The sequence below is a fragment of the Kitasatospora sp. NPDC001095 genome, assembly GCF_053598615.1.
The window spans coordinates 1-46,877 of the sequence record NZ_JBSFKQ010000056.1; the positions used below are offsets into that span (position 1 = coordinate 1).

A 46,877-nucleotide genomic window follows, 5' to 3' on the forward strand; every position below is an offset into this window, starting at 1 on the left:
GTGCCGCGCCGGGTCGGCACGCTGGGCCGCCGCGGGGGGCTGGGGGGGGGGGCTGTGGTGGACCGGTCCACCACAGCCCCCGCCGTTCCGTGCTCCCTGGGCGTGCGCCGCCGGTCAGGCCAGGGCGAGGAAGAGCTTCTCCAGCTCGGCCTCGCTCATCGGCGGGGCGTCCTCGTCGGCGGCCGCCATGCACTGGCGCATGCCGCTTGCGACGATCTTGAACCCGGCCCGGTCGAGCGCGCGCGAGACGGCGGCGAGCTGGGTGACCACGTCCTTGCAGTCCCGGCCCGCCTCGATCATCGCGATCACTCCGGCCAACTGGCCCTGCGCGCGGCGCAGCCGGTTCAGGACCGCGCCGACCGCCTCGTCGTCCACCTGCATGTCGGGGCCGCCTTTCACATCGACTGTCGATGGACAAGTGTACCCGGCGGGGTATTCATTCCCGGGTGGCGAAAGTCGTACCCGACCCACCCGCCCGGGGCGCGGATCGGCGGCGGGGACGGGTGCCGGTCGGCGGCAGTGGCGGGCGCGGCTCAGCGGCGGGCCAGGCGTCGCTCCCCGCCCGCACCGGTCGCGTACGGAAGTCCGTAGTGCGCGAACACGGCGGGCTCGTCCTCGGCGGGCAGCACGTCGTCGGTGCCGATCGCCGGAGCCTGCTTGACGACGTTGCGCGGGTACGCCACCCGGAGGTAGTCCGGTCCGGCCACCGCCCCCTCCAGCGGGACGAACACCAGGCGGCGACGGCCGGCGAACCCGACCGTGACGGTCGCGAAGAACGGCTCGTCGCTGGCCGTCTCCACGTAGACCGACTCCAGCGAACCTATGCGGCGGCTCTTCTCGTCGACCACGGCGTGGCCGCGCCACTCCCGGATGTCCGCCATTGCGATGCCCATGGCCCGGCCTCCCGCCTCCGGCTCTTCCACGGCCCTGATCCCCCCATCCTCCGTCGGGAGCGACGGGGGCGCACGACGGGCCCCGGCGCCGACCGCGTCGGCAGGTACGGCGGGGTGGCCCGCAGGCACGACCACCTTGAGCGGGGCGGGCCGTTCGATGAAGGACGGGTGGTTCGCGCACAGTCGGAGCACGTCAGTGCGGCAGTTCCGGGGAGAGCCGCGTGATCGGGGAGGCCGTGTGATCATCGCCCGCGAGGTGGAGTTCGACCGCGACGAGATGTTCGAGCTGTACGACGGACGGGAACTCCCCGGAGCACTCAGACCTGGCGGCCGGGTGGGACGAGACCGGTCTGGTAGGCGATGGCGACGAGCTGGGCGCGGTCGCGGGCGTCGAGCTTGTTCATCGCCCGGTGGACGTGGGTGCGGACGGTGAAGGGGCTGACGAACATCCGCTCCGCGATCTCCTCATTGGTGAGGCCGGTGGCGGCCATCGACATCACCTCGCGCTCGCGGGCGGTGAGGACGGCGAGCCGCTCACTGGTCGGCGTTCCGGGCGCCGGTTCGGGCTGGGCCAGGAACTGGTCGATCACGGCCCGGGTGGCGGCCGGCGAGAGCAGTGCCTCGCCCGCCGCGACAGTGCGGACGGCAGCGAGCAGCTCCTTCGGGTCGGCGCCCTTGCCGAGGAAGCCGCCGGCGCCCGCGCGCAGCGCCTGGGCCACGTACTCGTCGATCTCGAAGGTGGTGAGGATGAGCACCCGGGTGCCGGACAGCTCCTCGTCACCGCAGATCTCGGCGGTGGCGCCGAGGCCGTCGACGCCGGGCATCCGGATGTCCATCAGCACGATGTCGGGCTTGGTGGCCCGGGCGAGCGCGACGGCCTCCCGGCCGTCGGCGGCCTCGCCGACCACCTCCATGTCCTCCTCCGCGTCGATCAGCAGGCGGAATGCCCCGCGCAGCAGGGCCTGGTCGTCGGCGAGCAGTACCCGGATGGTCATGCGTGGTCCCTCTCCTCTCGGGTGGCGTCGACCGCACCGGTGGCGCCGTCTCGTCCTTCGGCTGGTGTCGGGCGATCGGTACGGGCGGTTCGCACGGCCCGGGCGGCCCGGGCGAGTTCGGCGGCGGTGAAGCCGCCCGCGGAGTCGGGGCCGTCGTCGCGGGCGCCGGTGCGCAGCGGCAGTTCGGCGGTGACCAGGAAACCGCCGCCGGGCCGCCGGTCGGCGCTGAGCCGGCCGCCGACCGCGCCGGCCCGCTCGCGCATGCCGATCAGTCCGAAGCCGCCCTCGCTCGGCGGGTGCTGCGACAGCGGGACGGCGCGGGGTCGGCCGGTCGCGCTCGGGCGGCCGTTGGCGACGCTGACCGCGACCCGGCTGCCGCTGTAGGCGAGGGTGATCTCGGCGTCGGCGCCGTGGGCGTGCTTGGCCACGTTGGTCAGTGACTCCTGGACGATCCGGAAGGCGGTGAGGTCCACGCCGGGCGACAGCGGGCGGGCCTCGCCCTCGACGGTGAGCCGGACCGGCAGGCCGGCCCGTTCGAAAGTGGTGATCAGCTCGGGCAGCCGGTCGAGGCCGGGGGCGGGTTCGAGCGGGGCGGGCTCCTCGGCGCGGCGCAGCAGGCCGACGGTGGCGCGCAGCTCCTGGAGGGCCGAGCCGGTGGCGTCGGTGATGTGACTGAGCACCTCACGGGCCTGGACGGGATGGCTGTCCATGAGGTGGACGGCGATGCCGGCCTGGGCGTTGGCGAGGGCTATGTGGTGGGCGACGACGTCGTGGAGATCACGGGCGATCCTGATCCGCTCGTCGGCGACTCGCCGCCGGGCCTCCTCCTCGCGGGTGCGCTCGGCGCGTTCGGCGCGTTCCTCGATGGCCGCGAGGTGGGCGCGGCGGTTGCGGATCGAGTCTCCGAGGGCGCCGGGCAGCAGGGCCCAGGCGAGGACGCCGAGCCGTTCGCTGATCGGACCGCCGTGGCCGAGCAGCAGGGCGATCCCGGTGAGCAGGACGGCGGTGACGACCGAGGCGCGCAGCGCGGTGGCGCGGTCCGTGCGAATGGCGAGGAAGTAGAGCGCGAGCAGCAGCGGGGACGCAAGCGTCGGAGTCAACCGGGGGCTGACGATGGCGAGCACCATCGTGCAGAGCAGCGTGACGGCGACCACCGCACGCGGGTGGCGGCGGTGGGCGAGCACGGTGACGGCGGAGACCATCGCGAGGCCGAAGGTGATCGGGTCGAACCAGGTGAGGTGGCCACCGGTCTGGTCGATGGTGGCGCCGAGGGCGGTGATTGTGATCATGGCCGCCCCGCCGGCGGCGTCGAGCAGCCGGGGGTGGTCGCGGCGCAGGCGCTGCCAGGTATCGCTCATGGTCGTGCTCTCCGGTCGGGGACGCTGGCCACGCCCGCAACCGGGCAGCTTCGGTTCCTGCCGCGCCGGCCCCCGGTCGGGGGCGCGGCGGGCCGCGTCGGGGGCCTTCGCGTGCGCGACGGCCCCCGACAGCAACGGTAACGGTTGGGACTCGAACCGGTGTCCGAGCCGTTCGGTGCCGGCCTGGCTCCGGCGGTGCCGGGGGCCAGGCCGGGCGGCGGCGGAGCGCCAGGCCGGTCGGCGCCGGCCTAGACGGTGACCGACTCCCGGCCCGGGGCCGGCTCGGGGGCGCTGGTCTCCAGCTTGCTGCCCTCGACGTCCACGTCGGGTATCAGGCGGTCGAGCCAGCGCGGCAGCCACCAGGCGCGGCGGCCGAGCAGGGCAAGGACGGCCGGGACGATGGTCATCCGGACGATGAAGGCGTCGAAGGCGACCGCCGCGGCGAGGCCCAGACCCATCATCTTGATCATCGGCTCGCTCATCCCGATGAAGCCCGCAAAGACGGCGATCATGATGAACGCGGCCGCGGTGACCACCCGGGCGTTGTGCCGGAAGCCGGTGACGATGGCCTCGCCCGGCTGCTCACCATGGACGAAGCCCTCGCGGATCCGGGTGACCAGGAACACCTCGTAGTCCATGGCGAGGCCGAAGACCACACCGATCATGAAGATCGGCATCATGCTCATCACCGGGCCGGTCTGCTCCACGCCGATCAGGTCGGCCAGCCAGCCCCACTGGAAGACCGCGACCACGGCGCCGAGCGCGGCGACCACGGAGAGCAGGAAGCCCAGGGCCGCCTTCAGCGGGACGAGGACGGAGCGGAAGACCACCATCAGCAGGAGGACGGCGAGGCCGACGACCACGGCGAGGTAGGGCACCAGCGCGTCGGACATCTTCTGCGAGACGTCGATGTTCATCGCCGTGGTGCCGCTGACCAGGACCGTCGCCCCGGTGGCCGACTTGAGGCCGGCCGCGTCGTCGCGGATGGCGTGCACGATGTCCTTGGTCTCGGCCTCGCTCGGGCCGGTCGCCGGGACGGCGTTGAGCAGGGCCGTGTCACCGGCCGGGTTGAACATCGGCGGTGTCACCGCGACGACCCCGGGCAGACCGGAGACCTTCTTGGCGACCTCGGCCGCGGCGGCCTTCGGGTCGGCGACGCCCTTGGCGTCCACCATGACCGTCAGCGGGCCGTTGAACCCGGGGCCGAAGCCCTCGGAGAGCAGGTCGTAGGCGCGGCGCTGGGTGGTGGAGGTGGGCTTGGACTCGTCGCCCGGCAGGCCGAGCCTGAGATCGAGCGCGGGGGCGGCGAGCACGCCGAGGCCGATCACACCGCCGAGCAGCACCGCGAGCGGGCGGCGCAGGATGAAGCGGGCCCAGCGGGCACCGCCGTTCTCCTTCGCGCCCCAGGCCTCGCCCTGGGCCGTACGGGCCTTTCGGGCCTTGCGGGGCAGCACCTTGCGACCGAGGAAGCCGAGCAGCGCGGGGACCAGGGTGAGGGCGACCAGCACGGCTATGACGACCGTACCGGCGGCGGCCATGCCCATCTTGGCCAGGATCGGGATGCCGACCACGGAGAGGCCGGCGAGCGCGATCACCACGGTGAGGCCGGCGAAGACCACCGCGGACCCGGCGGTGCCGACGGCCCGGCCCGCCGCCTCCTGGGGGGTGCGGCCCTCGGCGAGCTCGGCGCGGTAGCGGGAGACGATGAACACCGCGTAGTCGATGCCGACCGCGAGGCCGAGCATCATGGCGAGCGTGCCGGTGGTGGTGGAGAGCCCCAGCGTGCTGCCGAGCGCGGCGATCAGCGCCATGCCGAGGCCGACGCCGACGACGGCGGTGAGCAGCGGCAGGCCGGCCGCGACCAGCGAGCCGAAGGTGATCACCAGGACGACGGCGGACAGCGCCATGCCGATCGCCTCGCTGCTGCCGCCCGCCTCGGGCTTGGCCATCAGCGCGTTGCCGCCGATCTCGACCTTGAGCCCGGCGTCCCGGCCGTGCTGGGCGGCCTGCTCCAGGGCGTCGGTGGCGCCCCCGGACACCTCACCCGCCTTGGCGGAGTAGTTGACCGTGGCGTACGCGGTGGTGCCGTCCGAGGAGACGGCGCCCTGCATCTTGAACGGGTTCACCGCACCCGTGACCTGCTCGGAGTGGGCGACCTCGTCGACCGTCCGCTCGACCACCTGCTGGTTGGGGGCGGCGGTGATCTTCTGGCCGGAGGGGGCGACGAACACCAGGCGCGCCGAGGCCCCGTCGGCGTGCCCGCCGGGGAAGCGCTCGTTCATCAGGTCGAAGGCCTTCTGCGCTTCCGTGCCGGGCATCGCGAAGCCGTCGTCGGGTGCGGCGGGCGCCTTGGCCGCCAGGACCCCGACGGCGGCCAGCACGGCGACCCAGAGGAAGGTCACCAGCCGGCGCCGGACGAAGGCCCATCGGCCCAGACGGTAGAGGAACGTGGCCACGGGAGAGCGGACTCCTTCGGATGCGGTTCTCGGGTACGGAACATGCCGCGGCCGGCCGGAACGTCCTGGTGGACGCGGTCCGCCGCAGCATGACCAATCCTTGATCGCCGACCCCTGCTCCGTCGTCGTCCCTGCGCAGGCCGTTTGCGTACTGCGGACGCAGTAGTGCCCTCCCCCGCACGGAGGAGCGCACGCCCCGCACCGGAAGCAGCGCCCGGACCTGCGGCGGAAGCAGATGCGGTCACCCGTGCGGGCCGCGACGGCGGGCCGCGGACCGGTGGGCGAAGTAGCGTGATGTGCCTGACCCGTCCGCTGACGTGCGGTTCGGGAGGATCCGACCCGATCGGTGCTGCTTTCGCAGCCCGCCGCCGGAGGTGCCGACATGGGCGTTCCAGCCGCCCGCATCGTGTTCGACGAGAGCGACCGCGCGGCGGTCGCCGAGGCGGTGACCGAGATGCTCACCACCGGCGCGCTCACCCTCGGCCCGTGGACCGAGCGCTTCGAGCAGGCCTTCGCCGCCGAGCACGGCGCCTCGCACGCCGTCGCGGTGAGCAGCGGCACGGCGGCGCTGGAGGTGATCCTGCGCGGCATCGACGTCCGAGGCCGCGACGTGGTCGTCCCCACCGTCACCTTCTACGCGACCGCCGGCGCGGTGGTGCACGCGGGCGGCCGTCCGGTCTTCGCCGACGTCGACCCGGCCACCCTCGCGCTCTCCCCCGAGACCCTGGAGGCGGCGCTCACCCCGGACACCGCCGCCGTCGTCCTGGTGCACATCGGCGGGCTGGTCGGCCCGCAGGTCCACGCCGTGCGCGCGCTCTGCGACCGGCGCGGCATCCCGCTGGTCGAGGACGCCGCGCACGCCCACGGCAGCAGCTTCGACGGCCGCGCCGCCGGCACCTTCGGCCTGGCCGGGGCCTTCTCCTTCTACCCCACCAAGGTCACCACCAGCGGCGAGGGCGGGATGATCCTCACCGAGTCGCCGGAGCTGCGGGACTCGGCCCGGATCCACCGCGACCAGGGGAAGGGGTCCTTCACCACCAACCACCACGTGGAGCTCGGCTACTCCTGGCGGATGAGCGAGCCGCACGCCGCGATCGGTACGGTGCACCTGCGCCGGCTGAAGGAGTTCATCGAGACCCGCCGGGCCGTCGCCGGCCGCTACGACGCCGCGCTGGCCGGGCTGGACGGCCTCGACCCGGTGCTCGAACCGCCCGGCTGCCGCGGCAACTACTACAAGTACGTGGCGCTGCTGCCGTCGGGGGTGGACCGCGCGGAGTTCAAGCGGGCGCTGGCCGAGGAGCACGGGGTGCGGCTGTCCGGCGAGGTCTACGACCTGCCGCTGCACCTCCAGCCGGTGCTCGCCCCGTACCGGCGCGGGCCGCTGCCGGTGGCCGAGGACGTCTGCGCCCGGCAGGTCTGCCTGCCGGTGCACTCCGACATGACCGAGGACGAGACCGAGCAGGTGGTCGACGCCGTCTCCACGGTGTACCGGCGACTGGCCGGATAGCCGGAGCGAAGGGAGCAAGATCGTGCGGATAGCCGTCACCGGGGGCTGCGGGTTCATCGGCTCACACGTCGTGGACCACCTGATCGCGGCCGGCCACGACGTCCTCGCGGTGGACACCACCGACAAGTACCTCAATCCGGACGCCGAACACGCGCGGCTCGACGTCCTCGACCTCGAGGCCCTCACCGCGGCCCTGGCCGGCAGCGAGGTGGTCTACCACCTGGCCGCCATGGCCGACGTCGAGCAGGTGTCCGCCGACCCGGTCCGCGCGGTGCGGACCAACATCGACGGCACCGAGGCCGTGCTGGAGGCCGCCCGGCGCGGCGGCCTGAGCCGGATCGTGCTGGCGAGCACCGTCTGGGTCTACGGCGCCGCCCTGGCTTACGGTCAACTCGACGGCGACGAAGAGGAATTGGACGAACACGTGCCGATCGAGCTGGAGCACAGCGGCCATCTCTACGTGGCCACCAAGCTGGCCGCCGAGATGCTGGTGCACAGCTACCGCGAGCTCTACGGGCAGCACTTCACCATCCTGCGCTACGGCATCCCGTACGGCCCCCGGATGCGGGACGAGCTGGTCGTCGCCCGGTTCGTCCAGGCCGCGCTGGCCGGGCGGCCGATCACCATCGCCGGGGACGGCCGGCAGAGCCGCAACTTCGTCTACGTCGAGGACCTCGCCGACGCCCACGTCCGGGCCCTGTCCCCCGCCGCCGAGGACCAGACCTTCGCGCTGGAGGGCTCGACGGCCGTCTCGGTGCGGGACATCGCCGACACCGTGGACGGCCTGCTGGGGCCCGTCAGCATCGAGCACATCGACGGGCGCAAGGCCGACTACGCGGGGCGGCGGATCTCCTCGGCGCAGGCCAAGCGGCTGCTGGGCTGGTCGCCGCACACCAACTTCACCGACGGGGTGCGGCGGTACGCGGACTGGTACCGGGCCGCCGTCGGCTCGGCCGCCGGCGCCTGACGGGGCCGCCCGATGCCGCACGCCCTGCTGGTCTCCGGCTCGCTCGGGCAGGGCCACGACGTGATGGCGCAGGCCTGCGCGGACACCCTGCGGGAACGCGGCTGGACCACCCGCACCGTCGACGCCATGGCGCTGCTCGGGCAGCGCTCGGGCGCGGCCGGGGAGGCGGTGTTCCGCCGGCTGCTCGACCTGCCCGGGGTGTACGACGCCTTCCACTTCTCGGCGCTGCGGCCCGGTGCCCGGCTCGCCCTGCTCGCCGACGCGGCGGCCCGCACCCGACTGGTCCCGGCGCTGCGGGAGCTGATCGCGGCGCAGCGGCCGCAGCTGGTGGTCTCGGTGTTCGCCACCGCGACCTCGGCCGTCAACCGGCTGCTGCGGCAGGCCCCGGAGCGGGAGTTCCGGCACTTCGTGTTCTGCACCGACGTGACGCCGCACCGGCTCTGGGTGCAGGAGGGGACGGACCTGTTCCTGGTCACCTCGGAGATCGCCGCGTGCGCGGTGCGGCGGTACCGGCCGGACGCCGACATCGCCGTCGTCCCGGCGCCGCTGCGGCAGCCGTTCTACCGACCGCCGGAACGGGCCGCGGCGCGCGCGGAGTTGGGCGTGCCGGCGGGCGCCGCGTGCGTGCTGCTGATGTCCGGCTCCTGGGGGCTCGGCCCGCTCGCCCGCACCGCCGCCTCGCTGGCCGCCGCCGGGCCGCACGTGCTCGCGGTGGCCGGGCGCAACCCGGAGCTGGAGCGCCGGCTGCGGGCCGCCGCACGCCGGGAGCCCCGGCTGCACCCCTTCGGCTACACCGACCGCGTCCCCGCCCTGATGGCCGCCGCCGACCTGGTGGTCACCAGCTCGGGCGACACCTGCAGCGAGGCCAGGGCGCTGGGCCGGCGGCTGCTGCTCCTCGACGTGGTGCAGGGGCACGGGCGCGACAACCTCCAGCACGAGCTGGAGCTCGGCCACGCCGACGTCGCCACCGCCCACCCCGCCGAGGTGGTCCGCAACGCCCTCGCCGCCCTCCGCCGCCCCGAGCCCGCGCCGTCCGCCGGCGCGACACCGGCGGCCTGGCAGGCGGGGTTCGGGGCGGCGCTGCGGCGGGTCGGGCTGGGGTAGCCGCGGCTCCGGTGCGCGCCGACGCCGCCCGGGCGGGTGACCCGCCCGTCACGGCCGGCGGCCCCCGCCCGGGCCCGGGACGCGGTGGTCGCGCAGGGGGCCGAGGGTGAGGTGGTGGGTGCGGCAGTGGGCGGCGATCAGGGGGAGGGCGGCGAGGGTGGCGCGCCAGGAGCCGGGGGCGGAGGTGCAGTCGGAGTCGTGCAGCAGGAGGGTGGCGCCGGCGGTGAGGCCGGGGCGGGCGGTCGCGTGGACGGACTCGCCGGTGGCCCGCGCCGTCCAGTCGCGGCCCCAGGCCGTCCACAGCACGCTGCGCAGGCCGAGCCGGCGGGCGGCCAGCGCCGGGCCGGCGGTCAGGACCCCGTACGGCGGGCGGTACCAGAGCGGGCGGGCGCCGCAGAGTTCGGTCACGGCCTCGGTGGCGCGGCGCAGTTCGCGCAGGTCGCGGGCGGGGGCCGGGTACCACTGCTGCCGGTGGTGCCAGCCGTGGACGGCCACCTCGTGGCCGCGCAGCACCAGTTCGCGGCCGAGCGCGGGGGCGCGCTCCAGCATCGCGCCGAGCAGGAAGAAGGTGGCGCGGGCACCGAGTGCGTCCAGCGCGTCGAGGACGTACGGGGTGCTGCGCGGGTCGGGTCCGTCGTCGAAGGTCAGGGCGACGTGGCCGGGCGCGGTGCCGTGGCCGGCGGTGCGGCGGGCGAGGGTGCGGCGCAGCGGCGGCAGGCGGACGGCGGCCGGGGCGAGGTGCAGGAACTCGATCCCGGCGGCGACGGCGAGGGCCGCGGCGGCGACGGTGGCCGGGCGGTGCCCGGCGGCGGCGCTCACCCGAAGCGCGAGGCCATCCGGCGGAACACGCCCGGGGCCATGCCGTGGATGCGGGCCGGGAGGCCGAGCCAGTGCGGGACGTAGAGCCGGTCCCGCTCGGTGGTGATGGTCGCGACCACGACGTCCGCGACCCGCTCCGCCGGGACCGGGCGGGGCCGCTCGCGTTGGTAGGGCGTGCCGCGCCGGTCGAAGAACGGGGTGTCGACCGCGCCGGGCAGGACCAGGCGCACCCCCACCCCGGTGCCGCGCAGCTCGTACCAGAGGCTCTCCGCGAACATCGTCAGCCCGCCCTTGGTGGCGGCGTACCCCGACTCGTCGCGCACGCCGACCTGGCCGGCCATCGAGCCGATCAGCACGATCCGGCCGTGGCGGCGCTCCAGCATCCCGGGCAGCAGCAGGCGGACCAGGCGCAGCGGGGCGGCGAGGTTGACCTCGATCATCCGGTCCAGGGTGTCGGAGGGCGTCCGGGCGTACGGGCCGCGCCAGCCCAGGCCGGCGCTGGCGATCAGGGCGTCCACCCGGCCGGTCTCGGCCAGGGCGGCCTCGGCGAGGCGGGCCGGGCCGTCCGGTTTGCTCAGGTCCTCGGGCAGGGCGCGGCCGCCGGTGCGCTCGGCGAGGTCGTCGAGCCGGGGGCGGTCGGTGCCGGAGAGCAGGGTGTGCCAGCCGGTGTCGGCCAGGCGGGTGGCGGCGGCGCGGCCGATGCCGGAGGAGGCGCCGGTGATCAGCGCGACGGGGCGGTCGGGCGGGTCCGTGTGGCCCTTCGGGGCCGACCGCCGGGGTCGGGAGTGGGGTTCCTCCGCCATCTGGCACCTGCCGCTCTGTGGCCGTGTCGCCGTCCGTTTTGTCCGGCAAGTCACCTTCGCATGGCGGTGCCGTCCGGGCTACCGGGGCAGGACGGCGGGCTCGGTGCCGTCCGGGCTACCGGGGCGGGACGGCGGGCTCGGTGCCCCGGTGCCGGGCGGACAGCTCGGCGGACTCGCCCTCCAGCTCACCGAAGCGGGAGAGCACGATGGTGCCGCCCACCGCCACCGCGAAGCCCGTCAGCGCGCACCACTCGAAGCCGGGGCGCGCGGCGTCGCCGAGCGCCGTCACCCCGACCAGTGCCGGTCCGAAGGTCTCGGTGACCGTCCCGGCGGCGGTCGCGGCCGTCACGGTGCCGCGCTGCAGCGCCAGGGCGTAGGCGAGGTAGCCGCCGAGGCCGCCGACGACGAGGGCGTAGGCGGCCGGGTCGGTGAGGACGGCGAGCGGACCGGAGACGTCCAGGACCCGCACCGCCAGGCTGGTCACCCCGAAGCCGACCCCGGCGAGCAGCCCCAGGCCGGCCGCGGCCGCGTTGCCCTGCCGGCGCACCAGGACCAGGGTGGCGAGCAGCATGGCGGCGGTGGTGGCGAGCAGCGCCCAGTGGAAGGCGGGCGCGGCGTGGTCGCGGCCCTCCCGGCCGGAGCCGAGCGCCAGCAGGGTCAGGCCGACGACCACGGCGACGATGGCCGCGATGTCGCTCCGGCGCAGCCGCGCGCCGAGCAGCCAGACGGCGGCCACGGCGGTGACGGCCAGACCGGAGTTGGTGACGGCCTGGACGAGGAAGAGCGGCAGGGTGCGCAGGGCGACGACGCTCAGCACGAAGCCGACGATGTCCAGCAGTGTGCCGAGGACGAACTGCCAGGACCGCACCAGCGCGGTCAGCAGGCCCGCCCGCACCCGGTCGGTGCGCGGGGCGGACCGCGCCCCGCGCGCCTGGAAGACCGCCCCGAAGCCGAAGCAGACGGTCGCGACCAGCGCGGTGGTGAGCCCTAGCAGCATGCCTCTCCCTGCCTGGCGGGGCAGCATCGTCCCTCACCAGTCTGGGCCCGGCGGGACGGGGTCGCACGGGTGGGACGGACGGGGTGACGGGCATCAGTGGCATGAGCACCGTGCGGTGCGTGAACCGGGTGGCAGGCGTGACGGGACGACTGTTCCGGCCGCCGGGGCGGCCGTGGCCAGGAGCGCTCGGTCAGCCGGGCGCGCCCGCGAGCAGCGTGGCCGTCCGGGCGACCAGCGGCTCGTCCATCGGCGCCTTCTGGTCCGCGGGCTTGGTGGTGAGCACGGCGAGCAGGACGGGGCGCCCGCCGGGGTCCAGGCGATGCCGACGTCGTTGGTGGTGCCGTGCTCGCCGGTCCTGGATCTGCGGCGCGGTCGGCGGCCGGACCGGTCGCCGTGGCCGCGAGGGCCGGACCGCCGGTCGCGGCCACGACGACGGCCGCTCCCAGGCCGAGACCGAGGCCGAGACCGAGGACGGCGCGGCGGCTGTGACGGGTCTGCGAAGGCTGCGGGTGCATGCTCCTCCTCCGATCGATCGGCGCGGCGTGAGCCGCCTTCTCAATCGGAGCGACGCGGTTCGGGTGCCGATGGCTCGTCAGCAACGCTAATTCGCGCGGGATTTCACGGCCGGACGGCCACCCCCGCGTACAGCGAGACCTCCGAGGCGGCGCCGGGAACCTCGCCGGGCGCCGGCCGCCACTCCGCGATGGGCACGAGTCCGGGCTCGAGGAGGGTCCAGCCGTCGAAGAAGCGGGCGATCTCCGGCCGGAGGCGGGCCTGGGCCGCGGTGCCGGCGGCCTCGTAGATCCTGGTCAGCCTGGCGATGTCCGCGGGCGCGAACTCCGGACTGACGTGGGTCACCACCAGGGCGCTGCCCGGGACGAGAGCGGACTTGAGGTGCTCGACCAGCCCGTACGCGCCGTGGCTGTCCGGGACGAAGTGGAGCAGGGCGTTCAGGGAGAGCGCGACCGGGCGGGACAGGTCGAGGGTCTCCCGCAGGCCGGGGGCGGCGAGCAGCCGCGCCGGGTCGGTGGCGTCGGCCTCCACGTAGGCGGTGCGCCCCTCGGGGGTGCCGGTGAGCAGGGCCTGGGCGTGCGAGAGCACGATGGGGTCGTTGTCGGCGTAGACCACCCGGGCGTCGGGCCGGATGCCCTGGGCGACCTCGTGCAGGTTGGGTGAGGTGGGGATGCCGGTGCCGATGTCGAGGAACTGGTCGAAGCCGGCCTCGGCGAGCGCCCGGGTCGAACGCTGCATGAAGGCCCGGTTGACGCGGGCGGCGGCGCGCAGCCAGGGCGCGACGCCGAGGGCGTGGCCGGCGGCCTCGCGGTCGGCGGCGAAGTTGGTGAACCCGCCGAGGAAGTAGTCGTACATCCGGGCCGAGTGCGGGACGTTGAGCCGCAGGTCCACCCCGTCGTAGAGGCCCATCGCGTTCTCCCTCCGGTTCCTCTTCCGCTTCCGTTTCCGACCGGTCCCCGCCGCCCACGATAGGCGCGGACCGTCACGTTCCGGCCGTCTTCGAGCGTTTCAACCAACCAGCGACTCCCATGAGATGACAATCTGTATTCGGATTGCATCCTGGAGTGACGGGCCTGATGGAATGAGGATGGGCGCAGACAGCCCGACCCTCGGGTGGCCCGGGCGAGCAGCCGACGGCCACGGAAAGCAGGCTCGATGACGATCGACAGGAGTGCCCCGGAACGCGGGCACGGGGGCGCAACGGCCGTGTCGTACCTCCACGGGACCGGGGCGGAACCGACGGCCACCGCCGACACCGGAACCCGCTCCGAGGCCGAACTCCGCCTGGGCCTGCCGTACGTGGCCTTCTGCGAGACGCACGAACCGGCCTGGCGCGCCCTCGCCATGACCCGCATAGGCAACCGGGCCGACGCGGCGCTGGTGGTCGCGGCGGTGAAGTCCGACCTGGCCCGCTGCTGGCCGCAGGTGCTGCGGTTCGAGGAACCGGCCGCGTACGCCTGGCGGTTGGCCAACCGGCACGTCTCGGACTGGGTGGCCGTCGAGGAGCCGGTCGAGGTGGAGGCGGTCACCTTCGCCGCGGTGATCGGCGCCTTCAAGCAGGTCGCGAAGGGGCTGCTGCGCAGCGAGGCGGACGAGGTGCGGCTGTACGCGGCGATCCTCGAACTGCCGGACCGACAACGGGACGTGGTCATTCTGCGGTACCTGCTCGGCCTGCACGTCAAGGTGATCGCGGCGTACCTGGGGCGGCCGGTGGCGACCGTGCACTCCAACCTCCGGCACGCCCGGGAGCGGCTGGCCCGCCGACTCGGGGTGGGCGAACTCCCGGACGGTGGCGGCGAACTGTGACGGCGAGACCCGAGGAGGGGGCCCCGGCCGGAGCGGATCCGGCCGACGGCGCGCGCACGGTGTTCCGCGTCCCGCGGCCCGACCGCGCCCATGCGGAACGGATCGCCGCCGTACGCCGGGCCCGGCTCACGGCCGCGCCCGTCCACCTGCCGTCGGAGCACGAGCAGGCCGCCTTCGAACTCGGCCTGGTGGTGGCCCTGGTGCTGGGCGCGCCGGACGCCTCGCGCGGCCTCGACCTGCTGGTGAACGCGCGCCGGATCGAGCCGGAGGGGGCCGAGGTGTTCGGCGCGCTGCTGTACGCCACCGGCAAGGAGGAGGGCGCCGAGTTCTGGTGGCGCTTCGCGGCCGGCTCGGGCAGCGGGACGGCCGCGTACTGCCTGCACCTGCACCACCTGATGCTCGGCGAGACCGACGACGCCGACTACTGGCGGGCCTGGTCGGACCAGCTGGCGACGGCCGAACGGCCGCCCGGGCCGAGGGTGTTGCGGATGAACCGGCCGCTGCTGCCGGACGGCGTGCGGCGGGACATCCTCTCCCGGGTGCACCGGGGGCTGGCGCCGCAGCTGCCGCCGGCGCTGGTCGCGGTGATCGACCGGCTGCCGGTGCAGGACGGCGACGAGGAGGAGGTGCCGAGCCCGTGGGGGCTCACCTCGGGGGCGACCTCAGCGTGCTCCTGGGAGGGCCGTCCGTGGGGGGCGGTGGATGATCACGACGCCCCGTGGGGGTGAGCAGCCCACGGGGCGTCGTGATCATCCCTTCAGGTGAGCGCGGAGAGCTCGGCGACCACGGCCGGGCCGCGCCCGCTCCCCGCCTGCGGCCGCTCCCCGGGCCGTCGCCCTGCCCGCCCCGGCAGCGGTCGCAGAGCTGGACCGTTCGCCGGCCGAACAGCTCGCCGCCGCCGAGGAGTTCGAACTCGCCTCGGAGCACCCGGACCCCGCGGGATCGCTGAACACAGTGCTGCGCCAAGGCAATGGTCCAGTCCAATATCGCACTCCGGAACGGCACTTCGACCGCCGCGGCGACAGCGGCGGCGATAGACTGCCCACCATGGGAGAGCGCCCCGGCGCGCCCACCGCGCCGCCCCTCGTGCTGGTCACCGACAGCGACTCGCAGCTGATCGACCCGGGCCGGGCCTACCACCTCGGCCGCGACCCGACCAGCGAGATCGTGCTGGACGACCCCCGGGTCTCCTGGCACCACGCGATCCTTCGCGCCGACGACGGCCACTGGCTGCTGGAGGACGCGGGCAGCACCAACGGCACCTACGACGAGGGCCGCCGTGTCCACCAGGAGAACGTCGGCCCGGGCACCCGGCTGCGCTTCGGCGATCCGGCCGACGGCCTGTCCGCGACCTTCGCCGCCCTCCCGGTCCCCACCGCGCACCGGCGGCCGTCACTGGTCGCCCCGCACGCCTCCGGTACCTTCCGCCGCCCGAGCGCCGTCCACCGGCTGCTCGGTCACAGCGTCCGGATCGGCCGCTCCGACGACAACGACCTGGTCCTGGACAACCTGGTGGTCTCCCGCCACCACGCCGAACTGCGTGCCCTGCCCGGCGGCGGGCACGAGATCGTCGACCTGGACAGCCACAACGGCACCTACCTCAACGGCCGCCCCGTCCAACGCGCCCCGGTCGGCCCGGCCGACATCGTCGGCATCGGCCACTCCGCGTTCTGCCTGGCCGACGGCCGGCTGGTCGAGTGCACCGACACCGGCGAGATCTCCCTGGACGTCCGACACCTGGTGGTCCGGGTCGGCCCCGACCACCGGGTGCTGCTGGACGACGTCGGTTTCCCCCTCGCCGAGAAGGCGCTGCTCGCGGTGGCCGGTCCGAGCGGCGCGGGCAAGTCCACCCTGCTCAACGCCCTCACCGGGCTGCGCCCCGCCGACCTGGGCACGGTGCTGCACGACGGACGCGACCTCTACCGCGACTACGCCGAGCTGCGCCGCCGGATCGGACTCGTCCCGCAGGACGACATCCTGCACACCCAGCTCACCGTCCGCCGGGCCCTGTCCTACGCCGCCGAGCTGCGCTTCCCCGGCGACACCGACCCGCAGGAGCGGGCGGCCCGGGTCCGCGAGGTGATCCACGAGCTGGGCCTGGACGCCCGGGCCGACCAGGTGATCGCCAGCCTCTCCGGCGGTCAGCGCAAGCGGGTCAGCGTCGCCCTGGAACTGCTCACCAAGCCGTCCCTGCTCTTCCTCGACGAACCGACCTCCGGTCTGGACCCGGGCATGGAGCGCTCGGTGATGCGCATGCTGCGCGGGCTGGCCGACGACGGCCGGACGGTGGTCGTGGTGACGCACAGCGTGCTGAGCCTGAACGTCTGCGACCGTCTGCTGGTGCTGGCCCCGGGCGGGCGGACGGCGTACTACGGGCCGCCCGGCGAGGCGCTGGAGTTCTTCGGCTTCGACGAGTGGCCGGAGGCCTTCGAGGCCTTCGAGCACGAGGACCACGCCGCCTGGCAGCAGCGCTTCCGCGACTCCCCGCAGTACGCGCACTACATCGCGGCCGAGGCCTGGCACGCGCCGTGCCCCGGTCCGGCGCCGGGCGCCGGTCGAGCCCCGTACGTCGGTCAGGCACTGCACCCCGCTGCGGACCAGGGCCCGCCGGTGTCCGCCACTCCCCCGATCGCCTGGGAGAAACCGCAGGGCTGGTTCTCCCAACTCGGCACGCTGGTGCGCCGGTACACCTCGGTGCTGGCCGCCGACCGGCTCTTCCTCACCGTCATGGTGGTGCTGCCCTTCGTCATCGGCCTGATGTGCCGGGCGATGGCCGGCTCGCGGCTCTCCCCCGACAACGCCGTCAACTGCCTGCTCACGCTCTGCATCGGCGGTCTGCTCACCGGCGCCGCCAACTCGGTGCGCGAACTGGTGAAGGAGCGCGCGATCTACCGGCGGGAGCGGGTCGTCGGGCTGTCCAGATCGGCCTACCTGGTCTCCAAGGTGGTGGTGCTGGGCACGGTCACGGTGGCCCAGGCCGCGGTACTGACCGGGGTCGGCCTGGCCGGGGTGAACCTGTCCTTCGCGGTGCCGACCGGGGTGGTGATGCCGCAGCTGCCCGAGCTGATCATCGCGGTCGCGCTGCTCGCCTTCTCGGCGATGATGCTCGGCCTGGTGGTCTCGGCGCTGGTGGACAAGGAGGAGGCCACCATGCCGCTGCTGGTGCTCCTCTCGGTGGTGCAGATCGTCTTCAGCGGCCTGATGCTCAGGCTGCACGGGGTGCCGGGGCTGGAGCAGTTCGCCTGGCTGATCCCGTCCCGCTGGGGCATGTCGGCGATGGCCCGCACCGTCGAACTGCACGGCATCTTCCCGAACGCGATCACCGCCGATCCGATGTTCCGCCACCAGCGGTCCGGCTGGGTGCTGAGCATGGTGCTGCTGCCCGCGCTCTCACTGCTGTACGGCCTGGTGGTGCTGGTCCTGCTGCGGCGGCACGAGCCGAGCATCATGCGGCGCTGACGGCCTCGACGCCCGGGCCTGCCGGGCCCGACGGACAACGGACGTCGGGCACAAGGCATCGGGCAGTGACCAGCGACCAGTGAGCCCCGCGGGCTCGGGCCGCCGCCGGTAGAGTGGGAGGCGACCTGTGGTGCGAGTCGTGCCGCGCGCGGCGGGGATCGCGCGGCGGAGGAAGTGCAGCCGCCCATGGACGAGTTCGCGTTCCGCCCCACCCACGTCGCCCCACCGGACGGGATGGCCTCCTGGGCGGCGCCGGACCCGACCCAACCCACCGCCCGGGTGGACGGGCGGCTGCTGGTCGCCCTGCCGCAGCCGCCGCCCGCCGCCGGGGGCCCGCCCGCGCGGGACCGCCGACCCGCCGGTGGTGCCCCGGCCGCCCGCCGGGGCCGCACCGGTCGTCCAGCCGTCCTGGTCGCCCCCGACCGGAGGGAGCCGTCCGCCGTGAACGCCGTGAGCCAGGTCTTCGCCGTGGTCGCCGCGGCGATCCACCTGATCGTCTGGCCGCTCGAGAGCTTCCTGTACGGGCACCCGCGGGTGCGCCGGCTGCTCACCGGCAGCACGGCGGACGCCCCGGAGGTCCGGCTGTGGCGCGTCAACGTGGGCTTCTACAACCTGTTCCTGGCGCTCGGCCTGGTCACCGGCCTGGTCCTGCTGCACGCCGGCCACCCGGGGGCCGGGCGGGCGCTGGTGCTCTACGTCGCCGCGTTCATGCTCGCGGGCGGGGTCACCCTGTTCTGCTCCGAGCCGAAGCTCTGGCGGGGCGCGCTCGGCCAGGCGGTACCGCCAGCCGTCATCCTCCTGGCAGAGGCGTTCTGAACCCGGCCGTCCCGGGCGGGCCCCGCGGCCGGGGCGCCAACGGACCGCCGACTGCTCGCCGACCTGCGCCGTCACGCCCCTCGTCGGCACCTGCACCCACATCGCGACCAGCGTCACCGCCTCCCCACCGCCACCGCCAGGCACGGACTCCTGCCAAACCGTCCGGGTGATCCCGTCAACCGACAGGCCCGCCCAAGGGCGCTTCCTCCCCCGCTCCGGCGACCTCGCCACGGTGCCGCACCCGAGTGGCGAGCAGAGCACCGAGCGCGCCGGCCACCAGCCCCCAACCCGCCGCGAGCGGCACCGCCGTCCAGAGCACCGGGCTCAGGGTGAGGCTGCCGCTGCCCAGCGCGGCCAGCGGGCTGTTGCCGCCGAGCACGGCGCCCAGCAGGTCGCCCAGGCCTCCCCGGCCGAGGCCGACGCCGAGCACCGAGAGCCCGTAGTCGGCGTCCACCCGGGTCCACAGGCCCACCAGCAGCATGGTGACGGCGGCGGAGAGCGCGAACCGGACGGCGTGCTGCCAGAGCCGGACGGTGCGCGGTGAGCGGGCAGCCGCCAGGAACGCGGCCGCGAGCAGCAAGACGGCGGCCAGCGGCAACAGCCACCAGCTGCGCGCGTCCTGCTCCGCGAGGGTGCCGAGGTCGACGGTCGCCTGCCCGCCCTCGGAGGTGCGCAGCACGGCGCTGAGCGGCTTGGGGACGGGCAGGCCGAGCGCGCCGATCAGCCGCCCGTGCCATTCGGCACCGAGCCCGAGGCCGAAGGCCAACCAGACCAGGTTGGGCAGTGCGAGCAGCAGCACGGCCAGGGTCTGCCGGGCGTTGCCGTGCACGATCACGGTCAGCACCCCGGCCACCGCACCGATCACCAGGTACGCCAGCAGGACCGACCAGAGCGCGAAGGCCGCCGGGCGGACGGCGAGTTGGTGGCGCACCAGGGCGGCCGGCAGCGGGGCCCGGCGGGACACCGCGAAGGTGAGCGCGAGCACCACCAGCAGCCAGGCCAGCCCGATGCCGACGGTGGTCGGGCCGTCCGCGTGGAAGCCGACCTCCGGGGTGAGCCCGAGCGCGCCGCCGATCGACTGCGCCAGGTCGTCACCGAGCGGGACGACGAAGGTGTGCCGGGCGCCGAGGGTGATCAGCACCAGGGCGAGCAGCCAGAGCAGCACCGTCCGGCCGATCCGCCCGAGCAGCTCTCCGCCGCCCGCGACGGCGCGGAAGCGCAGTTGGCGCAGGAACACCTCCGCCATGGTGACCGCGCCGGCCACCGAGACGCTCAGCGGCATCGCGCTGATCTCGGCCCCGACGGCCGCGAAGTCTCCCGCGCCGCCGTCGAGCCGGACGGTGCCGCCGACGGCGAGTGCCAGCGTCGCGGCCAGCACGGCAGGGACGCCGCCGTCCGGGAGGTCGTCGGCGCCGGCCAGCCAGAGGCCGAGTGCGGCGACCGCCGCCATCGCCACCAGCCCGGCCACCACGACGGCGAGCGCCTCCAGCCAGCCTCGGACGGCACCGGGTGGGCCGGCGGCCCGGTTGGTGGGCTGCTGCATGCCGCCTCCTCGTGGTGCGCGGGGTGCCTGGGCTCCGGCCGGCAGCCGACCGGTTGCCGGTGGGGCTTCCAGGGTGGCCGACGGTCGGCGGGCACGCTCGGCGACGCCCGGCCCACCTGCTGTTGCGGCGGACGGGGGCGCGGGGGAGAAAGGGAAGCCGACGGCCGGAGTCTCCGGGGCCGGCCCCGGTCGGCCGACCGCCTGCGAAACGGAGCCTCGATGTCCTCCCAGCCACCTCCGTCCGGACCGCCCGGCGAGCCTTCGCAAGGTCCCCCGTCCGGGCCTCCGTCCACACCCCCGTCCGGGCCGCCCTCCGGGCCTCCGTCCGGACCGCCGTCCACGCCTCCTCCGCCTTGGGGCCCGTACGGGGCATCCGGGACGGGTGGTGCCTCCGGGACGGGCGGCGCCGGGGGTGCGAGCGGCCTCGGCGGTACGGGCGGGCCGTTCGGACCGGGCGGAGCCGGCAGGCCCGGGCCCGGTGCTCGCGGGCCCTGGTGGCGCTCCGGGAAGGGGCTGTTCCCGGCGGCGGGCACGGTGGCGGTGGCCGCGGTGGCCGCCGTGCTGATCACCGGCAACCAGGGCGGCCACCACTCGACCGTGCCGACGGCGAACGAGGTCGCCCTGCAGGCCCCGGCCGATCCCGGGCCGGACCCGTTCACCCCGTCGGTGGAGACCCAGGCGGTGAGCGCCCCCGCGCCCGCCCCCGTCACCCCGACGGCGCAGCATCCGGGCGGCACCTCGCCCGGAAGCGGCCCCACAGCGGTTCTCCACAGCGTCGGGGGCAGCTCGGCCGGGCTGTACGCCGGGACGACGAGCAAGCCGAGCTGCGACACCGAGCGCCTGATCGGGATGGTCTCGGCCGGGGACGCCGGGCGTGCCTGGGCCTCGGCCGTCGGCATCGCGCAGGCCGACATCCCGGGCTACCTGCGCTCGCTCACCTCCGCCTACCTGCGGGTGGACACCCGGGTGACCAACCACAGCTACCGGAGCGGCGCGGTGGTCGCGTACCAGTCCGTGCTCCAGGCGGGCACCGCCGTCCTGGTGGACGCCCGGGGCGTGCCCCGGGCGCGCTGCTCGTGCGGCAACCCGCTGAAGCCGCCGACGCCGGTGAACGACGCCCGTTACACCGGGAAGGCCTGGGCGGGCTTCCATCCGACCGCGCTGATCGTGGTGGTCCCCGCACCGCAGCCGGTGACCGAGATCGTCCTGGCGGACATCCAGACCGGCAGGTGGTTCTCCCGGCTGACCGGGCGGGCCGAGGCCGTGGACCGGACCGTCGAACCGCCGACGGGGCCGCTGGCCCCCGGCATCCCGCCGCCGGCGCCCTGGGAGCCCGCACCCACGGCCACCTCCCCCACGTCGCCCGGCACCCCCTCACCCGGCACGGCGACGAGCCCGGGGGCGACATCGCCGGGCACCATGAGCTCGGGCACGACGACCACGACGACCGGCACCACGTCCCCGCCCACCGCCACCTCCACCCCCACGTCCACCGTGACGGCGGCTACGCCCACCCATCCGGCGACCGGCACGACGACGGCGGGCCCCGCGAAGATCACCGCCGTCACGACGACCACCGGAACCGGGACCAGATCCGCAACCACGAGCGCCGCCAGGCCGAGCTGACCCGACGTCCGCCACCCGCCCACCGCTGCCACCGGCTACCACCCCGGCCACCCGGCCGGTGGCGGCGGCTCGCCTCAGGGCAGCAGCACCCGCGCGTCCTGCGGCCCGAGCAGCCGGCCGTCCGCCGAGCGCACCTCGACCGGTGCGACGGGCGCGCCGGACTCGCGGTCCACCAGGCGGGCCCGGGGCTCGCCCTCCTCGAAGAACCACTCTTCGCCCCACTGCCGCAGCGCCGTGATCACCGGGAACAGCGCGCGCCCCTTCTCGGTGAGGACGTACTCCTGATAGGGGCTGCCGTCCGCGGCCGGTGCGAGCTCGAACACGCCGTTGGCGACCAGGTTGGCCAGGCGGGCCGACAGGATGTTCTTGGCCAGGCCGAGGTTCTTCTGGAACTGCCCGAAGCGGCGCAGCCCGTCGAAGGCGTCACGGACGATCAGCAGCGTCCAGCCGTCACCGACGACGTCGATCGGACGGGCGACGGGGCAGCTCGATTCCTCGTGCGTGGTGCGTTTCGGCACTTCTCCCACCTCTCGGCCGTCGGCTCTCGGCTCCGGACTCCCACCGGTCGGCGCCCAGCGTACCGATCAGCATGGTTGCTTATTGAAACCAGGATATGCCATGGTCTCTCGGTAGCATTTTGAAACCACTGTGCCCTTCGAGGGAGTCCCACCATGACCTCTCCCGCCCGCACAACCGCGGCCTGCGCCGAGGCCGGACCACCCGACAACCCCGGCGGAGCGCCGGCGCGCGGCCTGTCGCCCGCCGCCGCCTGGCTGCTCTCCGTCGCCTGCGGCCTCGCCGTGGCCAACGTCTACTACTCACAGCCGCTGCTCGACCTGATCGCCCGGGACTACGGCATCTCCCCGGCCACCATCGGCCTGGTCGGCACCCTCACCCAGACGGGCTACGCCCTGGGCCTGCTGCTGCTCGTGCCGCTCGGCGACCACGTCAACCGCCGCACCCTGATCACCACCCAGCTGGGCCTGTCCGTCCTCGCCCTCCTCGCCGTCGCGCTCGCCCCCTCCGCCCCGCTGATGCTCGCCGCGATGGCCACCGTCGGCGTCCTCGCGGTCGTCGCCCAGGTGGTCGTCGCCCATTCCGCCCAACTCGCCGCCCCGGGCGACCAGGGCCGCGTGGTCGGCACCGTGACCAGCGGCATCGTGGTCGGCATCCTGCTCGCCCGAACCGTCGCCGGAACCATCGGCGACCTGGCGGGCTGGCGCGCCGTCTACCTGGCCTCCGCCGTCGCGGCCGCCGCCATGGCCCTCGCCGTCGCGGCCGCCGTCCCGTCCGAACGGCACCGCACGGTCGAGCGGATCGGCTACCCGCGCCTGGTCGGCTCGGTGTTCGTGCTCTTCGCCCAGGAGCGCGTGCTCCGCACCCGGGCCGTCCTCGCGCTGCTCAGCTTCACCTCCGTCACCGTGCTGCTCACCCCGATGGTGCTCCCGCTCGCCGCGCCGCCCTTCGCCCTCAGCCACACCCAGATCGGGCTCTTCGGCCTCGCCGGCGCCGCCGGAGCGCTCGGCGCCGGGTTCGCCGGCCGCCAGGCCGACCGCGGCCGGGCCGAACGCACCACCGGCATCGGCCTGTTCGCCATGCTGGTCGGCTGGCTCCCGGCCGCGCTGCTGCCGCACTCCGTCTGGTGGCCGGTGCTCGCCATGGTGGTGATCGACTACGGCCTGCAGTCCGTCCACGTCGCCAACCAGCACCTGCTCTACCAGGTCCGCCCGGAGGCGCGCAGCCGCCTGACCGCCGGCTACATGCTGTTCTACTCCGCCGGGTGCGGCGCCGGCGCGATCCTGTCCACCGTCGTCTACGACCACGGCGGCTGGACGGCCGTCTGCCTGCTCGGGGCCGCCACCAGCCTCACCGCACTCGGCTACTGGTGGACGGCGGCCCGCCACTGACGTCCGCTCAGATGTCGAAGAACGGCACGTCGATCGTCGGCGGCACCGGATCGAGGACGTCGCGCAGCTCCCGTATGCCCCGCCGCCAGGCCGGACCGCTCTCCGTCTCGTCCCACAGCTCCGCGAGCTCCGACTCCTCCGCCACCACCCGGTCCAACGCCTCCACCGCGAGCGGGCGCAGCTCGACGGAGAGCGGCGGTATCGGCTCCTCGGGGCCGTAGGCGCTCGTCACCGCCGCGCCGCCCGGGCACTGCGCCGCCACCAGCGCGGCGGCGACGACCGCCTCCACGGCCTCGTCCGAGTCCAGGTACTCCTCCGCCCGGACGGCGCCCAGCAGCGCCGACCGAAGCAGCGCCTCACGCTCACCCGGCGCCGCGTCGTCCAGGCCGTTGCAGAAGTCCGCCGCCGAGTCGTTGTCGAAGTGCCCGATGTCCCAGGTGCCCATGCCGTTCCCCACCACGCCGTTCGTGTTCGTGTGCAACGGATGCTTGCACACCCCACTGACAATCCGCGGGCCGACGGATATTCGCTGGTCAGCGGGGCGCCGCTGGGACATAGTGCCGCCATGACCACCACTCAGGGGCTGGACCGGGACGGCTTCATCGCACGGGAGGGCTCGCTCGAGCGCGTCCCCCCGGCGTTCGCGCCCGTGGTCGCGGCCGCCCGCGAGCGGATCGCCGCGGCCTTCACCCCCGACCGGCTGCACAGCGCCTACCTCTACGGCAGTGTCCCGCGCGGCACCGCGACACCCGGCGTCTCCGACCTCGACCTGCTGCTCGCCCTGCACCACGAGCCCAGCGCCGCGGACCGGGCGGCGGCCGACGCCCTCGAGGCCGCGCTCGACGCCGAGTTCGCGCAGGTGAACGGGGTCGGCGTGCTGCTCTTCGACACCGGCACGCTGCTCAGCGAGCTGGAACGCCACGACCTCGGCTGGTTCGTCGCCTGCCTCTGCACCCCGCTGCTCGGCAAGGACCTCGCCGCCCGGCTCCCCCGCTACCGCCCCACCTCGCTGCTCGCCCGGGAGACCAACGGCGACCTCGCCCTGGTCCTCCCGCAGTGGCGCGAGCGCCTGGCCGCCGCCGCCACGGACGGCGAACTGCGCGCACTCACCCGCGGCATCTCCCGCCGGCTCGTCCGCACCGGCTTCACCCTGGTGATGCCGCGCTGGGGCGGCTGGACCAGCGACCTCGCCGCCTCCGCCGAGGCCTTCGCCGCCCACTACCCCGAACGCGCCGCCCAGCTGCGACTCGCCGCCACCATCGCCCGCACCCCCACCGCCGACCGGGCCGCCCTGGCCGTGCTCGTCGACGACCTGGGCCCCTGGCTCGCCGCCGAGTACGCCGCCGTCCACGGCGTGAAGGCGCCCCGCCCGTGACGGCGCCGGAGACGGCGGGCCACCCGCTGGTCCGCGAGGTCTTCCCCGATCCGGTCGGGGAGCTGGTCGACCTCCTGACGCGGGAGGGCGAGCCCGAACCGGCCGCCCGCGCCTGGAGCCTGCGGCTGGTCGCGGAGTGCCGCTGCGGGGACGACTTCTGCCAGAGATTCCGGACGGCTCCGCATCCGTACGGCCGGCCGTACGGTCGGGGCCACCGGTGCGTCCGGCTCGATCCGGCCGAGGGCGTGCTCGTCCCGGACGTCGTGGACGCGCGGATCGGGTACGTCGAGGTCCTCGACCGCGAGCCGCTCCGGGACACCCGCCCCGGCCCGGCCCGAGGACCAGGCCGGCACTGAGCACCACGAGGGCCTGCCCCTGGCCGAGCCCCATGAGGGCCTGGCCCTGGCCAAGCACCACGAGGACCGTTCCGCCGCCCCGAGGAGCCTCAGTCCACGCACGGGATCCCGCCCGCCCGCACCGCCGGCCCCTGCATCGGCAGCCCCGCCGCCGGGTCGGCGGAGGGCTCTCCCTGCGCCGGGGCGCCCGACGGCACGGCCGTCGGGCTCGGGGTGCGGACGGGGGCGAGGGTGACCACCACGCGGCCCGCCGGGACGGCCGCCGAGTAGACCGCGCTCACCCCGTAGCGGGCGGCGAGGCGCTGGGCGTCGGTCTTGGCCCCGGCCCCGTAGGTGACCGCGGTGGCCCGCGTCCTGGCCGGGGCGTCACCGATCCGGCCCACCTGGTAGCCCAGTTCGGCCAGCGCCCTGGACTCGTCGGCCGCCACCCCCGCGGCCGCGTTGACGTCGACCACGGCCTTGAGCACCGCACCCGGGGCGGCGGCGGACGACGGGCCCGGTTCGACGGGCACGTCCCCCGGCGGGGCGGCCGGAACGACCGGCGCCGCCTCGTGGTTGAAGAGCTGTCGGACGATCTTCCTGATCAGGTCCGGGTTGACGGTGTTGACCTCCTGCCCGCCGACGGTCTTGAAGCCGCTGATCGGCAGGGTGTTGAACTCCACGTTGCCGCCGGTCAGGTTGGGCGCCTGCTGGGCGAAGTCGAGGATGTCCCACTCGTTGTCGATGACCACGTCCTTCTTCACCACCGCGAACAGCTTCTGCATCTGCCCGAGGTCGTTCAGGATGCCCTGCTGCTTGAGCTTGTACTCGACGGAGGAGAGGAACGCCTGCTGCCGGTGGGTGCGGTCGAGGTCGCCGTTGGCGAGGTGGTGGCGCTGGCGGACGAAGGAGAGCGCCTGCGCGGCGTCGAGGGAGCTGATCCCGGCCGGGAGCCTGAGGCCGGTGCCACCGCCCTCGTGGGTGGCGGTCCGGGCGGTGATCGGGTCGTCCACCGGGTGGTTGAGGCAGACCTGGATCGGCTCGACCGCCTTGGCGATGTCGTAGAAGCCCATCAGGTTCACCTCCGCGAAGTGGTCGATGGGGACGTCCAGGAAGGACTGCACCGTCTGGATGGTGGCCGAGCGGCCGGCCTCCCGGCTGCGCCGTTCCAGCTCCGCCCTGGAGAGCCCCCTGCCCGCCAGCTTCTGCTCCGCGGCCCCCTTGGCGATCCCGTACGCCTCCTTGACCTTGTGCATCCTGCCGTCGGCGCCGACGGTCTGTACGTAGTCGTCGCGCGGGACGGAGAGCGCGGTGACCCTGCCGCCGTCGGCCGGGATGTGCAGCACGATCAGGGCGTTGGTGTTGTACCCGCCGATCTCGCTGGAGCCGGCGTGCAGTTCGTCCTCCACGAACTGCCTGGGCAGGTCGTTGCCGTCCATGTCCTTGCGGCTGTCCAGGCCGATCAGCAGCAGGTTGACGGACTTGTCGAGGTGCGGCGGGGCGTTCTTCTTGGCCTCGCTCAGCGCGGAGGACTTGATCATGCCGTCGTCCAGGCTGCGGTACTCGTACCAGGTGAAGCCGCTGGCCCCGAGCACGGCGATCGAGACGGTGCAGGCCAGGGTGCGCCCGGCGACGGTGATCGGGGCGGCCCCGCGGCGCGGGAGGTGCCCGCGCTGACCGCGCTGACCCCGGCCGCCGGTACGGCTGTTGACGCGCTCAGCCACGGCGGCCCCTTCCACCGGGTGCGGCCGTCCTGCCTTTTCGCCGGCGCTCCGACACCGTCCGGCGGGCCGACGCGGCGCGGAGCGCGACCACGGCGAGCGCCACCGCCACGGCCGCGGCCATCACCGGGAACGCCCCGACCACCCAGCGCAGCACGCCGGTGCCGAGGTTCTTCCCCTGGTACTTCCCGGGCTGCGCGAGGTACTCGACGCCCGAGGCGGTGAGCAGCACCACGACCGGAGCGGCCGTCACCACCCACCACCGGCCCGCCCGGCTGCACAGCGCCGCGGCGGCCGCCGTCCCGAGCACCGAGCCCACCGCGAAGAGGAGGCCGACGCCCGGCCCGTCGAGTTCGTCCGCGACCGCGCCGAGCAGCGGCAGCCCGACCGCCGAGAGCGCGGCCGCCGCCCCGGCCCGTCGGCGCGCCTGCTGATGGCGGCGGGCCGCCCCGGGGCGCGGCGGCCGGGGCGTGACGGGGGCCGCGGCGGCGCCGGGGGCGCCGGGGGCGCCTGCGGCTCCCGCGCCGACCGCCCGGGAGCGCTGGGTCGGAAGGGCGCGGCCCTCGGTACGCGGTCCCGCGTCCTGGTACGGCGTTCTCGCCCGCTGACCGGCCATGCGCACTTCCCTCGATCGTTGCGGCCGCGGCGGCGCGATCGCACCGCCGCGTGTGCCGGGACGCCCTCGGTCCTGCCGGCGTCCTGGTGGGACCCCACCCTCTACATCGCTGTAGAGGATGGGGTGGAGCATACAAACCCATTTCAGCAAAGTCACCCGCTGCCACCCGGCAGCGACGGACCGCCCGGTGGGCCGTCGTTAGGATGGTCATGATCCCCGCCACGTCGGCACACCATCAGGAACGCATCAGAGGAGCAGAGCGTCACCATGTTTGAGAGTCTGAAGAACATCGCGGACAAGGCCACCGACCTCGCCCGCGAGCACGGCGACGTGATCGGGCAGGGCCTGGACAAGGTCGGCGACGCGATCGACGACCGCACGGACGGCAAGTACAGCGGGCAGATCGACACCGGCGTCGAGAAGGCGAAGGACTTCCTGCGCAACCTCGACGGCGACCGGAAGCCCACCGAGTAGCCTGCCGCGGGGCACGATCAGCCGCGCGGCGGTCGAACGGACATACGGGCGAACGGGGAGGGGCGGCAGCGGTGAGCGAGGAGAAGAAGGGGTCCGGCCGGGGACGCTGGCTGGTGATCGGCGTCGTGGTGGTGGCCGGACTGGGTCTCGTCCGCGGCAACGGCCACGACGGCGCGGCCTCCGCCGACCCCTCCCCGACCGCGGCCGCCCCGTCCGGCGCCTCCGCGGGCGCCGCGCCGTCGGCCGGCGCCTCCGCGGCGCCGTCGAAGCCCCCGAAGCCGTCGGGCTCCTACGACCCCGCCGACTACGCGGCGCCGGTGCGCCGGTACGCCGCCGAGGCCGGGGTCAACCCGCAGCTGCTGATGGCGATCCTCTACAACGAGGCGTACAAGCCTCACGACCCCGAGCTCGAACGGGCCTGGCAGCGGAGCAAGCCGGACGCCTCCTTCGGCATCGCCAACATGCACCGGGCCGCCTTCGACGAGACCAAGCCCGGCCGCCCCTTCGCCTCCCGGCAATGGGAGGAGCTGCCGGACGACCGCGACCTGGCCATCCAGGCGGCCGCCTGGCACCTGCACGACCTCGCCGCACAGCTGCCCGTCCGCCCGGGCGCGCCGCTCACCCGGGACGAACTGGCCGCCCTCGGATACAACGCGGGCGCGGGCAACATGCTGGCCTTCGCCCGGGGCGTCAAGATCGGCTCCCAGGCGCAGTCCTACCTCGACCGACTGCGCGACAACTGGTCGAAGTCCGGCGAGGCCGTCAAGTAGCGTCGTGCGGCGGTCAGCTGACGCCGACCCGGGCCGACCAGACCCGCCGCCAGGCCAGCGCGTCGGCGACCCCCTCGGCGATGCCGCGCCGCGGCTGCCAGCCGAGCAGGTCCCGCGCGGTGTCCACGACGGCGTAGCAGCCGATCACGTCCCCGGGCCGCGGTCCGGCCTCCCGCACCTCCAGGCTGGCGCCGACGGCCTGTTCGAAGGCGGCGATCAGCTCCCGCACGGTGGTCCCGTCGCCGGTGCCGACGTTGATCACCCGGTAGCGGTCCGCCACGCCCGGGGCGATCACCTCGTCGAACCGCAGCAGCGCCGCGACGTGCGCCTCGGCGAGGTCCTGGACGTGGACGTAGTCGCGGATGCCGGAGCCGTCGCGGGTCGCCCAGTCGGTGCCGGTCACGGTGAACGGGGTGCCGGTGGTGTGCGCCTCGATCAGCTTGCCCAGGGCGTGGGTGGGGTTGAGGTCCTGGAGGCCGGTGCGCAGCTGCGGGTCGGCGCCGATCGGATTGAAGTAGCGCAGGGCGATGACGCGTTGGCGCTCGGCGCCCTCGCCCCGGGTCCAGTCCTGGAGGACCTGCTCCATCATCTGCTTGGTGCGCGCGTACGGGCTGCCGGCGTCGACCGGGCTGCTCTCGTCGACCCGGGCGTCAGGGGTGGGGGCGTAGATCGACGCGGAGCTGCTGAAGACGATCCGGGTGCAGCCGTTGCGCTGGAGGGCGTCCAGGAGCTCGACGGTCTTGGCGACGTTCTCCCGGTAGTAGTACAGCGGCTTGGCCACCGACTCCGGTACGACGATCTTCGCGGCACAGTGCACGGTGGCGTCGATGTCGGGATGCTCGGCGAAGATCCGGTCGAGCAGGGCGGCATCGGCGATGTCGCCCCGGTAGAAGACCCGGTCCGCGACGAACTCTGTCCGTCCCCGGGAGAGGTCGTCCAGCACGACCGGGGTGATCCCCCGGTCGAGCAGGGCGGAGGCGACGGTGCTGCCGATGAATCCCGCACCTCCGGTGATCAGGACCTTCTTCATGCGCGGACGCTCCCTTGCGATCGTCCGGGCACCCGCGGTGGCGCCCGGTGACCGAAAAGGACGTCGGTTCGCACCCGGCTGGTTCCGCCGGGCGCCCCCGCGACCCGGCCGGGCGGTCCAGGACGGGTCAGCCGCGGTGGCGGCGCAGCCAGAGTCCGGTGGCGACCAGCACCACGGCCGCGCAGGCGGTGCCGATGGCCGCCCAGGTGGTGGTGTCGGAGGTGGTCGCGTGGGCGGGGCGCGGCGAGCCCTCCCGGGCGGCGACGGCGGCGGTCCCCGCCGCCGCGGTGCTTCCCGCCGCCGTCGCGGTCTCCCGGAGCGGGGCGGGGGCCACCTCGGCGGACCGCGGCGAGCCTTCGGACAGCGCCGGGTCCTCCGTCTCCGGGGGCGTCGGGTCGGCGATCGCGACGGTGTCGACGTCGAGTTCGCGCTCGCCGTGCCCGAGGGCGGGGACGACGCAGTCCACCGTCACCCGCCAGTGCCCGACGGGGAGGGCCTCCCGAGTGGTGTACGTGCCGGGGCTGCCGGGGGCGGTGACCAGGCGCCAGGGGCCGACGGTGCGACCGTCGGAGGCCGTCGCGGAGAGCGTGCCGGTGAACTCCCCGGTCACCGGGTCGTGGTCGTTCTCCCAGGTGGCGACGGTGCTCACGCGGCCGTTCCGCTGGCCGGTGACGTCCAGGTGGACGCCGTCGCCGTGGGCGGCGGCGGGTACGGCGGCGGGCAGCAGGGCGGCGGCGGCCAGGGCGAGGGCGGCGAGGTGGGGGCGGGTTCGCATACGGGCTGGTCCTCGGGGCGGTGCGGGGGCGGGGGCACTGGGAACGGCCGGCGCCGGGAACGGCCGCCGCCGGGTGGGCGGTCGACGTTCCCGGCGCGACGGGCCTGCAGGCCTGCGGGCCTACGGGCCCACGGGCGTCGGCGGCTCGGGTCGAAGGGTCGGCCGGCATACGGGCCGACCGGTTTCACGGACTCACAGGAACAGCCTTACCCCGAACGACTCACGAGGCCCTCGACAGCGGCCGGTTCTGCCAAGGGCTTCCGCCCGGCGACTGCCGACCGCCGCAGCCCCGACCCAAGACAGCCGACGCACAGGGGATCTGACTTATGGTCACCTCAACGGCCATGCACCACCCCCGGGTCGGGCTCCCCTGACGCGCGGGGCTCGGACCTTCCGACACTCCGGAGAGCGGGAGGGGCGGCCGGAGATAACAGAAATCGCCCGCGGAGTTCCCCCGTCCGACTCAAGGAAAAAGCGGTGCGCCCGGACACTGCCGGGCGCACCGCTTGCACCCCGGACCCGCCATCGCGGTCCGAGACATGACGAACACTCAGGGCGACCGAAGGGTCAGGCCGCGACCCTCACCCGCTCCGCCCCGAAGGCCGCCGCACCGACCGCGGACCGTACCGCCGCCACCGCGCCGGCGCCGCAGCCCCCGTGCAGGCGGGCCAGCCCGGCCGCCAGGGCGATCCGGTCCCCGGCCAGCCAGAGCCGCAGGGCCGCCGAGAGCGCGGCACTGGCCGGACCGGCCGCGGGGCCGCCGGTCCGCGCGAGCCGCTCACCGAGCAGCGGCAGCAGGTCCGCGACCGGGGCGGGCAGCCACAGGGTGAGCGCGAAGGGTGCCGGTCTGGACAGCACGCGCAGCAGCGGCAGGACGCAGGTGTCGTCGTGCAGCGCGGGGATGACCTCCAGCAGTCCGTCCACCGCCACGTCCGAGACGTCGCCACCGTGCCCGCGCGCGAGTTCGCGCAGCAGCGCGCGCTCGGCGGCGGTGATCCGGACGGTCAGCATGACTTCTTCGCAGTCCATGGTCCCGACCCCTTGTCGTGGAGAGTTCGTGGTGTGGTCGTCGTGCCGTGGTGTCAGTCCTGTGCCGAGTGGGTTCCTGCCCCGATCCGGCCGTCCGACACCGGCGCTATCAGGCCGTAGTGGCCGTCGAAGCGGCGGTAGAGCACCCGGGCGCGGTGGTCGCCGGGGTCGGTCCAACCGACGAACGGGCGGCCGGTGAGCCAGAGCCGGCGGGCCGCCTCGGCGAGGTCGAGCGGGGGCATCGCGCTGGTGCCGGCGGCGCACAGCTCCACGGTGCCGCCCGGCGAGCAGCGGTGGACCAGGCTGTCGCGCCCGGTCGCGGCGTCCGCGAAGAGGTGGAACCGCCGGTCGAGGGCGAGCAGTTCGAGCACGGCCTGTTCGGGGTTGCGGCGAGCGAGCACGACCGCCTTGTGCCGGGCGATCCGCCGCTGGGCGAGCGGGCGGTCGGCGTACTGGGGGCGGTAGGAGCTCTCGTAGGCGGCGGCGAAGCCGATGTCCCCCTGCTCGCGCAGCCGGAGGGCCCGGCCGGCCAGCGTGCCGAGCACCAGGTCGACGGACTCCCGCGCGGTGCCGGTGGCCAGTTGGACCCGGACCGGCCCGAGACCCGCCAGCTCGACGCCCGCCTGGGCCAGCGCGGGCCGGGTCACCGAGCGGTTCCGCGAGCGGGTCAGCCGCAGTCGCAGCGCGTGGGCGTCGGGGCCGAGCGCCGTGGCGGTGGCCAGCGCCCGTACCCGGGCGTACTCGGCCTCCTCACGCGGCAGCTCGCCGCGGATCTCCACCCGGACGTCGAGGGCCGGCCGGTGGCGCAGACGGGTCATCAGGTTCCTCCTTCTTCGCATCCATGCTGTCCCTCGCACGCCCGTGCGGCGAGGGTCCAAAGACCCTGCAGTCCGGGCAACCGCCGGGCCGCCCGGGCGAAGGCATCCGCGCAGGTCAACACGGAGCTTCGAGCACGCACGAAAGGGTCGATCCACTCGGCCGTTGGAGTGATCCCCGCACATTCGGCGCAACGCTCGGGAAACCGGCGCGTTTGCTCAACGTGCGCCCTCCCGCCGGGGGCGCGCGCGGGGGCCGCGCTGGGCGGTCCCCCGCATCCCGGCCGGCCCGCCGCTGCCACCCGGTATCGCCCGCACCGGCCCCTCTGGTGAGAGGTAGTGTCATGTCCCTGCTGACCGAGACCCGGAAGCTGATCGTCCCGCCGAGAACCGCACCCGGCCCTTCCCCGCTGGCCCGCGCCGCCGTCCCCCCGCTGGCCCCCGGCGCCCTGCCCGGCCTCGGGCACGCCGGCGCCCTGCTGCGCGACCCGCTGGGCTTCCTCGGCTCGCTCTCCCGCCACGGCGGGGTGGTCCGCATCCGACTCGGCCCGCGCACCGTCTGCGTGGTGACCGACGCCCGGCTGGTCCACACCCTGCTCGTCGCACTGGCCCACGACTGCCCGCGCGGCGCCGTCCAGGACACCCTCAAGACGGCCTTCGGCGACGGCCTGCTGATGTCCGAGGGCCAGGCCCACCGCGACCGCCGCCGGATCATCCAGCCGGCCTTCGGCCCGGACCGGATGGGCGAGTACCTGGCCGTGATGCAGCAGGTCACCGAGGAGCGGGCCGCGCGCTGGCGCCCCGGGCAGGTGCTCGACGTGGCCAAGGAGATGAACCACCTGGCACTGGAGATCGTCACCCGCTCGCTGTTCGACGCCCGGCTCAGCGAGGACGCCACCGTCGCCTTCCACCGGGCACTGCCGGACCTGGTGAAGGGCCAGATCGTCCAGTCCCTCTACCCGAAGCCGTCGCTCGCCCGGCTGCCGCTGCCCGTCAACCGGCGCTTCGACGACGCCGTGCGGGTGCTCAACCGGGTGGTCGACCAGGCCGTCAACGGCCGTGCCCCGACCGCGGGCACCGGGGCCGGGGCCGGGGCCCGACGCACCCTGCCCGCCCTGCTGCGCGCCGCCACCGACCCGGCGACCGGCTGCCCGCTCACCGAGGCCGACGTCCGCTCCGAGGCGATCACCATGTTCGGCGCGGGCACCGAGACCGTCTCCACCACCCTCACCTGGCTACTGGACGAGCTGCTGCGCCACCCCGAGGCGGAGGCCCGGATCCTCGACGAGCTGGACGAGCACCTGCCCGTCGGCACCGTCCCCACCCCCGAGGCGCTGGCCCGGCTCACGTACACCCGCAGCGTCACCCAGGAGGTGGTGCGGCTGCACGCGCCCAACGCCTTCCTGATGCGCACCGCCCAGGTGCCGGTCGAGCTGGGCCCGTACCGCGTCCCGGCCGGCACCGAGCTGCTGTACAGCCTCACCGCGCTGCACCGCGACCCGGTGCGCTACCCGGAGCCGACGAGCTTCCGGCCCGAGCGCTGGCAGGACGGCGGCGGCACCGGGCGGCCCTCCTTCCTGCCGTTCGGGGCGGGCAAGCACAAGTGCATCGGCGAGGCCTTCGCCTGGGCGGAGCTGACCGTCGCGGCCGCGGCGATCCTCCGCCGCTGGCGCCCGACGGCCGTGCCGGGCTCCCGGGCCCGCGAAGTGGTGTGGACGACGGTCCAGGCGCACGGCCTGCGGGTGCGGCTCGCGCCACGCGGCGCGCGCTCCCCACGCGGACGCACCTCGACGGCCTCCCGCGACGGCGACGCCGCCGCCTCACCGGGGAACGCGGTGGCCTCCTCGCAGGGCGAGCCGCCCGACCGGTGTCCGTTCACCGGCGCCGACCGCGCGACCGCCCCCGCCACCTCCACGGCCCCGGCCGCGCCCACGAGCCCGGCCGGCCCGGCGGCCCCCCGGCCGCGCACCCATCTGCGCCTCGCCGCCGACCGGCACGCCGACTGGGTGGTCCGCCACGGCCTGCTCACCCCGCCCGAGCTGCCCCGCTACCGGGCCTACGCGCTGCACGAGCTGATCGGCCACGCCTTCCCCCGCACCCGGGGCGCCGAACTCGACCTCCTGGTGGACATGCTGGGCTGGTTCACCATCCTGGACGACCGCTTCGACGGCTCGCCCGGCCGCCACCCCGACGAGGCCCGCGCCCTGGTCGACCCGCTGATCGCGGTCCTCGACGGAGCCCCCGGCGACAGCCCGTCCGAGAGCCACACGCTGCTCGCCTGGCGGGAGTTGTGGCAGCGGCAGACCGCGTCGATGTCCCCGGAGTGGCGCGCCCGGGCGACCCGGGAGTGGCGGGCCTGCCTGGCCACCTTCCCCGCCGAGGCCGACCACCGCGCCCGCGGCACCGTGCCCGCCCTCGGCCTCGACCTCACGGACACCATGCACCTGCGCCGGCACGGCAGTTGCCTCTACCCGTTCATGAACATACTGGAACGGGTCCACGGCGCCGACGCCCCGGCCGCGCTCCACGCGGAGCCCGCGCTGCACCGGCTGCGCGCCAACACCGCCGACGCCGCCACACTGATCAACGACCTCTACTCGCTGAGGCGCGAGGAACGACAGCCCGGGGCCGCCTTCAACACCGTGATCGCCCTCCAGCGGGCCCACGGCTGCACCCGGAGCCGGGCGGTCCACTCGGTGCGCGCCCAGGTGGCGCGGCTGCAGCAGGAGAGCGAGGAGCTGCGCCGCGAGCTGCTGTGCCGCCACCCTTCCGGGCGCTGGTACCTGGACGGCACCCGGGAGCTGATCGCCGGCGTGCTGGCCTGGACCAGCACCAGCCACCGCTACCTGGTGCCGGACCGCGGCCGGCGCCGGTGAGGGTCCCGCCCGCGGCGCAGCCGAGCGTCCCGCTCCCGGCGACGGTGAGGCTCCCGCCCGCGGCGCGCTACTTCCGGCCGCCGAGCGCGAACAGCAGCAGCACGAAACCGGCGAACAGGTGCGTGGCGAAGATGTAGATGCCCGCGCGGATCAGCATCGCCTTGCGGCGCCGCTTCTCCTCGCTCGTACCCTCGTCGCTCGTGCTGTCGCTCATGGTGGTGCTTCTCCTCGGATCGGGCGGACGGACCGGGCTCGGCTCAGCGGGGCCGACCGCCGGGGGCGCGCAGCTCGGTGAGCAGCGCGCCCTGGTCGGTGATCAGCTCGGTCAGGATCCGCCGGGCCGCGCGCAGCAGCTCGGCGACGTCCGGGGTGCTGAGCGCGTAGACCACGGTGTTGCCCTCGCGGGTCGCCGTGACCAGCTGGGTGCGGCGCAGGACCGCGAGCTGCTGGGAGAGGTTGGAGGGCTCGACCTCGATCTCCGCCAGCAGCTCGCGCACCGGCCTGGGTCCGTCCTGGAGCAGCTCCAGGACCCGGATCCGCACGGGGTGGCCGAGGGTGCGGAAGAACTCCGCCTTGGCCTGGTACAGCGGTACCGGCATCGTCCGCGCACTCCCTCTGGTCCGGCTCGGTGGTCGTCCGGCCGGGCGGGATCGGAGCCGCGGCCGGTAGGCATCATCGCGACAGATGAAGATTTCTTCAAGTCGTCACAGTGCGTCGACCGCCCGACGGGCCCGGGCCGCGGGATCGACCACCGGGCCCCGACCGGGTCAGGGCAGCCGAAAGCCGAGCCCGGGATGCTGCCAACTCCCGGGCTCGGCAGTCACCATGACGAATCGTCAGCAGACCACGGGCACATCGGCGGTGGCCGGCACCTGACCGCTCCAGAACCCCTCGACGTCGAAGGACACGTGCACGGTGGACCCACACGCCACGGTGGCCGCAATACCGTCCACCCGCACGGTGCTCACCTGGAAGACGGTGCGGCCGCTCACCGCGCCGAGCGAGGTGCCGCCGACCACGTCGGCCGACAGGTGGGTCACCAGCTCCTTCGGCGCCGGCGGCCACGGGGTGCCCGGGGACGGCGGGCCGGCCAGGCCGATCTTGCCGTAGATCGCGACGCTGTCACCGGTCACGTCGGCGCAGGCGTAGGTGGCCAGACCGGCCTGGAGGCTGTAGTTCCCGCAGGTGGTGACGGTGGTGGTGGCCAGGGTCGGAGCCGCGGCGAAGGCGGGGACGGGGGCCGAGAGCAGGGCGACGGCGCCGGCGGCACCGGCGGCGATCCGGGCGATCCGGTTCATGGGTTCCTCCTTGAGGGGAACGAGGGCGGACTGGGACAGGTGACGTGGTACATATGACATTTCATAGGTCCACGACAGGAACTTTGCCATGTGATTCATAAGCCCAGAGCCCGATTTACCCTTTGAACCGAATGCTCGGCTAAAATCCGACCTTCGATGGCTCAAACGCCCTTGAGCGGTAGAACTTCCCCACACGCCTGGGCGACGCCCGCCTTGAGCCCAGGTGAACCGCATGCGAACCGCCGCCGCGACCGCCCTCGCCCCGCTTGCCGGCGCCCGCGCGCTCAGCCCAGGGAGGCGCGCAGGGCGTCGACGCGGGACACGGCGTCGGTGAAGGCGTGCCGGTCGAGGCGGCCGTCGTCCAGGGCGGCGGCCAGCGCCTCGGCGGCGTCCTCGGCCTGCCGGGGGTCGCGGGCGGAGCAGAGCAGCAGGTCCATCCCGGCCTCGGCGGCGGCCAGCGCGCGGTCGCCGGTGCCGCCGTACGGGGCGAGCGCCTGGGCCTCCATCGCGTCGGTGACGGTCACGCCGCCGAAGCCCAGCCGGCCGCGCAGCTCGCCCTGGATGATCCTTGGCGAGAACCCGGCCGGGTGGTCCGGGTCCAGCGCCGGGTAGACCGCCCAGGAGGCCATCACCAGCCGCACGCCCGCCGCGATGGCCGCCCGGTACGGGGCCTCGCCGCGGGAGCGGAGCTGGGACAGCGGCACGTTCAGAGTGACCGGGCGCTCGTCGGTGTTCTCGCCCCGGGGCGCCGCACCGAGGCCGGGGAAGTGCTTGGCGGTCGCGGCCACGCCGAGGCCCTGCTGGGCGGCGAGGAAGGCGCTGCCCAGTTCCGCCACCTTGGCGGGGTCCTGGCCGTAGGAGCGCTCGAAGTGGTCGATGAAGTTGTCCGGCATGTCGTAGGCGTCGAGCACCGGGGCGAGGTTGAGGTTCAGCCCGGCGTCGGCGAGGGTCCGGGCGGCACCGGCCCCGGTCTCCGCCGCCGCGGCGAGCGGGTTCGCCGCCGACCCGACACGCCGGGCCGAGAGTTCGGGCTCGCCGGGCAGCCGGCGGACCTTGCCGCCCTCCTGGTCGGTCATCAGCAGCAGGGTGCGCGGATGCGGCGCCTCGGCCGCGGCCTGCTTCAACTCGGCGACGGCCTCGGTGAGTTGCTCGGGACTGGTGACGTTCTCGCCGAACAGGATCACCCCGGCGGCCCGGCCCTCCCGGATCACCTGGAGCACCCCGGGCGGCGGCGTCGGGCCGGGGTACGACAGCACGATCCGCCGCCCGGCGAGCACCCGGGAGTCCTCCTGCCCGTGGCCGGCCATCGCCGCGCCCCTCTCGTTCGAAGCGCTCGAAGCAGTCGATACGGTCGAAGCGCCCGGGCGCTCCGGGCCGCCCGGCCGGGCGGACGATCCGAGCGGCACCGGCCCGAGCGCGGCTCCCAGCACCGCCAGCACGACGCCGAACTGGGCGACACTTCGGAACGGGACCATCACGCCTCCCGGGCCAGTATTTGACTACGGCATGTCAACTTACCCCGGGGCACGGCCCGGCATTCCCTCTGCGCAGCTGTATCCGATATTCCGACTTATAAGCCACCAACGCCGCGCCCTACGCCGAACGGGGGCCCAAGAGCCTCCGGAGGCCGTGAACCGAGCCCCCCACCGGGCCCGCCGCGGCGTCCCCACCGCGCCGGAGCCGACGCCGAGGTCAGGACGACCGCCGGACCAGCCGCCCCAGGACGGCCACGCCCTCGGTGATCTCCGCCGTCGAGCCCGCCGCGTAGCCGAGGACCAGGCCGGGCGGGTACGGGAGCCGGGCGTGCCAGGACAGCGGCTGCACCTTGACCCCCTCGGCCAGCGCGGCGGCGGCCCACTCGGTGTCGGTGCGACCGGGCTCCTCCGGGAGCGTCAGCATCAGGTGGAGGCCCGCCGCCGCGCCGTGCACGGTGGCTCCCGGCAGGTGGGTGCGGATGGCGGCGATCATGGCGTCCCGGAGTCGCCGGTGACGGCGGCGCAGCAGCCGCAGGTGGCGGTCGAGCTCACCGGACTCCATCAGCCGGGCGAGCACCAGCTGGGGCAGCACCGGGTTGCCGAGGTCGGCGAAGCGCTTGGCGTCCAGGACGGCGTCCCGCAGCCGGGCCGGGACCAGCAGCCAGCCGGTGCGCAGCGCGGGGGCGAGCAGCTTGGAGACGCTGCCCGCGTAGCAGACCTGCTCCGGCAGCGCGGCCCGCAGCGCCGGGACGGGCGGACGGTCGTAGCGGTGCTCGGCGTCGTAGTCGTCCTCGATGACCAGGCCGCCCTCGGCGGCCCAGCGCAGCAGTGCGCGCCGCCGGTCACCGCCGAGGACGACGCCGGTCGGGTACTGGTGCGCGGGGGTGAGCAGGACGGCCGGGGCGCCGGTGGCGCGCAGCGCGTCGACCCGGATGCCCTCGGCGTCGACCGGGACGGGCGGGGTGGCGGCGAGCCAGTGGGCGAGGTGCTGCCGGGCGCCGAGCGAGCCCGGGTCCTCGACCGCGACCTCGCCGATGCCCACGCGGCCGAGGGCGCGGCCGAGCAGGGCGAGGGCCTGGGCCGTGCCGGCGACGATCAGCACCTCGTCCGGGTCGGCGCGGATGCCGCGGTTGCGGGCCAGCCAGTGGGCGACGGCCCGGCGCAGGGCGGGGGTGCCGCGGACGTCGCCGTAGCCGAGGTCGGCCGCGGCGAGGCCGTCGAGGACGGCGCGTTCGGCGCGCATCCAGGCGGTGCGGGGGAAGGCCGCGAGGTCGGGCACGCCGGGGGTGAGATCGATCCGGGCGGGCGCGGCGCGCAGTCGGTCGAAGACCTCGGGGGCGGGGTCGTCCGGGAACAGCGCGGGCGCCGGACGGGGCCGGTCCGCCCCGGGTTCCTCCCCCCGTACGACGGAGGAGGTGGCGGCGACGGCCGCGACCACGACCGTGCCGCCGCGCCCGCGGCCGGCCACCCGCCCCTCCTCGGCGAGGCGCTGGTAGGCGTCCGTCACCACCCCGCGGGAGACGCCGAGTTCGGCCGCCAGCACCCGGCTGGCGGGCAGCCGGCTGCCCGCCGGGAGCCGCCCGTCGGCGACGGCCTCGCGCAGCCGACGGGCGAGCCAGTCGGTGAGGCCGCCGGGCGGGGCGTCGGCGGTGTCGAGCTGGAGGAAGTCGGCGCCGGCCTCTTTGGACCGGTCGGATGCCTCGGCTTTGGACCTGTTCACCGGACCATAGTGGCGGCGAGGGTGGGGCCATGACCACGGAAACGTCCACACCCGCGGCTGCCGCGGCGCCGGAGCACCCAGGTGACTACGTCCACGGCTACTCGCGGACCGAGGCGCGGCGCCTCGGCGACCAGGCCGACACCCTCGCCGAACTGCTGCACGCGGGCACGGCCTACCCGGCGGGCAGCCGGGTGCTGGAGCCGGGCTGCGGGGTGGGCGCGCAGACCGTGCACCTGCTGGCCGCCAGCCCGGGCGTACGGCTGACGGCGGCGGACCTCTCGGCGGACTCCCTGGCCCTGGCCCGCGCCCGGGTGGCCGCCCAGGCGCCCGCCGCGGACGTCGTCTGGCACCACGGCGACCTGCACCGGCTGCCGTTCCCGGACGGCTCCTTCGACCACGTCTTCCTGTGCTTCGTGCTGGAGCACCTGCCCGACCCGGCGGCCGGGCTGGCGGCGCTGCATCGGGTGCTGCGGCCGGGCGGGACGATCACGGTGATCGAGGGCGACCACGGCTCGGCGCTGTTCCACCCGGAGAGCCCGGCGGCCCGCCGCACCGTCGACCACCTGGTGCGGTTGCAGGCCCGGGCTGGCGGCGACGGCCTGCTGGGCCGCCGCCTCCATCCGCTGCTGACGGCGGCCGGCTTCGCCCGGGTGTCGGTCCGCCCGCGCACGGTCTACGCCGACGACTCCCGTCCGGCCCTGGTGGAGGGCTTCACCCGGCGGACCTTCGTCGCGATGGTCGAGGCCGTACGGGCGGAGGCGCTGGCCGCCGGCCTGACCACCCCGGAGGACTTCGACCGGGGGGTCACGGAGCTGCGCCGCGCCGCCGAGCCGGGCGGGACGTTCCACTACGCCTTCTTCAAGGCGGTGGCGGTCAGGCCGTAGCCGCCCGGCACGGGCACCGGCACCGGGCGCGGGCTACTACTCCGGGCTGTCCCCGAGGTCCGCCAGCAGGGCGCGCATCGCCTCGACGAGCGCCGTCCGCTGCGCCTCGTCGAGGCCCGCCAGCATGCGGTACTCGGTGGCGAGGTGGTCGGGCAGCGCGCGGTCGATCAGGGCGTGGCCGTCGGCGGTGAGGGCCACCTCGCGGCTGCGGCCGTCCTGGTCGCTGCGGGTGCGGGTGACCAGACCGCGGGCCTCCAGCCGGTCCAGGCGCTGGGTGATGGCGCCCGAGGTGACCATCGCGGACTGCATCAGGCCGGTGGGGGTGAGGCGGTAGGGCGGTCCGCTGCGCTTGAGGGTGGCGAGGACGTCGAAGGACGCGGCGTCCAGCCCGTGCTCGGCGAAGGTGCGGTTGAGCGCCGCGTCCACCAGCCGGTAGAGGCGTTTGAGTCGGCCGAACACCTCCATCGGGGAGACGTCCAGGTCGGGGCGCTCGGCGCCCCACTGCGCGACGACGCGGTCCACATGATCTGCCACGGGTTCAGGGTAGGCGATCCCGAAAGAATTCCTTAGCGGTGAGATAACCGTGAGCCACATCACTCTCCCGGCATGGTGAGATGCCTTAGCGCTGAGATACATTGCCTTAGTGCTAAGAAATCGCCTCGCCCTCGTCCTGCTGACGGCCCTCGCCCCGGCGGTCTGGGGCACCACCTACCTGGTCACCACCGAACTCCTGCCGCCCGGCCGCCCGCTGCTCGCCGCCGTCATCCGCTGCCTGCCCGCCGGGATCCTCCTGATAGCCCTCACCCGCCGCCTGCCGCAGGGCAGTTGGTGGTGGCGCTCACTGCTCCTCGGCGCCCTGAACATCGGGGTGTTCCAGGCGCTGCTCTTCATCGCCGCCTACCGCCTGCCCGGCGGCATCGCGGCCACCGTCGGCGCCGTCCAGCCGCTGGTCACCGCCGGGCTCTCGGCCCTGCTCCTCGGCGACCGGCTCACCCCGCGCACCGTGCTGTCCGGCATCGCGGGCGTCGCGGGCGTCAGCCTGCTGGTGCTGCGGGCCAACGCCGCGCTGGACGCGGTCGGGGTGCTCGCCGCGCTCGGCGGCGCCGTGGTGATGGCCGCCGGCATCGTCCTCGCCAAGCGGTGGGTCTCCCCCGCGCCGATGCTCGCCACCACCGGCTGGCAGCTCACCGCCGGCGGGCTGCTGCTGGTGCCGGTGACGCTGCTCGCCGAGGGCGCACCGCCGTCCCACTACAGCCTCGCCAACGTGCTCGGCTACACCTACCTGTGCCTGATCGGCGCGGCCGTCACCTACGCGCTCTGGTTCCGGGGGCTCCGCGCGCTGCCGCCGACCTCGGTCTCCTTCCTCTCGCTGCTCAGCCCCGTCGTCGCCACCCTGCTCGGCTGGCTGGCGCTCGGCCAGGACCTCAGCCCGCTCCAGGCGCTCGGCGCGCTGGTCGTGCTCGGCGCGCTGGTCGCCGCCCAGACCCAACGGCCGCGCACCGCGGCCAAGACGGCGGTCGACGCCGAGCCGGCGGCCGCCCCGCGGCCCGCCCGCGAGAACGCCTGACCCCGCCCCACCACCACCGTTCCCCACCACTCCAGGGAGTTCCCCATGCGCATCACCGTGTTCGGCGCCACCGGCAACGTCGGCAGCCGGGTCGTGGCCGAGGCCCTGGCCCGCGGTCACCGGGTCACCGCCGTCGTACGGGACCCGGCGAAGCCGCACGGCCTGCCGTCCGCCGCCGCCCTGGCCGTCGGCGACGCCCGCGCCCCCGAGGACGTCGCCCGGATCGCGGCCGGGCAGGACGTGGTGATCACCGCCACCCGTCCGCTGCCCGGCAGCGAGCACGAACTGGCCGTCGCCACCAGGGGCCTGCTGGCCGGGATCGCCGGCACCGGTGTGCGGCTGCTGGCCGTCGGCGGCGCGGGCAGCCTGCTCGTCCCGGGCGGCGGCGGGACCGCCCTGGTCGACAGCCCCGGATTCCCCGACGAGATCCGGCCGATCGCCCTGGCCTGCGGCGAGCAGCTCGACCTCTACCGCGCCGCCGACCCGGAGGTCGACTGGACGTACCTGAGCCCGGCCGCGGTGCTCGAGCCCGGTGTGCGCACCGGCCGGTTCCGGATCGGCCGCGACGAACTGCTGGTCGACTCCGCGGGCGACTCGGCGATCTCCATGGAGGACCTCGCCGTCGCGCTCCTCGACGAGGCCGAGCGGCCCGCCCACCACCGCGCCCGCTTCACCGCCGCCTACTGAGCACCCTCGACCCGCACCCCGCCCCGCCCCGCCCCGGCGGGGTGTACCCAGCACCACCCCGAAGACGGCAGCGGGCGTGATGGATCATCAGGCCGGGCCCGGACAGGATCGTTCCCGTGACCAAGACCGCAACGCGCCGGACCGCAACCCTCCAGACCGCAACCCGTCAGACCCCAGCCCGGCAGACCGGCAGACCGGCACCCCGCGCCCGGCGCGCCCGCCGCACCACCCTGGCCCTCACCGTCGCCGCCGTCCTGGCCGGCCTGGCCTCACCCACCACCGCGGGCGCGGCCACCGGCCGCGACCCGGGCGACGCCGGCCGGGCACCCACCCGCTACACCCACCAGACCCTCGACTGGAAGCCCTGCGCCGGGCAGCCCACGCTGGACTGCGCCACCATGGCCGCCCCGCGCGACTGGCACCACCCCGGCGCCGGGGCCGACCTGACCATCGCCGTCTCGCGGCACCGCGCCACCGACCCGGCCAAGCGCAAGGGCACCCTGCTGATGGCGGCCGGCGGCCCCGGCGGCACCGGCCTGGCGCGCCCGGCCCACCTGGCCGCCGGCGCCCCGGCGGTCGCCGCCGCGTACGACATCGTCGGCTTCGACCAGCGCGGCGTCGGCGAGAGCACCAGGGCGGTCTGCCAGACCCAGGAGGAGTTCCAGGAGTTCCTGGCCGGCGACTACCGCGACCAGTCCCCCGCGGCGATCGACCGGGTCATCGCCAACTCCAGGAAGCTGGCGGCCAGTTGTCAGGAGCGCAGCGGAGACCTCCTGCCCTACCTGACCACCGAGCAGACCGCCCACGACATCGACCTGTTCCGCGGCCTGCTCGGCGAGCGCAAGCTCAGCTACTACGGCCCGTCCTACGCCTCGATGATCGGCGCCTACTACGGGACGCTCTTCCCGCACCGGGTCGAGCGGATGGTGCTGGACAGCAACATCGGCTTCGACGGCACCTGGGAGACGTTCGAGCTGGGCCAGCCGATGAGCTTCCAGCGCCGCTTCGACGAGGACTTCACGCCCTGGCTCGCGGCCCGGGACGCCACCTACCACTGGGGCTCCACACCGGAGCAGGTGCGGGCGCACTGGGAGCAGCGGCGCGCGGCGCTGCACGACTCCCCCATCGTCGAGGGGGCGCTGACGATCGGCCCGAACCAGCTGGACAGCCTCGCCATGTCGGCGATCTACCGGGCGTCCGACTTCCCCGCCCTGGCCCGGCTGCTGGCCACCCTCGACACCTGGCAGGACGCCGACCCCGCCACCCGGGCGGCCGCCGCGAAGGCCTACAACAGCTACCTCAGCCCGGAGTTCGCGGCCGAGTACTTCGCGGTGACCTGCAACGACACCCCGTGGACCAGGGACCTGGGCACCTGGATCCGGCGCGGCGCGGAGAACACCGCCCGCTGGCCGCTGGCCGGCGCCCGGACGCTCGCCTTCAGCGCGGTCTGCGCCGCCTGGCCGGCCGCCCCCGCGCCCGAGGTCAAGGTGACCGGTGCCCATCTGCCGACCACGCTGATGCTCAACTCGGTGCACGATCCGGCGACCTACTACGAGGCGGCGCTCGGCGCCCACCGCGCGCTGCGCGGCTCCAGGCTGGTCACCGTCACCGGGAACGGCGACCACGGCCAGTACCCCACGTCCAACGCCTGCGTCAGCGGGGTGGTCGAGCGCTACCTGCTGGACGACACCGCACCCGAGCGCGACCTCACCTGCCCGTCCCCGCAGGCCGGTTGACGGGCCGTTCAGCTCTCGGGCCGGGCCCTCAGCCTGGCCCGGAGCCAGGCGAAGCCGACGGCCAGCCCGGCGAACCCTCCGACGGCGAGCTTGATCCCGGCCTTGGCGACGATCCAGCCGATCCACGGGACGGTCCACCCCAGCCAGTGGAAGACGGCCAGCAGCACCGCGGCGCCGGACACCGCCGCGAGCACCGTGACCGCGACGGCGGCGGCCCGCGACAACTCCCGCGGGCCGTCGGCCCGTTCCCCCGCGACCGCGCCGTCCTGACCGGTGGTCGGTCCGTTCACCATGTCGTTCGTGCCCCCTCGGTCATGGAGGTGATGATACGGCGTCAGCGGCAGGCGTGATGGGTGTCGCCGACGTACTCCCCGGTCTCGCCGTCGGGAAAGCTGACGGCCATGGTGACGCGGTACTCGTGGACGTCCTCCCGGTGCCCCGGTACCCGGGCCCACGCCATCGAGTGCACCTCGGCCTCGGGGGCCTGGCGGCACCAAGCAGCGGCCTCTTCGAGGGCCCGGGCGGCCGACCGCCCGGTGCACACCACGGCGGTGTACGCGGCGACCGCGACGTCCGCGCCGGAGCGGCCGGTGCGCGACACCGCCCGGACGGCCGCGGCGGCCTGGGTCAGGTCACGGGCCAGGTCGTCGACCACCCGAGGGGGAGCCGGCAGGACCACCGCCCCCTCGGCGAGGGTCTCCGGCAGGTTCGCGCTCACGGTCTGGACCTCCATCCGCATCATCACGCGGCACAGCATGCCGGGCGGTGATTCCTGGCATGCCCACTTTCACCAGAACGTCACCCGTCCAGGGCCGAGTCCGGGCCGTTCCCTGGCGTCCCGGCGCCCGTCCTGGTAAGGCGGGCCGAGCCCGCTCCCCGACGTTCCGGCAGGTCAGCAGGGGGCGACCACCGGCGGCTCCGGGGAGCCCGAAACACCGCGCACGCACCACCCCCGTGCTCCGAACCGCCGGTCCGGCGCCGGTTGGCGCCCGTCCCACCACAGTTGGCCGCCGGTCAACTTTCGGCCTCGTCGGGGGAGTTGCCGCCGGGCGGCGCCGACGAGGCGGCAGGTCGCGGACCTCCCGGAACGGGCCGCACCCCGACTGAAGTGCCGAGTCAACCCCTCGGAGGGCTCCTGTCCGTCTCCCGGTCACCCTGTCCCTGTCAGATCGTCGTGATACTAATCGTCCCGGCGGCGGATCCAGTCCTCGACTGGACGGGCATGATGACGACGGCTCAACCGTTCCGGGAAGGTCCGGACGGCGACGGGGAGGGGCAGCGGATGACGGTGCGGATCGGCAAGGCCACGGGCGGGCGCAAGCTGCGGATCGGCAAGCGGGTCACGGGGACGGCTGCGGCCTTCGCCGCGCTGGCCGCGCTGACCGGCTCTCAGGTGACGGGCATCGGGCTCGCCCCGGTCGCGGTCGCCGACGCCGGCCCGGCGAACGACACCGCGAGCCAGGGCGCCGGCCGCCTGCTGCCCGGCGGCGGCCCCTCGACGGACGCTCCCGGCACCTTCGGCACCGGCGCGCCGGCCGACGGCGGCGGCACCGTCCAGCTCCCGCAGCCGCCCGGCGCGCTGCCAGGCCTTCCCTCGGCCGGCCCGTTCGCGGCCACCGGAGCGTCCCTGCCCGCCACCGTCTTCGCCGCCTACCGCCAGGCCGAGGCCTCGCTGGCGCAGCGCTCGCCGGGCTGCCACCTGCCCTGGCAGCTGCTCGCCGCGATCGGCCAGGTGGAGTCCGGCCAGGCCAACGGCGGTCAGGTGGACGCCGCGGGCACGACCCTGACGCCGATCCTCGGCCCGGCGCTGGACGGCAACGGCTTCGCCGCGATAGCCGACACCGACGGTGGCCGCTACGACGGCGACGCCCGCTGGGACCGCGCCGTCGGGCCGATGCAGTTCATCCCGTCCACCTGGGCCTCCTGGGGCGTGGACGCCAACGGTGACGGCAAGGCCGACCCGAACAACGTCTTCGACGCCACCGAGACCGCCGGCCGCTACCTGTGCGCCGGTGGCCGCGACCTCGCCGACCCGGCGATGCTGCTCTACCAGGTCAAGATCCGCGGGCTGGAGAGCGTGGGGCCGGGAATCGCCGACCGGCTGGTGGACGAGGTGCTGGAGCCG

The 46,877-nt window shown here is 74.9% G+C and carries 45 protein-coding genes; 19 read left to right on the forward strand and 26 right to left on the reverse strand.

The genetic code is table 11. The annotated features are described in order from the left end of the window. Positions 1-114 precede the first annotated feature (114 nt). From ACWDBB_RS31050 to ACWDBB_RS31070, 5 genes are all read right to left on the reverse strand, one after another. Positions 115-381, reverse strand: a complete 267-nt coding sequence (locus ACWDBB_RS31050) for a metal-sensitive transcriptional regulator (protein WP_449792736.1) — start codon at positions 379-381, stop codon at positions 115-117. Between the two features lie 152 nt (positions 382-533). Further along, the gene (locus ACWDBB_RS31055; RefSeq protein ID WP_449792737.1) at positions 534-893 is read right to left on the reverse strand and encodes a PRC-barrel domain-containing protein; all 360 of its coding nucleotides are present in this window, start codon (positions 891-893) and stop codon (positions 534-536) included. Positions 894-1,210: 317 nt separating this feature from the next. Further along, a complete protein-coding gene (locus tag ACWDBB_RS31060) occupies positions 1,211-1,888 on the reverse strand; it encodes a response regulator transcription factor (protein WP_449792738.1) in 678 nt (225 codons plus the stop codon). Further along, complete coding sequence (locus tag ACWDBB_RS31065) at positions 1,885-3,246, reverse strand: sensor histidine kinase (RefSeq protein ID WP_449792739.1); 1,362 nt, start codon at positions 3,244-3,246, stop codon at positions 1,885-1,887. The genes ACWDBB_RS31060 and ACWDBB_RS31065 overlap by 4 nt, the downstream gene beginning before the upstream one ends. Positions 3,247-3,494: 248 nt before the next feature. Next, the gene (locus ACWDBB_RS31070) at positions 3,495-5,702 is read right to left on the reverse strand and encodes an MMPL family transporter (RefSeq protein WP_449792740.1); all 2,208 of its coding nucleotides are present in this window, start codon (positions 5,700-5,702) and stop codon (positions 3,495-3,497) included. A gap of 382 nt (positions 5,703-6,084) precedes the next feature. On the opposite strand from ACWDBB_RS31070, the gene ACWDBB_RS31075 reads away from it, so the two are divergent. From ACWDBB_RS31075 to ACWDBB_RS31085, 3 genes are read left to right on the forward strand one after another with little or no spacing between them, the layout of a single operon-like run. Continuing rightward, on the forward strand, positions 6,085-7,209 hold the full coding sequence (locus ACWDBB_RS31075; RefSeq protein ID WP_449792741.1) for a DegT/DnrJ/EryC1/StrS family aminotransferase: 1,125 nt from the start codon (positions 6,085-6,087) through the stop codon (positions 7,207-7,209). A 22-nt stretch (positions 7,210-7,231) separates the two neighbouring features. Then, positions 7,232-8,176 (forward strand): NAD-dependent epimerase/dehydratase family protein, encoded by a 945-nt coding sequence (locus tag ACWDBB_RS31080; protein WP_449792742.1) that lies wholly within the window; start codon positions 7,232-7,234, stop codon positions 8,174-8,176. A 12-nt stretch (positions 8,177-8,188) separates the two neighbouring features. Continuing rightward, positions 8,189-9,280 (forward strand): MGDG synthase family glycosyltransferase, encoded by a 1,092-nt coding sequence (locus ACWDBB_RS31085; protein WP_449792743.1) that lies wholly within the window; start codon positions 8,189-8,191, stop codon positions 9,278-9,280. Between the two features lie 48 nt (positions 9,281-9,328). Here ACWDBB_RS31085 and ACWDBB_RS31090 read toward each other — a convergent pair whose 3' ends face one another. From ACWDBB_RS31090 to ACWDBB_RS31105, 4 genes are all read right to left on the reverse strand, one after another. Beyond that, complete coding sequence (locus ACWDBB_RS31090; RefSeq protein ID WP_449792744.1) at positions 9,329-10,099, reverse strand: polysaccharide deacetylase family protein; 771 nt, start codon at positions 10,097-10,099, stop codon at positions 9,329-9,331. Next, complete coding sequence (locus ACWDBB_RS31095; RefSeq protein ID WP_449792745.1) at positions 10,096-10,902, reverse strand: SDR family NAD(P)-dependent oxidoreductase; 807 nt, start codon at positions 10,900-10,902, stop codon at positions 10,096-10,098. The genes ACWDBB_RS31090 and ACWDBB_RS31095 overlap by 4 nt, the downstream gene beginning before the upstream one ends. A 115-nt stretch (positions 10,903-11,017) precedes the next feature. Next, entirely contained in the window at positions 11,018-11,899 is an 882-nt protein-coding gene (locus tag ACWDBB_RS31100; RefSeq protein WP_449792746.1) for a hypothetical protein, read from the reverse strand. Between the two features lie 618 nt (positions 11,900-12,517). Further along, the gene (locus ACWDBB_RS31105; RefSeq protein ID WP_449792747.1) at positions 12,518-13,321 is read right to left on the reverse strand and encodes an SAM-dependent methyltransferase; all 804 of its coding nucleotides are present in this window, start codon (positions 13,319-13,321) and stop codon (positions 12,518-12,520) included. Between the two features lie 297 nt (positions 13,322-13,618). On the opposite strand from ACWDBB_RS31105, the gene ACWDBB_RS31110 reads away from it, so the two are divergent. The 4 genes from ACWDBB_RS31110 to ACWDBB_RS31125 all read left to right on the forward strand — a co-directional run bounded on the left by ACWDBB_RS31110 (position 13,619) and on the right by ACWDBB_RS31125 (position 18,493). Continuing rightward, a complete protein-coding gene (locus ACWDBB_RS31110) occupies positions 13,619-14,218 on the forward strand; it encodes an RNA polymerase sigma factor (RefSeq protein ID WP_449792748.1) in 600 nt (199 codons plus the stop codon). Beyond that, a complete protein-coding gene (locus ACWDBB_RS31115) occupies positions 14,215-14,946 on the forward strand; it encodes a hypothetical protein (protein WP_449792749.1) in 732 nt (243 codons plus the stop codon). Before ACWDBB_RS31110 ends, ACWDBB_RS31115 begins: the two co-directional genes overlap by 4 nt. A 319-nt stretch (positions 14,947-15,265) precedes the next feature. Next, complete coding sequence (locus tag ACWDBB_RS31120) at positions 15,266-17,677, forward strand: FHA domain-containing protein (RefSeq protein WP_449792750.1); 2,412 nt, start codon at positions 15,266-15,268, stop codon at positions 17,675-17,677. A gap of 186 nt (positions 17,678-17,863) precedes the next feature. Further along, positions 17,864-18,493, forward strand: a complete 630-nt coding sequence (locus ACWDBB_RS31125) for a DUF1304 domain-containing protein (RefSeq protein ID WP_449792751.1) — start codon at positions 17,864-17,866, stop codon at positions 18,491-18,493. Between the two features lie 175 nt (positions 18,494-18,668). On the opposite strand, the gene ACWDBB_RS31130 is transcribed toward ACWDBB_RS31125, so the two are convergent. Then, complete coding sequence (locus ACWDBB_RS31130; RefSeq protein WP_449792752.1) at positions 18,669-20,036, reverse strand: streptophobe family protein; 1,368 nt, start codon at positions 20,034-20,036, stop codon at positions 18,669-18,671. A 549-nt stretch (positions 20,037-20,585) separates the two neighbouring features. On the opposite strand from ACWDBB_RS31130, the gene ACWDBB_RS31135 reads away from it, so the two are divergent. Continuing rightward, positions 20,586-21,662 carry a DUF6777 domain-containing protein gene (locus tag ACWDBB_RS31135; protein ID WP_449792753.1) on the forward strand — a complete coding sequence of 359 codons (1,077 nt, stop codon included), beginning with the start codon at positions 20,586-20,588 and terminating at the stop codon, positions 21,660-21,662. Positions 21,663-21,736: 74 nt separating this feature from the next. On the opposite strand, the gene ACWDBB_RS31140 is transcribed toward ACWDBB_RS31135, so the two are convergent. After that, positions 21,737-22,180: a winged helix-turn-helix transcriptional regulator gene (locus ACWDBB_RS31140; protein WP_449792754.1), complete on the reverse strand. Its 444-nt coding sequence runs from the start codon at positions 22,178-22,180 to the stop codon at positions 21,737-21,739. A gap of 153 nt (positions 22,181-22,333) precedes the next feature. Here ACWDBB_RS31140 and ACWDBB_RS31145 point away from each other — a divergent pair, with 153 nt between their 5' ends. Then, positions 22,334-23,569, forward strand: coding sequence for an MFS transporter (locus tag ACWDBB_RS31145; RefSeq protein WP_449792755.1), 1,236 nt, complete (start codon positions 22,334-22,336; stop codon positions 23,567-23,569). 7 nt (positions 23,570-23,576) lie between these two features. Here the strand turns inward: ACWDBB_RS31145 and ACWDBB_RS31150 are convergent, their stop codons facing one another. Continuing rightward, entirely contained in the window at positions 23,577-24,014 is a 438-nt protein-coding gene (locus ACWDBB_RS31150; protein ID WP_449792776.1) for a DUF4259 domain-containing protein, read from the reverse strand. 120 nt (positions 24,015-24,134) lie between these two features. Between ACWDBB_RS31150 and ACWDBB_RS31155 the strand changes: the two genes are divergently transcribed. Beyond that, entirely contained in the window at positions 24,135-24,944 is an 810-nt protein-coding gene (locus ACWDBB_RS31155; RefSeq protein ID WP_449792756.1) for a nucleotidyltransferase domain-containing protein, read from the forward strand. Further along, positions 24,941-25,300, forward strand: a complete 360-nt coding sequence (locus ACWDBB_RS31160) for a hypothetical protein (RefSeq protein WP_449792757.1) — start codon at positions 24,941-24,943, stop codon at positions 25,298-25,300. Before ACWDBB_RS31155 ends, ACWDBB_RS31160 begins: the two co-directional genes overlap by 4 nt. Before the next feature lie 89 nt (positions 25,301-25,389). Here ACWDBB_RS31160 and ACWDBB_RS31165 read toward each other — a convergent pair whose 3' ends face one another. Together ACWDBB_RS31165 and ACWDBB_RS31170 are read right to left on the reverse strand one after the other, a co-directional pair. Beyond that, positions 25,390-27,003 carry an LCP family protein gene (locus tag ACWDBB_RS31165; protein ID WP_449792758.1) on the reverse strand — a complete coding sequence of 538 codons (1,614 nt, stop codon included), beginning with the start codon at positions 27,001-27,003 and terminating at the stop codon, positions 25,390-25,392. Continuing rightward, the gene (locus ACWDBB_RS31170; RefSeq protein WP_449792759.1) at positions 26,996-27,616 is read right to left on the reverse strand and encodes a DUF6542 domain-containing protein; all 621 of its coding nucleotides are present in this window, start codon (positions 27,614-27,616) and stop codon (positions 26,996-26,998) included. The genes ACWDBB_RS31165 and ACWDBB_RS31170 overlap by 8 nt, the downstream gene beginning before the upstream one ends. A gap of 267 nt (positions 27,617-27,883) precedes the next feature. Between ACWDBB_RS31170 and ACWDBB_RS31175 the strand changes: the two genes are divergently transcribed. Next, entirely contained in the window at positions 27,884-28,090 is a 207-nt protein-coding gene (locus tag ACWDBB_RS31175; RefSeq protein WP_363387466.1) for an antitoxin, read from the forward strand. 71 nt (positions 28,091-28,161) lie between these two features. Then, on the forward strand, positions 28,162-28,860 hold the full coding sequence (locus ACWDBB_RS31180) for a lytic transglycosylase domain-containing protein (RefSeq protein ID WP_449792760.1): 699 nt from the start codon (positions 28,162-28,164) through the stop codon (positions 28,858-28,860). 13 nt (positions 28,861-28,873) lie between these two features. Here the strand turns inward: ACWDBB_RS31180 and galE are convergent, their stop codons facing one another. The 4 genes from galE to ACWDBB_RS31200 form a co-directional block, all read right to left on the reverse strand. Further along, positions 28,874-29,890 (reverse strand): UDP-glucose 4-epimerase GalE, encoded by a 1,017-nt coding sequence (gene galE / locus ACWDBB_RS31185; protein WP_449792761.1) that lies wholly within the window; start codon positions 29,888-29,890, stop codon positions 28,874-28,876. A 127-nt stretch (positions 29,891-30,017) separates the two neighbouring features. After that, complete coding sequence (locus ACWDBB_RS31190; protein ID WP_449792762.1) at positions 30,018-30,665, reverse strand: hypothetical protein; 648 nt, start codon at positions 30,663-30,665, stop codon at positions 30,018-30,020. 567 nt (positions 30,666-31,232) lie between these two features. Next, positions 31,233-31,694, reverse strand: a complete 462-nt coding sequence (locus ACWDBB_RS31195) for a hypothetical protein (protein WP_449792763.1) — start codon at positions 31,692-31,694, stop codon at positions 31,233-31,235. A gap of 53 nt (positions 31,695-31,747) precedes the next feature. Continuing rightward, positions 31,748-32,512, reverse strand: a complete 765-nt coding sequence (locus ACWDBB_RS31200; RefSeq protein WP_449792764.1) for a sigma 54 modulation/S30EA ribosomal C-terminal domain-containing protein — start codon at positions 32,510-32,512, stop codon at positions 31,748-31,750. Between the two features lie 341 nt (positions 32,513-32,853). Here ACWDBB_RS31200 and ACWDBB_RS31205 point away from each other — a divergent pair, with 341 nt between their 5' ends. Continuing rightward, entirely contained in the window at positions 32,854-35,385 is a 2,532-nt protein-coding gene (locus ACWDBB_RS31205; protein WP_449792765.1) for a cytochrome P450, read from the forward strand. Positions 35,386-35,452: 67 nt separating this feature from the next. Here the strand turns inward: ACWDBB_RS31205 and ACWDBB_RS31210 are convergent, their stop codons facing one another. The 5 genes from ACWDBB_RS31210 to pdxR all read right to left on the reverse strand — a co-directional run bounded on the left by ACWDBB_RS31210 (position 35,453) and on the right by pdxR (position 39,878). After that, the gene (locus ACWDBB_RS31210; protein ID WP_392877867.1) at positions 35,453-35,599 is read right to left on the reverse strand and encodes a DUF6126 family protein; all 147 of its coding nucleotides are present in this window, start codon (positions 35,597-35,599) and stop codon (positions 35,453-35,455) included. Positions 35,600-35,642: 43 nt separating this feature from the next. Continuing rightward, positions 35,643-35,984, reverse strand: coding sequence for an ArsR/SmtB family transcription factor (locus ACWDBB_RS31215; RefSeq protein ID WP_049656769.1), 342 nt, complete (start codon positions 35,982-35,984; stop codon positions 35,643-35,645). 237 nt (positions 35,985-36,221) lie between these two features. Further along, a complete protein-coding gene (locus tag ACWDBB_RS31220) occupies positions 36,222-36,683 on the reverse strand; it encodes a hypothetical protein (RefSeq protein WP_449792766.1) in 462 nt (153 codons plus the stop codon). 284 nt (positions 36,684-36,967) lie between these two features. Beyond that, entirely contained in the window at positions 36,968-38,158 is a 1,191-nt protein-coding gene (locus ACWDBB_RS31225; protein WP_449792767.1) for a glycoside hydrolase family 3 N-terminal domain-containing protein, read from the reverse strand. A gap of 217 nt (positions 38,159-38,375) precedes the next feature. Then, positions 38,376-39,878, reverse strand: a complete 1,503-nt coding sequence (gene pdxR / locus ACWDBB_RS31230) for a MocR-like pyridoxine biosynthesis transcription factor PdxR (protein WP_449792768.1) — start codon at positions 39,876-39,878, stop codon at positions 38,376-38,378. Between the two features lie 29 nt (positions 39,879-39,907). On the opposite strand from pdxR, the gene ACWDBB_RS31235 reads away from it, so the two are divergent. After that, complete coding sequence (locus tag ACWDBB_RS31235; protein WP_449792769.1) at positions 39,908-40,762, forward strand: methyltransferase domain-containing protein; 855 nt, start codon at positions 39,908-39,910, stop codon at positions 40,760-40,762. A gap of 36 nt (positions 40,763-40,798) precedes the next feature. On the opposite strand, the gene ACWDBB_RS31240 is transcribed toward ACWDBB_RS31235, so the two are convergent. Next, entirely contained in the window at positions 40,799-41,296 is a 498-nt protein-coding gene (locus ACWDBB_RS31240) for a MarR family winged helix-turn-helix transcriptional regulator (protein ID WP_449792770.1), read from the reverse strand. A 109-nt stretch (positions 41,297-41,405) separates the two neighbouring features. Between ACWDBB_RS31240 and ACWDBB_RS31245 the strand changes: the two genes are divergently transcribed. The 3 genes from ACWDBB_RS31245 (at position 41,406) to ACWDBB_RS31255 (ending at position 44,752) form a co-directional block, all read left to right on the forward strand. Continuing rightward, on the forward strand, positions 41,406-42,329 hold the full coding sequence (locus ACWDBB_RS31245; protein WP_449792771.1) for an EamA family transporter: 924 nt from the start codon (positions 41,406-41,408) through the stop codon (positions 42,327-42,329). Between the two features lie 45 nt (positions 42,330-42,374). Next, positions 42,375-43,016 carry an NAD(P)-dependent oxidoreductase gene (locus tag ACWDBB_RS31250; RefSeq protein ID WP_449792772.1) on the forward strand — a complete coding sequence of 214 codons (642 nt, stop codon included), beginning with the start codon at positions 42,375-42,377 and terminating at the stop codon, positions 43,014-43,016. Between the two features lie 116 nt (positions 43,017-43,132). Further along, entirely contained in the window at positions 43,133-44,752 is a 1,620-nt protein-coding gene (locus ACWDBB_RS31255; RefSeq protein ID WP_449792773.1) for an alpha/beta hydrolase, read from the forward strand. An 8-nt stretch (positions 44,753-44,760) separates the two neighbouring features. Here ACWDBB_RS31255 and ACWDBB_RS31260 read toward each other — a convergent pair whose 3' ends face one another. Continuing rightward, entirely contained in the window at positions 44,761-45,045 is a 285-nt protein-coding gene (locus ACWDBB_RS31260) for a hypothetical protein (RefSeq protein WP_449792774.1), read from the reverse strand. Positions 45,046-45,086: 41 nt separating this feature from the next. Beyond that, a complete protein-coding gene (locus tag ACWDBB_RS31265; RefSeq protein ID WP_392877886.1) occupies positions 45,087-45,470 on the reverse strand; it encodes a hypothetical protein in 384 nt (127 codons plus the stop codon). A 564-nt stretch (positions 45,471-46,034) separates the two neighbouring features. On the opposite strand from ACWDBB_RS31265, the gene ACWDBB_RS31270 reads away from it, so the two are divergent. Continuing rightward, positions 46,035-46,877: lytic transglycosylase domain-containing protein (locus ACWDBB_RS31270; protein WP_449792775.1), on the forward strand; the 843-nt coding region annotated here is incomplete at its 3' end.

Bases quoted from the DNA above. Each gene is read 5' to 3' on its own strand.
- ACWDBB_RS31050 (WP_449792736.1), bottom strand. From the start codon at position 381: ATGCAGGTGGACGACGAGGCGGTCGGCGCGGTCCTGAACCGGCTGCGC.
- ACWDBB_RS31055 (WP_449792737.1), bottom strand. From the start codon at position 893: ATGGGCATCGCAATGGCGGACATCCGGGAGTGGCGCGGCCACGCCGTG.
- ACWDBB_RS31060 (WP_449792738.1), bottom strand. From the start codon at position 1,888: ATGACCATCCGGGTACTGCTCGCCGACGACCAGGCCCTGCTGCGCGGG.
- ACWDBB_RS31065 (WP_449792739.1), bottom strand. From the start codon at position 3,246: ATGAGCGATACCTGGCAGCGCCTGCGCCGCGACCACCCCCGGCTGCTC.
- ACWDBB_RS31075 (WP_449792741.1), top strand. From the start codon at position 6,085: ATGGGCGTTCCAGCCGCCCGCATCGTGTTCGACGAGAGCGACCGCGCG.
- ACWDBB_RS31085 (WP_449792743.1), top strand. From the start codon at position 8,189: ATGCCGCACGCCCTGCTGGTCTCCGGCTCGCTCGGGCAGGGCCACGAC.
- ACWDBB_RS31095 (WP_449792745.1), bottom strand. From the start codon at position 10,902: ATGGCGGAGGAACCCCACTCCCGACCCCGGCGGTCGGCCCCGAAGGGC.
- ACWDBB_RS31100 (WP_449792746.1), bottom strand. From the start codon at position 11,899: ATGCTGCTAGGGCTCACCACCGCGCTGGTCGCGACCGTCTGCTTCGGC.
- ACWDBB_RS31105 (WP_449792747.1), bottom strand. From the start codon at position 13,321: ATGGGCCTCTACGACGGGGTGGACCTGCGGCTCAACGTCCCGCACTCG.
- ACWDBB_RS31120 (WP_449792750.1), top strand. From the start codon at position 15,266: ATGGGAGAGCGCCCCGGCGCGCCCACCGCGCCGCCCCTCGTGCTGGTC.
- ACWDBB_RS31125 (WP_449792751.1), top strand. From the start codon at position 17,864: ATGGACGAGTTCGCGTTCCGCCCCACCCACGTCGCCCCACCGGACGGG.
- ACWDBB_RS31130 (WP_449792752.1), bottom strand. From the start codon at position 20,036: ATGCAGCAGCCCACCAACCGGGCCGCCGGCCCACCCGGTGCCGTCCGA.
- ACWDBB_RS31145 (WP_449792755.1), top strand. From the start codon at position 22,334: ATGACCTCTCCCGCCCGCACAACCGCGGCCTGCGCCGAGGCCGGACCA.
- ACWDBB_RS31150 (WP_449792776.1), bottom strand. From the start codon at position 24,014: ATGGGCACCTGGGACATCGGGCACTTCGACAACGACTCGGCGGCGGAC.
- ACWDBB_RS31155 (WP_449792756.1), top strand. From the start codon at position 24,135: ATGACCACCACTCAGGGGCTGGACCGGGACGGCTTCATCGCACGGGAG.
- ACWDBB_RS31170 (WP_449792759.1), bottom strand. From the start codon at position 27,616: ATGGCCGGTCAGCGGGCGAGAACGCCGTACCAGGACGCGGGACCGCGT.
- ACWDBB_RS31175 (WP_363387466.1), top strand. From the start codon at position 27,884: ATGTTTGAGAGTCTGAAGAACATCGCGGACAAGGCCACCGACCTCGCC.
- galE (WP_449792761.1), bottom strand. From the start codon at position 29,890: ATGAAGAAGGTCCTGATCACCGGAGGTGCGGGATTCATCGGCAGCACC.
- ACWDBB_RS31190 (WP_449792762.1), bottom strand. From the start codon at position 30,665: ATGCGAACCCGCCCCCACCTCGCCGCCCTCGCCCTGGCCGCCGCCGCC.
- ACWDBB_RS31195 (WP_449792763.1), bottom strand. From the start codon at position 31,694: ATGGACTGCGAAGAAGTCATGCTGACCGTCCGGATCACCGCCGCCGAG.
- ACWDBB_RS31200 (WP_449792764.1), bottom strand. From the start codon at position 32,512: ATGACCCGTCTGCGCCACCGGCCGGCCCTCGACGTCCGGGTGGAGATC.
- ACWDBB_RS31205 (WP_449792765.1), top strand. From the start codon at position 32,854: ATGTCCCTGCTGACCGAGACCCGGAAGCTGATCGTCCCGCCGAGAACC.
- ACWDBB_RS31210 (WP_392877867.1), bottom strand. From the start codon at position 35,599: ATGAGCGACAGCACGAGCGACGAGGGTACGAGCGAGGAGAAGCGGCGC.
- ACWDBB_RS31215 (WP_049656769.1), bottom strand. From the start codon at position 35,984: ATGCCGGTACCGCTGTACCAGGCCAAGGCGGAGTTCTTCCGCACCCTC.
- ACWDBB_RS31220 (WP_449792766.1), bottom strand. From the start codon at position 36,683: ATGAACCGGATCGCCCGGATCGCCGCCGGTGCCGCCGGCGCCGTCGCC.
- ACWDBB_RS31225 (WP_449792767.1), bottom strand. From the start codon at position 38,158: ATGGTCCCGTTCCGAAGTGTCGCCCAGTTCGGCGTCGTGCTGGCGGTG.
- ACWDBB_RS31235 (WP_449792769.1), top strand. From the start codon at position 39,908: ATGACCACGGAAACGTCCACACCCGCGGCTGCCGCGGCGCCGGAGCAC.
- ACWDBB_RS31250 (WP_449792772.1), top strand. From the start codon at position 42,375: ATGCGCATCACCGTGTTCGGCGCCACCGGCAACGTCGGCAGCCGGGTC.
- ACWDBB_RS31260 (WP_449792774.1), bottom strand. From the start codon at position 45,045: ATGGTGAACGGACCGACCACCGGTCAGGACGGCGCGGTCGCGGGGGAA.